Annotated in this window: 51 protein-coding genes, 2 pseudogenes and 1 riboswitch (2 of these 54 cut by a window edge); of the genes and pseudogenes, 30 read left to right on the plus strand and 23 right to left on the minus strand. The window is 68.3% G+C overall.

The features are described from left to right. Nucleotides 1–431 carry the 5' portion of a hypothetical protein gene (locus BPODLACK_RS13765; RefSeq protein WP_024497256.1) on the minus strand. Its footprint begins 31 nt before the window's first position, so the window shows 431 of its 462 coding nt (coding positions 1–431); it begins with the start codon at nt 429–431; its stop codon lies off the left edge, out of view. Nucleotides 432–667: 236 nt separating this feature from the next. Between BPODLACK_RS13765 and BPODLACK_RS23780 the strand changes: the two genes are divergently transcribed. Together BPODLACK_RS23780 and BPODLACK_RS13770 are read left to right on the plus strand one after the other, a co-directional pair. Further along, on the plus strand, nt 668–790 hold the full coding sequence (locus BPODLACK_RS23780; RefSeq protein WP_262411029.1) for a hypothetical protein: 123 nt from the start codon (nt 668–670) through the stop codon (nt 788–790). 39 nt (nt 791–829) lie between these two features. Next, a pseudogene (locus BPODLACK_RS13770) lies at nt 830–1,451 on the plus strand (dienelactone hydrolase family protein); the annotation flags it as partial. A gap of 158 nt (nt 1,452–1,609) precedes the next feature. Here the strand turns inward: BPODLACK_RS13770 and BPODLACK_RS13775 are convergent. Then, nucleotides 1,610–2,932 carry an NAD(P)/FAD-dependent oxidoreductase gene (locus tag BPODLACK_RS13775; RefSeq protein WP_159405468.1) on the minus strand — a complete coding sequence of 441 codons (1,323 nt, stop codon included), beginning with the start codon at nt 2,930–2,932 and terminating at the stop codon, nt 1,610–1,612. Between the two features lie 128 nt (nt 2,933–3,060). Here BPODLACK_RS13775 and BPODLACK_RS13780 point away from each other — a divergent pair, with 128 nt between their 5' ends. Genes BPODLACK_RS13780 through BPODLACK_RS13790 form a run of 3 tightly spaced genes read left to right on the plus strand, consistent with a single transcriptional unit; the run spans nt 3,061 to nt 6,673 of the window. After that, nucleotides 3,061–3,576 carry a 2Fe-2S iron-sulfur cluster-binding protein gene (locus tag BPODLACK_RS13780; protein ID WP_159405469.1) on the plus strand — a complete coding sequence of 172 codons (516 nt, stop codon included), beginning with the start codon at nt 3,061–3,063 and terminating at the stop codon, nt 3,574–3,576. Next, entirely contained in the window at nt 3,573–4,571 is a 999-nt protein-coding gene (locus tag BPODLACK_RS13785; RefSeq protein ID WP_159405470.1) for an FAD binding domain-containing protein, read from the plus strand. Before BPODLACK_RS13780 ends, BPODLACK_RS13785 begins: the two co-directional genes overlap by 4 nt. Continuing rightward, nucleotides 4,568–6,673, plus strand: coding sequence for a xanthine dehydrogenase family protein molybdopterin-binding subunit (locus tag BPODLACK_RS13790; protein WP_159405471.1), 2,106 nt, complete (start codon nt 4,568–4,570; stop codon nt 6,671–6,673). Before BPODLACK_RS13785 ends, BPODLACK_RS13790 begins: the two co-directional genes overlap by 4 nt. Before the next feature lie 7 nt (nt 6,674–6,680). Here BPODLACK_RS13790 and BPODLACK_RS13795 read toward each other — a convergent pair whose 3' ends face one another. Together BPODLACK_RS13795 and BPODLACK_RS13800 are read right to left on the minus strand one after the other, a co-directional pair. Further along, the gene (locus BPODLACK_RS13795) at nt 6,681–7,418 is read right to left on the minus strand and encodes a hypothetical protein (protein WP_159405503.1); all 738 of its coding nucleotides are present in this window, start codon (nt 7,416–7,418) and stop codon (nt 6,681–6,683) included. A 218-nt stretch (nt 7,419–7,636) separates the two neighbouring features. Then, on the minus strand, nt 7,637–8,224 hold the full coding sequence (locus BPODLACK_RS13800; RefSeq protein ID WP_024497250.1) for a nucleotidyltransferase family protein: 588 nt from the start codon (nt 8,222–8,224) through the stop codon (nt 7,637–7,639). 54 nt (nt 8,225–8,278) lie between these two features. On the opposite strand from BPODLACK_RS13800, the gene uraD reads away from it, so the two are divergent. From uraD to BPODLACK_RS13815, 3 genes are read left to right on the plus strand one after another with little or no spacing between them, the layout of a single operon-like run. Next, the gene (uraD, locus tag BPODLACK_RS13805) at nt 8,279–8,824 is read left to right on the plus strand and encodes a 2-oxo-4-hydroxy-4-carboxy-5-ureidoimidazoline decarboxylase (protein ID WP_024497249.1); all 546 of its coding nucleotides are present in this window, start codon (nt 8,279–8,281) and stop codon (nt 8,822–8,824) included. Then, on the plus strand, nt 8,821–9,147 hold the full coding sequence (gene uraH / locus BPODLACK_RS13810) for a hydroxyisourate hydrolase (protein ID WP_024497248.1): 327 nt from the start codon (nt 8,821–8,823) through the stop codon (nt 9,145–9,147). The genes uraD and uraH overlap by 4 nt, the downstream gene beginning before the upstream one ends. Further along, entirely contained in the window at nt 9,147–9,758 is a 612-nt protein-coding gene (locus BPODLACK_RS13815; RefSeq protein WP_024497247.1) for a nucleoside/nucleotide kinase family protein, read from the plus strand. Before uraH ends, BPODLACK_RS13815 begins: the two co-directional genes overlap by 1 nt. 97 nt (nt 9,759–9,855) lie before the next feature. On the opposite strand, the gene BPODLACK_RS13820 is transcribed toward BPODLACK_RS13815, so the two are convergent. Beyond that, on the minus strand, nt 9,856–13,245 hold the full coding sequence (locus BPODLACK_RS13820) for a pyruvate carboxylase (protein WP_024497246.1): 3,390 nt from the start codon (nt 13,243–13,245) through the stop codon (nt 9,856–9,858). 466 nt (nt 13,246–13,711) lie between these two features. Here BPODLACK_RS13820 and BPODLACK_RS13825 point away from each other — a divergent pair, with 466 nt between their 5' ends. From BPODLACK_RS13825 to BPODLACK_RS13860, 8 genes are all read left to right on the plus strand, one after another. After that, nucleotides 13,712–14,488, plus strand: coding sequence for an SGNH/GDSL hydrolase family protein (locus BPODLACK_RS13825; RefSeq protein ID WP_159405472.1), 777 nt, complete (start codon nt 13,712–13,714; stop codon nt 14,486–14,488). A gap of 118 nt (nt 14,489–14,606) precedes the next feature. Further along, nucleotides 14,607–16,136, plus strand: coding sequence for an MFS transporter (locus BPODLACK_RS13830; protein WP_024497244.1), 1,530 nt, complete (start codon nt 14,607–14,609; stop codon nt 16,134–16,136). Between the two features lie 83 nt (nt 16,137–16,219). Next, nucleotides 16,220–16,456 (plus strand): hypothetical protein, encoded by a 237-nt coding sequence (locus tag BPODLACK_RS13835; RefSeq protein WP_024497243.1) that lies wholly within the window; start codon nt 16,220–16,222, stop codon nt 16,454–16,456. Continuing rightward, complete coding sequence (locus tag BPODLACK_RS13840) at nt 16,456–17,268, plus strand: FAD binding domain-containing protein (RefSeq protein ID WP_024497242.1); 813 nt, start codon at nt 16,456–16,458, stop codon at nt 17,266–17,268. The genes BPODLACK_RS13835 and BPODLACK_RS13840 overlap by 1 nt, the downstream gene beginning before the upstream one ends. A gap of 4 nt (nt 17,269–17,272) precedes the next feature. Then, a complete protein-coding gene (locus BPODLACK_RS13845) occupies nt 17,273–20,041 on the plus strand; it encodes a molybdopterin-dependent oxidoreductase (protein WP_159405473.1) in 2,769 nt (922 codons plus the stop codon). A gap of 186 nt (nt 20,042–20,227) precedes the next feature. After that, complete coding sequence (locus BPODLACK_RS13850) at nt 20,228–20,656, plus strand: DUF7144 family membrane protein (RefSeq protein WP_024497240.1); 429 nt, start codon at nt 20,228–20,230, stop codon at nt 20,654–20,656. 18 nt (nt 20,657–20,674) lie between these two features. Further along, a complete protein-coding gene (locus tag BPODLACK_RS13855; protein WP_159405474.1) occupies nt 20,675–22,066 on the plus strand; it encodes a hypothetical protein in 1,392 nt (463 codons plus the stop codon). Beyond that, complete coding sequence (locus tag BPODLACK_RS13860) at nt 22,063–23,400, plus strand: diacylglycerol/lipid kinase family protein (protein WP_159405475.1); 1,338 nt, start codon at nt 22,063–22,065, stop codon at nt 23,398–23,400. Before BPODLACK_RS13855 ends, BPODLACK_RS13860 begins: the two co-directional genes overlap by 4 nt. Here BPODLACK_RS13860 and BPODLACK_RS13865 read toward each other — a convergent pair. The 6 genes and pseudogenes from BPODLACK_RS13865 to BPODLACK_RS13890 all read right to left on the minus strand — a co-directional run bounded on the left by BPODLACK_RS13865 (nt 23,362) and on the right by BPODLACK_RS13890 (nt 28,715). Continuing rightward, nucleotides 23,362–25,086: a SulP family inorganic anion transporter gene (locus BPODLACK_RS13865; protein ID WP_159405476.1), complete on the minus strand. Its 1,725-nt coding sequence runs from the start codon at nt 25,084–25,086 to the stop codon at nt 23,362–23,364. The two genes, BPODLACK_RS13860 and BPODLACK_RS13865, sit on opposite strands and share 39 nt — an antisense overlap. Nucleotides 25,087–25,161: 75 nt before the next feature. Further along, a pseudogene (locus BPODLACK_RS13870) lies at nt 25,162–25,446 on the minus strand (polyphosphate kinase 2); the annotation flags it as partial. A 327-nt stretch (nt 25,447–25,773) separates the two neighbouring features. Then, nucleotides 25,774–26,997 carry an acyl-CoA dehydrogenase family protein gene (locus BPODLACK_RS13875; RefSeq protein ID WP_159405477.1) on the minus strand — a complete coding sequence of 408 codons (1,224 nt, stop codon included), beginning with the start codon at nt 26,995–26,997 and terminating at the stop codon, nt 25,774–25,776. Between the two features lie 112 nt (nt 26,998–27,109). Beyond that, the gene (locus tag BPODLACK_RS13880) at nt 27,110–27,595 is read right to left on the minus strand and encodes a histidine phosphatase family protein (protein ID WP_159405478.1); all 486 of its coding nucleotides are present in this window, start codon (nt 27,593–27,595) and stop codon (nt 27,110–27,112) included. An 18-nt stretch (nt 27,596–27,613) separates the two neighbouring features. Beyond that, entirely contained in the window at nt 27,614–28,447 is an 834-nt protein-coding gene (locus BPODLACK_RS13885) for a CbtA family protein (RefSeq protein ID WP_159405479.1), read from the minus strand. Nucleotides 28,448–28,481: 34 nt separating this feature from the next. Further along, a complete protein-coding gene (locus BPODLACK_RS13890) occupies nt 28,482–28,715 on the minus strand; it encodes a CbtB domain-containing protein (protein WP_159405480.1) in 234 nt (77 codons plus the stop codon). 40 nt (nt 28,716–28,755) lie between these two features. Further along, nucleotides 28,756–28,925: riboswitch (cobalamin riboswitch) on the minus strand. A 15-nt stretch (nt 28,926–28,940) separates the two neighbouring features. On the opposite strand from BPODLACK_RS13890, the gene BPODLACK_RS13895 reads away from it, so the two are divergent. Together BPODLACK_RS13895 and BPODLACK_RS13900 are read left to right on the plus strand one after the other, a co-directional pair. Beyond that, nucleotides 28,941–33,614, plus strand: coding sequence for an ATP-dependent helicase (locus tag BPODLACK_RS13895; RefSeq protein WP_159405481.1), 4,674 nt, complete (start codon nt 28,941–28,943; stop codon nt 33,612–33,614). After that, entirely contained in the window at nt 33,607–34,398 is a 792-nt protein-coding gene (locus tag BPODLACK_RS13900) for a DNA-formamidopyrimidine glycosylase family protein (RefSeq protein WP_159405482.1), read from the plus strand. Before BPODLACK_RS13895 ends, BPODLACK_RS13900 begins: the two co-directional genes overlap by 8 nt. An 8-nt stretch (nt 34,399–34,406) precedes the next feature. On the opposite strand, the gene BPODLACK_RS13905 is transcribed toward BPODLACK_RS13900, so the two are convergent. Beyond that, nucleotides 34,407–34,829 carry a pyridoxamine 5'-phosphate oxidase family protein gene (locus BPODLACK_RS13905; RefSeq protein WP_024497229.1) on the minus strand — a complete coding sequence of 141 codons (423 nt, stop codon included), beginning with the start codon at nt 34,827–34,829 and terminating at the stop codon, nt 34,407–34,409. A gap of 93 nt (nt 34,830–34,922) precedes the next feature. Next, on the minus strand, nt 34,923–36,665 hold the full coding sequence (gene glpD, locus BPODLACK_RS13910) for a glycerol-3-phosphate dehydrogenase (RefSeq protein ID WP_024497228.1): 1,743 nt from the start codon (nt 36,663–36,665) through the stop codon (nt 34,923–34,925). 75 nt (nt 36,666–36,740) lie between these two features. Between glpD and glpK the strand changes: the two genes are divergently transcribed. Next, on the plus strand, nt 36,741–38,228 hold the full coding sequence (gene glpK, locus BPODLACK_RS13915; protein ID WP_024497227.1) for a glycerol kinase GlpK: 1,488 nt from the start codon (nt 36,741–36,743) through the stop codon (nt 38,226–38,228). 1 nt (nt 38,229) lies between these two features. Here the strand turns inward: glpK and BPODLACK_RS13920 are convergent, their stop codons facing one another. From BPODLACK_RS13920 to BPODLACK_RS13930, 3 genes are all read right to left on the minus strand, one after another. Next, a complete protein-coding gene (locus BPODLACK_RS13920) occupies nt 38,230–38,670 on the minus strand; it encodes a hypothetical protein (protein WP_006434532.1) in 441 nt (146 codons plus the stop codon). Continuing rightward, nucleotides 38,664–40,001 (minus strand): hypothetical protein, encoded by a 1,338-nt coding sequence (locus tag BPODLACK_RS13925; protein WP_035760056.1) that lies wholly within the window; start codon nt 39,999–40,001, stop codon nt 38,664–38,666. The genes BPODLACK_RS13920 and BPODLACK_RS13925 overlap by 7 nt, the downstream gene beginning before the upstream one ends. An 82-nt stretch (nt 40,002–40,083) precedes the next feature. Then, nucleotides 40,084–41,487 (minus strand): NAD(P)H-quinone dehydrogenase, encoded by a 1,404-nt coding sequence (locus tag BPODLACK_RS13930; RefSeq protein WP_006434530.1) that lies wholly within the window; start codon nt 41,485–41,487, stop codon nt 40,084–40,086. Between the two features lie 331 nt (nt 41,488–41,818). On the opposite strand from BPODLACK_RS13930, the gene BPODLACK_RS13935 reads away from it, so the two are divergent. Beyond that, nucleotides 41,819–42,301 (plus strand): gamma-glutamylcyclotransferase, encoded by a 483-nt coding sequence (locus BPODLACK_RS13935; RefSeq protein WP_006434525.1) that lies wholly within the window; start codon nt 41,819–41,821, stop codon nt 42,299–42,301. Between the two features lie 30 nt (nt 42,302–42,331). Here the strand turns inward: BPODLACK_RS13935 and BPODLACK_RS13940 are convergent, their stop codons facing one another. Beyond that, nucleotides 42,332–43,567, minus strand: a complete 1,236-nt coding sequence (locus tag BPODLACK_RS13940) for an amidohydrolase (protein ID WP_024497225.1) — start codon at nt 43,565–43,567, stop codon at nt 42,332–42,334. Beyond that, nucleotides 43,564–44,265 (minus strand): enoyl-CoA hydratase/isomerase family protein, encoded by a 702-nt coding sequence (locus tag BPODLACK_RS13945; RefSeq protein ID WP_024497224.1) that lies wholly within the window; start codon nt 44,263–44,265, stop codon nt 43,564–43,566. The genes BPODLACK_RS13940 and BPODLACK_RS13945 overlap by 4 nt, the downstream gene beginning before the upstream one ends. 101 nt (nt 44,266–44,366) lie before the next feature. On the opposite strand from BPODLACK_RS13945, the gene BPODLACK_RS13950 reads away from it, so the two are divergent. Together BPODLACK_RS13950 and BPODLACK_RS13955 are read left to right on the plus strand one after the other, a co-directional pair. Next, entirely contained in the window at nt 44,367–45,170 is an 804-nt protein-coding gene (locus BPODLACK_RS13950) for a purine-nucleoside phosphorylase (RefSeq protein WP_024497223.1), read from the plus strand. A 58-nt stretch (nt 45,171–45,228) separates the two neighbouring features. After that, nucleotides 45,229–45,897 carry a hypothetical protein gene (locus tag BPODLACK_RS13955; RefSeq protein ID WP_024497222.1) on the plus strand — a complete coding sequence of 223 codons (669 nt, stop codon included), beginning with the start codon at nt 45,229–45,231 and terminating at the stop codon, nt 45,895–45,897. Nucleotides 45,898–45,936: 39 nt separating this feature from the next. On the opposite strand, the gene upp is transcribed toward BPODLACK_RS13955, so the two are convergent. Beyond that, on the minus strand, nt 45,937–46,560 hold the full coding sequence (gene upp, locus BPODLACK_RS13960) for a uracil phosphoribosyltransferase (RefSeq protein ID WP_035760054.1): 624 nt from the start codon (nt 46,558–46,560) through the stop codon (nt 45,937–45,939). Between the two features lie 104 nt (nt 46,561–46,664). On the opposite strand from upp, the gene BPODLACK_RS13965 reads away from it, so the two are divergent. The 3 genes from BPODLACK_RS13965 to BPODLACK_RS13975 all read left to right on the plus strand — a co-directional run bounded on the left by BPODLACK_RS13965 (nt 46,665) and on the right by BPODLACK_RS13975 (nt 49,330). Beyond that, nucleotides 46,665–47,021: a type VII secretion target gene (locus BPODLACK_RS13965; RefSeq protein ID WP_024497220.1), complete on the plus strand. Its 357-nt coding sequence runs from the start codon at nt 46,665–46,667 to the stop codon at nt 47,019–47,021. Next, nucleotides 47,021–47,977, plus strand: coding sequence for a bifunctional WXG100 family type VII secretion target/C40 family peptidase (locus BPODLACK_RS13970; protein WP_024497219.1), 957 nt, complete (start codon nt 47,021–47,023; stop codon nt 47,975–47,977). Before BPODLACK_RS13965 ends, BPODLACK_RS13970 begins: the two co-directional genes overlap by 1 nt. A 78-nt stretch (nt 47,978–48,055) precedes the next feature. Beyond that, the gene (locus BPODLACK_RS13975; RefSeq protein WP_024497218.1) at nt 48,056–49,330 is read left to right on the plus strand and encodes a hypothetical protein; all 1,275 of its coding nucleotides are present in this window, start codon (nt 48,056–48,058) and stop codon (nt 49,328–49,330) included. Between the two features lie 67 nt (nt 49,331–49,397). Here the strand turns inward: BPODLACK_RS13975 and BPODLACK_RS13980 are convergent, their stop codons facing one another. From BPODLACK_RS13980 to BPODLACK_RS13990, 3 genes are read right to left on the minus strand one after another with little or no spacing between them, the layout of a single operon-like run. Continuing rightward, nucleotides 49,398–50,507: an adenosine deaminase gene (locus BPODLACK_RS13980; RefSeq protein ID WP_159405483.1), complete on the minus strand. Its 1,110-nt coding sequence runs from the start codon at nt 50,505–50,507 to the stop codon at nt 49,398–49,400. Further along, nucleotides 50,504–51,850, minus strand: coding sequence for a thymidine phosphorylase (locus BPODLACK_RS13985; RefSeq protein ID WP_159405484.1), 1,347 nt, complete (start codon nt 51,848–51,850; stop codon nt 50,504–50,506). Before BPODLACK_RS13985 ends, BPODLACK_RS13980 begins: the two co-directional genes overlap by 4 nt. Next, nucleotides 51,847–52,251: a cytidine deaminase gene (locus BPODLACK_RS13990; protein WP_159405485.1), complete on the minus strand. Its 405-nt coding sequence runs from the start codon at nt 52,249–52,251 to the stop codon at nt 51,847–51,849. Before BPODLACK_RS13990 ends, BPODLACK_RS13985 begins: the two co-directional genes overlap by 4 nt. 225 nt (nt 52,252–52,476) lie before the next feature. Between BPODLACK_RS13990 and sdhC the strand changes: the two genes are divergently transcribed. From sdhC to BPODLACK_RS14010, 4 genes are read left to right on the plus strand one after another with little or no spacing between them, the layout of a single operon-like run. Beyond that, on the plus strand, nt 52,477–52,881 hold the full coding sequence (gene sdhC, locus BPODLACK_RS13995) for a succinate dehydrogenase, cytochrome b556 subunit (RefSeq protein WP_051349539.1): 405 nt from the start codon (nt 52,477–52,479) through the stop codon (nt 52,879–52,881). 12 nt (nt 52,882–52,893) lie between these two features. Beyond that, complete coding sequence (locus BPODLACK_RS14000) at nt 52,894–53,349, plus strand: succinate dehydrogenase hydrophobic membrane anchor subunit (protein ID WP_024497213.1); 456 nt, start codon at nt 52,894–52,896, stop codon at nt 53,347–53,349. Nucleotides 53,350–53,363: 14 nt separating this feature from the next. Then, entirely contained in the window at nt 53,364–55,118 is a 1,755-nt protein-coding gene (gene sdhA / locus BPODLACK_RS14005; RefSeq protein ID WP_006434512.1) for a succinate dehydrogenase flavoprotein subunit, read from the plus strand. Further along, nucleotides 55,118–55,906 (plus strand): succinate dehydrogenase iron-sulfur subunit, encoded by a 789-nt coding sequence (locus tag BPODLACK_RS14010; RefSeq protein ID WP_024497211.1) that lies wholly within the window; start codon nt 55,118–55,120, stop codon nt 55,904–55,906. Before sdhA ends, BPODLACK_RS14010 begins: the two co-directional genes overlap by 1 nt. 64 nt (nt 55,907–55,970) lie before the next feature. On the opposite strand, the gene BPODLACK_RS14015 is transcribed toward BPODLACK_RS14010, so the two are convergent. After that, entirely contained in the window at nt 55,971–56,525 is a 555-nt protein-coding gene (locus BPODLACK_RS14015; RefSeq protein WP_024497210.1) for a TetR/AcrR family transcriptional regulator, read from the minus strand. Nucleotides 56,526–56,697: 172 nt separating this feature from the next. Between BPODLACK_RS14015 and BPODLACK_RS14020 the strand changes: the two genes are divergently transcribed. Next, nucleotides 56,698–56,868: the start of a cytochrome P450 gene (locus tag BPODLACK_RS14020; protein WP_159405486.1), read on the plus strand. Its footprint extends 993 nt past the window's final position; only the first 171 of its 1,164 coding nucleotides appear in the window; the start codon lies at nt 56,698–56,700; its stop codon lies off the right edge, out of view.

Here is a 56,868-nt window from a genome sequence, read left to right on the forward strand (position 1 = left end):
ACCGATCCGTCGGTGCCGGGGGCCACGTTGATGGACGCTCCCCTGCCCCTCTTCTTGACCGTGATGCTGGCCGCAAACCGTGACACCGTCTCCGACACGATGTCCCAGTCCCCGTCCCGGACTGCGTTCTTGTAGAACTCGCCGATCTTCTCCACCGAGTCCGGCGAGGTGAGAACCAGCGATCCGGGCGCCTTGCTGACCTGATCGGACGGCTCGTAAACAGGCAGACCACCGAAGGTCTCGCCGCCCGAGTCGTCGCCGTTCCCCGTCGTCGCAGAACCCGTCGTCGCAGAACCCGTCTCGGTACTCACCGCAGTGGTCGCCGAAGTGGTGCCCTCAGATGACGTGGTGTCGCTGCCACAACCCACGACGGCGACCCCGATCGTGATCGCGGCAAAGGACGAAACCAGCGCTTTCTGACGTCGGTTCATGATCAGGGCTCCTCAGGGATGTGCCGCAATCCTCTTACGCCTCTATCCGTAGCATGCGATCAGCCCGCTCGACACGCCGTTCGGACATTTTGGGCCCGGAGTCCGCACGGCCTCCGGGTCAGGCCGCATGCTTCCGCCCTCCGAGCTCTCCGGTGAGCGATTCGGTGACATTGCCCCTCTCGACCGATGGATACTGCAAGGACCGGACACCCCTCACGGCACGGACGGAGGCGAACATGCAGTTGGATCGGGCCGACGCCTGCCGCCACCTGGCCGTCCATCTCGACGATGAGGTCGGCAGTCTGCTCGACCGGGCGCGCACGACAGCCCGCAACCGAACCAGACAACCTGAATGGTGAGAAGACATGAACTCTCAAGCCCACGATCACCGCGCGGGTGACCACGAGGTCGAGGTGGAAGCCACCGGTCAGGGTCGCGGGACACCTCACCGTTCCCGAGAACGCCAAAGGAGTGGTCGTTTTCGCGCATGGCAGCGGAAGCAGCCGGTTCAGCTCCCGCAACATCTACGTGGCCGACGTCCTCAACGCGGCCGGGATCGCCACCTTGCTGTTCGACCTGCTGACGCCGGAGGAAGAACTCACCCGCGCCAACGTCTTCGACATCGACCTGCTGGCGCGAAGATTGGTCGATGTCACCACCTGGCTCGCCGCCCGAACGGACGTGGGGTCGTTGCCGGTCGGCTACTTCGGCGCGAGTACCGGGGCGGGCGCCGCGTTGCGTGCCGCCACCGACCCGGGTGTGGATGTCCAGGCGATAGTGTCGCGCGGCGGTCGGCCGGATCTCGCCGGCGACGCACTGGCCATGACGACAGCGCCCACCCTGCTGATCGTCGGCGGACGAGACGAACTGGTCCTCGACCTGAATCAGCGTGCTCGAGAATCGATCACCGCCGAATGTGAGATCACCGTGGTACCGGGTGCCTCCCACCTCTTCGAGGAGACGGGTGCGCTCGAGCAGGTCGCGGTCCTGGCCCGCGACTGGTTTCTGAGCCATCTCTGAACCGGGCGCGGCGGTCGCGCGTGACACCGGCCAGGTCCTTGTACGCCATCATTTCGCCGACTCCCAGACTTCATCTCGACTACCAGACTTCGATCGAGGTCTGGAAGTCGAGATGAGGTCGACCGGACGACAAACTCTCAACGGACGACGCGGCGGACCTATTTCGGTTCCCGGCGCGCGTACGGTGTCCGGGCGGTCTCGGTGTCGCCGTAGATGATCGCCCGCTCCCGGCGGGAATCGGTCATCAGGGTTGCGCCCCAGGTCATCACGGTTCCCAGGCGGTTTCGGACGCCGGCCAGGAAGGCGATGTGGATGGCGCCCCACGCGACCCATCCGGTGAACCCCGACATCTGGAAACGCCCCGACTGCACGATGGCGTGGCGCCGCGCGATGTAGGCGGCGGTCCCGAGGTCCCGGTACTTGAATGGCGCCCGTTCCCGCTGCCCTGCAACGCTTTCCGCGATCACCCGACCGACGTGGTGACCGCCCTGCATGGCGACCTCGGCGACACCGGCCAGGTCCTTGTACGCCATCATGTCGCCGGCCACGAACACGTCGGGATGGCCGGGCACCGAGAGGTCAGATTCCACCGGGATCCTCCCTGACCGATCCTGCTCGACGCCGAGGGCCGTGGCCAGGGTGGCGGCGAACGGGACGGCCTCGACGCCGGTGGTCCACAGCGTCGTCCGCGCCGGATACACCTCTTTGTGCTTGTCGGCCTTGCGGGTCGTCTCCACGTAGTCGTCGCCCACACCGGTCACGTGCACCCCGAGGTGCGTCTCGACGCCCAGGGCGTCGAGGGTTCGCTGTGCACTCGCCGACAGTCGTGCATCGAATGACGGCAGCACCCGATCCCCGCCGTGCAGCAACAGCACTCGTGCCTGGGCGGGATCGATGGCGTCGTATTCACGCTCGAGGGCGCGGGTGGCGAGCTCACGGATCTGCCCGGCCAACTCGACCCCCGTCGGTCCTCCGCCCGCGACCGCGAAGGTCAGCCAGGATCGCTGTTCCGCGGGGTCGGTGATCGTCTCCGCCATCTCGAAGGCGGCCATGATCTTGCGGCGGATCGTCAGCGCGTCGTCGAGCGACTTCATCCCCGGTGCGTATTTCGCGAACTGATCGTTGCCTCGATACGCGGTACGCATACCGGCTCCGACGACGAGGTAGTCGTAGGGCAGACGGAACGACGACCGGTCGAGACGGTCCACGATGATCTCGCGCGTCTCGACGTCGATGCCGGCGGCCTCACCCAGTACGACATCGAGATTGCGCTGACGCCGGGTCAGGTGCCGGATCGGGCTGGAGATCGCGCCTTCGGACAGCAACCCGGTGGCGCATTGGTAGAGCAGCGGCTGGAAGACGTGGCTGGTTCCGCGGTCGACCAGGGTCACGTCGACCGCGGCCTTCCGCAGTCGACGGACGCAGTGCATGCCCGCGAATCCTGCTCCGATGACGACGACTCTGGGTCTCGAGGGGGCCATTCCGCCGATTGTTCCAGACGGATCGGCCCCCGGGCTGAACATCGCGGCGCGCCACCGCACCGGCCGGATACCGCGGGAGACGCCGTAAACCGTGGTTTAACCCCCATGCCGGCGGGTATCCGCGCGCTGTGGAAGCCAGGGTTTCTCTGTCGGTCAACGGTGTGGCCCGCGATGTCGTGGTGGACACGCGCACCACCCTCCTGGACGGCCTCCGGGATCGTCTGGGCGTCTTCTCGCCCAAGAAGGGTTGTGATCACGGCCAGTGCGGCTCGTGCACCGTCCTCGTCGATGGTCGCCGCATCATCAGTTGCCTGTCGTTCGCCGTCAGCTACGAGGGCACCGAGATCGTGACCGCCGAGGGACTCGCCGACGCCGACGACCTCCACCCACTCCAGCAGGCGTTCATCGATCAGGACGCCTTCCAGTGCGGGTACTGCACGCCGGGCCAGGTGTGTTCGGCGGCCGGCATGCTCGACGAGGCCAAGAACGGGCACCCGAGTCACGCCACCGACGACCTCGACCCCGACACCTCGGACGAACCCCTCAGCGATGACGAGATCCGGGAACGGATGAGCGGCAACCTGTGTCGCTGCGCGGCCTATCCCAACATCGTCGCGGCGATCCGGCAGGCGGCGGGACGATGATCCCCTTCACCTACGAACGCGCCGACGACGTGGCCGGCGCGGTCGACTTCCTCCGCGACCATCCCGGCGCGAAGCTGCTCGCGGGCGGCACGAACCTCGTCGACCACATGAAGCTGGGCATCGCCAACCCGCCTGCACTGGTGGACATCTCACGACTTCCTCTGGATCAGATCGGCGAAAACCCGGATGGTTCACTGCGTCTCGGCGCGACGGCGCGCAACGCCGACACCGCCGCCCATCCCCTGGTCCGCCGTCGCTACCCCATGCTTGCACGCGCCCTGCTCTCGGGCGCATCCCCTCAGCTGCGCAATCTGGCGACCAACGCCGGAAACCTGCTGCAGCGGACACGATGCGTCTACTTCCAGGACGTCACGACCCCGTGCAACAAACGCACACCAGGCAGCGGGTGCTCGGCGATCGGCGGCTACACGCGCTATCACGCCGTGCTCGGGGCGCCCGACACCGATGCCCAGGCAATCTGCGTGGCCACCCACCCGTCGGACCTGGCCGTGGCGCTCACCGCCCTGGACGCACGTGTCGTGGTGCAGGGCCCGGACGGTGAACGCGACTTCGACGTGCGTGCGCTGTACCGGCTACCCGGTGAACATCCCGACCGCGACACGGTTCTCGAGCCCCACGACGTGATCGTCGCGATCGACCTGCCCGCCCCGACCCCCGGATCGGCGTCGACCTATCGCAAGGTCCGCGACCGTGCATCGTATGCGTTCGCGCTGGTCTCGGTCGGCGCCGAGATCAGTCTGAACGATGGGACGATCGCGGATGCGCGGGTCGCATTCGGCGGCGTCGCCCACAAGCCGTGGCGCGCCGAACGGGCCGAGGCCGTGCTCCGCGGGCAGCAACCCTCGCGCGAACTGTTCGCCGAGGCCGCCGACGCCGAACTCGCCGCCGCCCGGCCGCTCGACGGAAACGAGTTCAAGATCCCCCTCGTCCGACGCACCCTGACCGCTGTTCTCGAGGAGCTGACCACCCGATGAGCGTCGTCGGATCGTCTCCAGCCCCGATCGGCCACGCTCGGATCGACGGCGTCGAAAAAGTCCGCGGCACAGCTCCGTACGCCTACGAACACGTCACCGACGCGGTGTACCTGTGGCCGGTCACCGCGACCGTCGCCCGAGGCCGAGTCACTTCGATGGACACCGACGCAGCCGAGTCGACCGTCGGCGTCGTCACGGTCCTCACCGTCGACGACGCGCCGCGCCTCGCCGACACCTCCGACGGCGATCTCACGATCCTGCAGTCCCCGGAGGTCTCCTACCGCGGCCAGCTCATCGGCGCGGTGGTCGCGGAGTCACCCGAAATCGCCCGGGAAGCAGCCGCATCCGTGACGGTGTCCTACGACGAGGCTCCCCACGACACCGCGTTCCGCGTCGACCACCCCAATCGCTACCGGCCCGCGAAGGTCAACGGCGGATTCGAAACCACCTCCGAGACAGGAGAACCCGACCGAATTCTGGCGGATCCGCCGGAGGGCACCGTCGTGGTCGACGAGTGGTATTCGACGCCCGAAGAGCACAACAATCCGCTGGAGCCACACACCGTGGTCGCATTGTGGGCACCCGACGAGGAGCTCCTCACCCTGTACGACTCAACGCAGTCGACGCAGGGCGTGGTCTCCGCGTTGGCTCCCGTCCTTGGACTCGAACCCGCACAGATGCGGGTGATCGCTCCGCATGTCGGGGGCGGGTTCGGGTCCAAGGGTTCACCCCACTCACACGACGTCCTGGCCGCCATGGCCGCGATGCGGGTGCCCGGCCGGGCCGTGAAGTTCGCGGTCACCCGCCAGCACATGTTCGCCTACGTCGGCCACCGCGCGCCCACGCGATCCCGACTCCGCATCGCCGCGGACGCCGACGGCAACATCACCGCGCTGATCCACGAGGCGCACACCCACAGCGCACATGCCAAGGAGTTCGCCGAGCAGGCCGCCGTCTCGTCGCGGATGATGTACACCGCGCCGCACCGGCGCACCGATCACCACGTCGTACCACTCGACGTCCCGCCGCCGTTCTGGATGCGTGCGCCGGGCGAGGCGCCGGGGATGTATGCCGGCGAGGTGGCGATGGACGAACTCGCCCATGCCGTGGGGCTCGACCCGATCGAGCTGCGTATCCGCAACGAACCCGCCGACGATCCCGAGACCGGGAAGCCGTGGTCGTCGCGACAGCTCGTCGAATGCCTCCGCGCGGGCGCCGAACGATTCGGCTGGGACCGTCGTCGTCCAGAACCCGGGACACACCGGGACGGCCGGCATCTCGTCGGATTCGGTGTCGCCTCCTCGACATACCCGCACATGGTGAACCCGGGCAACGAAGCCTCGATCTCGTACCGGGGCACCCGGTATTCGGTGAGCATCGCGGCCACCGACATCGGGACCGGCGCCTGGACCGCGCTGACACTCATCGCCGCCGACGCGCTGGGAGTCGAGCCGGACCGCATCGACCTCCAGATCGGTGACAGCGCCCTGCCGAGCGCCACCGTCGCGGGCGGCTCGTCGGGCACCTCGTCGTGGGGTTCGGCGATAGTCACCGCGGCACAACGCTTCCGGACACGGTTCGGCGACGATCCCGCGGACGGCGCCGAGGTCAGCGCGAGGACCGACGAGAACCCCGATCTGGAGAAATTCACCATCGCCTCGTTCGGCGCCCACTTCGTCGAGGTCCACGTCGACGTCGACACCGGTGAGATCCGCATCCCCCGCATGCTCGGCGTGTTCTCGATAGGACGCGCCATCAACCCGCGGACGGTGCGATCACAGCTCATCGGCGGCATGACCTTCGGCATCTCGATGGCCTTGTACGAGGAGAGCGTCCGGGACCCGCGTTTCGGTCACGTCGTCACCCAGGACCTGGCCGAGTACCACGTCCCCGTGCACGCGGACATCGCCGACGTCGACGCCATCTGGCTCGACGACCCCGACGAACACGCGACGCCGATGGGTTCCCGAGGTGCCGGTGAGATCGGCATCGTCGGCAGCGCCGCAGCAGTCGTCAACGCCGTCTACAACGCCACGGGTGTGCGCGTCCGAGACCTGCCCGTCCACCTCGACGACCTGCTCGAGGGACTGCCGGACAACTGAGCGGGCCTCAGCCGACGCCCGGGTAGGCTGACCAGCCCGGGACCGCCGGTGACACCGGCCACGGGTCGTCGCCCTGCGTCGGCAGCCAGTGCGGCATCCCCGCCTGTCGCGTTGCCGCACAGACCTTCTGGTCAGTCGTCGGCGTCGGATACAGCGCAGCGAAGTCGTATCGCGAGGTGTACCAGCCGCCGAAGACATTCACCTCCGGCGTCCGTTGACCACCACGCGGGGCTGCCGGTGGCCGGTCGCCGGTGCGCCGGATGTCGATCTCGACGGGCCGGGACGTGTCGTATCCGATCGCCCAGCTCCGGTCGGGTCCGGCCCCGTCACGCTCGACCGAGTGATATCCCTGTCGGCACAGCACGATTCGCGTCCAGTCGGCGTCGTCGGTGCGCCGCATGCCCGTATAGAACGCACTGCCCACCTGACGTCGGGCGTCCGAGACGCCGGACGGGTAGGCCGTCACCATCTGGTCGATGTTCGACGGTGAGGCCTCGGCGAATCCCGGATAACCCCACTCGGCCGAGGCGCCGGCGTTGGCGAGCTCGAAAGACTCGACGTAGGCGCGCACGAAGGTCCCCTCGGCCGACTGCGGGTCGAGCACCGGCGTGGCCGACCAGCGGAAGGTGGTGTCGAAGCCCGGTGGCAGATGGGCGTCCTGCGTGGCGGCGGGCGACGCGGCCTGCGGTTCCGGCGACACCGAGCACGCGGCCACTCCGAGACCCGCGGCCAGCGCGGCGATCATCGCGACGATTCGACGGTGGTGTCCTCGCGCCACGTGATCACCTTCTTCGCCGGTGATGGTCCTTACGGCCCGTTGTGCACCGGTTCTGGCTGTACCGATGCGGGCTCTGTCTGCACCCTATGCACCCTCGCTCGCCAGGAGCGGGATCCCCATGCACCGGAACGGCGACGAGAAGGTCTCGAAATGGGCACGCTCCGAATGGGCATGTCACCGCCGGCTCATCCCCTGGTGTCGACGTCTTCACCCGACGCGAGATCCCCGCACTCGACCGCCGTCACCTCCCGGCTCCTCAGGTAGGCCTGCGCACCGACGTCGCCGCAGATGACCTCGAGTGCAGGGCCGAGATGATCCGCACCGATGTACACCGGATGGCCCGGCCGGCCGTCGAAGACCGCACGCACCAGACGCTCGCGCCGACCTTCGGATGTCTCGAGGATGCGTCGCACCACGTCGGCTCCGACGTCGGGGGTGTCGACCACGGTGAGCAACAGCCCGCCCATCCCGGGCCGACGCGACGCCCATCTCAGCGCCGCCGACACCGACGCACCTATTCCCTCGGCCCAATCGTCGACGACGAGCGCGGTGGCGCCGACCGGCGGCTCGACGACCGCCGCGCCCATGGTCACCGCGATGTCCACGCAACCGCCAGCCCGCAGCGCGTTCGTCGCCGCATCCAGCCAGTCACCGCCGTGGGCGAGAATCTTCGGCATTCCGTACCGGGTACCGGCGCCGGCGGCGAGCACCACACCGAGAACCGAACCGGTCGTGCTGTCCTCCGGCAACGCTTTCACCGTTCCATCTTCCATGTGTCCGCCGCCCGTGAACCGGCGATACTCGGGTCGACCTCCTAAGCTGGACGCGTGCGCCCAGACGATCGCCGCGATGCCGCCGACGAAGGAGACGTCCGCCGCTTCAACGAGCTGAGCGTCGACGCATGCGTCGAACGGTTGCTCGCCTGTTGCAGCTCGCCGACCTGGGCGCGGCGAGTGGCGACGGCCCGCCCCTTCGTCGACGCGCAGGCCCTGCTGGACCGGGCGGATCAGATCCTGACCGAACTGACCGAGACGGACATCGACGAAGCTCTCGCCGGGCATCCCCGGATCGGCGATCGGCCCGACAACGCCTCGTCAGCGCGAGAACAGTCCGGCGTCGCCGGTGCCGACCCCTCGGTACTCGCCGAACTCGAGGAGTTCAACGCGGCGTACGAGCAGCGGTTCGGGCATGTCTATCTGGTCTTCGCCAACGGCCGCCCGGCGCACGAACTGCTCGGGATCCTCAAGAAGCGCATCGACAACGACGCCGAGACCGAACGCCGCGTGATGCGTGCCGAACTGGCGAAGATCAACCGCAGCCGCCTCATCCGTATGCTGGCGACACACGACACCGACGAGGGAGCTTCCGCATGACCGGCCTGTCCACCCATGTACTCGACGCGACGTCGGGCGCCCCGGCCGTCGGCGTCGAGGTGTCTCTGCAGGACGCCTCCGGCACCGAATTGTCCTCGGGACAGACCGATTCGGATGGTCGTATCGGCGAGATCAACCCCGAACCGCTTGTCCCGGGCATCTACCACCTGGTCTTCGACACCGGGAACTGGTTCTCCGACAACGACATCAAGGCGTTCTACCCCGAGATCGACATCTGCTTCGAGATCGACGCCGCCGATCACCACTACCATGTCCCGGTGCTGCTGAGCCCCTTCGCGTATTCGACGTACCGCGGCAGCTGATGCCCGTTCGAGAGGACATCTCGGCTCTCCTCGACACGGCCGACCGAGTGCTCGTCGGCGTCACCGGGCCTCCGGGCGCCGGGAAGACGACGCTCGCACGGACGCTCGTCGACGACTTCTCGTCGACACCGGGCGCCGACGCCGTCGGGTACGTGCCAATGGACGGCTTCCATCTGTCGAACGCCGTCCTCGATCGACTCGGCCACCGCGACCGCAAAGGCGCACCCGACACCTTCGACGCCGCGGGATTCGTTGCCGTGCTTCAGCGCATCGCCGACGGCAACGAGACCGTGTACGTACCCGACTTCGACCACACCGTCGGCGAGCCGATCGCGGCGTCGCTCATCGTGCCCACCACCGCACGACTCGTGATCGTCGAGGGCAACTACCTCGGGCTCGACGAACCCGGGTGGGACGGCGTGCGGCCCCTCCTCCATCGCCTCGTCTACGTCGACGCGGACGCGGAGGTCCGACGCGAGCGGCTGCTGAAACGGCACATCGCCGCCGGGAAGACCGAAGCCCAGGCGCGCGCCTGGATCGAGACCGTCGACGAACCCAACGCGGAACTCATCGCGGGTACGCGTCCCCGAGCAGACCTCGTGGTCGCCTGATCTCCCGCGCTTGCGTTTCCTTCCCGCCGATTGAGCTCGATCAGCGGGAAGGAAACGGATGCGTGGGACGGAAACGCCTACGCGGGGGCGAGTCTCGTCAGCTGAGCTCGATGAGCAGATCACCCGGCGAGACCTGGGCGACCGGGCCGACCGCGACCCGAGAGACCTTGCCGCCGACCGGTGCGGTGATGGCCGCTTCCATCTTCATCGCCTCGATGGTGCCGATCGTGGCGCCTGCGGCGACCTCGTCACCCTCGTCGACCGACAGGGACACGACCCCGGCGAACGGCGCCGCGATGTGCTTCGGGTTGGAGCGATCGGCCTTCTCGGCGGCGGCGACAGCGGAGTCGATGCTGTGGTCGCGCACCGCAATCGGACGGAGCTGACCGTTGAGCACACACATCACTGTGCGCATGCCCTTCTCGTCCGGCTCGCTGATCGCTTCGAGACCGATCATCAACTCCACACCCGGCTCGAGCGAGACGCGATGCTCCTCGCCGTACCGCAGGCCGTAGAAGAATTGATTCGCCGACAACCGTGAGGTGTCGCCGTAGGTCTCGTAGTGCTCCTCGAACTCCTTTGTGGGACCGGGGAACAGCAGGTGGTTGAGCCGGACCTGACGATCGCGGCCGGGCTTGTCCAGGATCGCCTCGTCGTCGGTCGTCAGCGTCGCCATCTCCGGCGCGGGTGCACGGCCCTGCAGCGCCAGGGTGCGCAACGGCTCCGGCCATCCACCGGGCGGGTCACCGAGTTCGCCACGCAGGAACCCGATCACCGAATCGGGGATGTCGTAGGAACTCGGGTCGGCGGCGAAATCCGACGCGGTGATCCCGCGACCGACCAGCGCCAGGGCCAGGTCACCGACGACCTTCGACGACGGCGTCACCTTGACCAGACGGCCCAGCATCGAGTCGGCGGCGGCATAGGCCTGCTCGACGGCCTCGAAGCGGTTGCCCAGCCCCAGCGAGATGGCCTGCTGCCGCAGGTTCGACAACTGACCGCCGGGGATCTCGTGCGAGTACACGCGACCGGTCGGAGCCGGCAGACCGGATTCGAACGGCGCGTACACCTTTCGCAGCGCCTCCCAGTACGGCTCGAGATCACAGACCCGGGCCAGGTCCAGACCGCTGTCACGGTCGGTGTGCGCAGTGGCGGCCACGATCGCCGACAGCGGCGGCTGACTGGTGGTACCGGCCAGCGCCGCACTCGCACCGTCCACCGCGTCCGCGCCGGCCTGCCAGGCCGCCATGTAGGTCGCGAGCTGACCACCCGGGGTGTCGTGGGTGTGCACATGGATCGGGAGGTCGAAGTTCTTGCGCAAGGCCGAGACCAGCGTGGTCGCCGCCGGCGCGCGCAACAGACCGGCCATGTCCTTGATGGCCAGCACATGCGCACCGGCCTCGACGATCTGCTCGGCCAGACGCAGGTAGTAGTCGAGGGTGTAGAGATCCTCCGACGGCGACGACAGGTCGCCGGTGTAGCTCATCGCCACCTCGGCCACCGCGGTCCCCGTCTCGCGGACCGCGTCGATCGCCGGGCGCATCGCGTCGATGTTGTTGAGCGCGTCGAAGATCCGGAAGATGTCGATACCCACATCGGTCGCCTCGGAGACGAACGCGGTGGTGACCTTCGTCGGGTACGGCGTGTACCCGACGGTGTTGGCACCCCGCAGGAGCATCTGCAGACAGATGTTCGGGATCGCTTCGCGCAACTGCGCCAGCCGATCCCACGGATCTTCTTTCAGGAAGCGAAGGGCCACGTCGTAAGTCGCGCCGCCCCAGCACTCCACCGACAACAATTCAGGAGTCAGCGCCGCGACATACGGTGCGACGTTGACCAGACCGGTGGTGCGCACGCGCGTCGCCAGCAGCGACTGATGCGCGTCGCGGAAGGTCGTGTCGGTGATGCCGAGACGCGGGTTCTCGCGCAGGTCGCGGGCGAAGCCCTCGGGTCCGAGCTGCAGAAGACGCTGACGCGAACCATCGGGCGGCGACGCGAGCACCGAACGCTCGACGGTGGGCAGCTTGTCTCGCGGGTACACCGTCGTCGGACGCTCGCCGTGCGGCTTGTTGACCGTCACGTCGGCCAGGTACGAGATGATCTTGGTGCCGCGGTCCGCCGACGACCGCGAGGTCAGCAATTCCGGGCGCTCGTCGATGAACGATGTCGTGACCCGACCGGCGCGGAAGTCCGGATCGTCGAGCACGGCCTGCAGGAACGGGATGTTGGTCGCCACACCGCGGATGCGGAACTCGGCCACCGCACGCCGCGCGCGCCGCACCGCGGTCGGGAAATCTCTTCCACGACAAGTCAACTTGACCAGCATCGAGTCGAAGTGCCCGCTCACCTCGGCACCCAGGTTGGCGCCACCGTCGAGGCGCACACCCGCGCCGCCCGGGCTGCGGTAGGCGGTGATGCGACCCACATCGGGACGGAATCCGTTGGACGGATCCTCAGTGGTGATGCGGCACTGCAGCGCGGCACCGCGAATGCGGACGGACTCCTGCGACAACCCGAGATCGTCCAGGGACTCCCCCGCCGCGATGCGCAGCTGCGAGCTCACCAGGTCGACGTCGGTGATCTCCTCGGTCACGGTGTGCTCGACCTGGATGCGCGGGTTCATCTCGATGAAGACGTGGCGTCCCTGCTCGTCGAGGAGGAACTCGACGGTGCCCGCACAGGTGTAACCGATGTGGCGGGCGAAGGCCACGGCGTCGGCGCAGATCTTCTCCCGCAGCTCGTCGGAGAGGTTGGGCGCCGGCGCGAGCTCGATGACCTTCTGATGGCGGCGCTGCAGACTGCAGTCGCGCTCGTAGAGGTGGATCACGTTGCCGTAAGTGTCGGCGAGGATCTGCACCTCGATGTGGCGCGGGTTGACCACGGCCTGCTCCAGGAACACCGTGGCGTCGCCGAACGCGGACTCCGCCTCGCGCGATGCCGCGGCGATCGACTCGGCCAGGTCGGCACGATCGTCGACGCGCCGCATACCGCGACCGCCACCACCGGCGACCGCCTTCACGAACACCGGGAACTGCATGTCCTCGGCAGCGGCGAGCAGCTCGTCGAGATCCGACGACGGCGCCGAGGACGCCAGCACCGGAATGCCCGCAGCCTTCGCCGCGGCCACCGCGGTGGCCTTGTTGCCGGTCATCTCCAGGATGTCGGCGCTGGGTCCGACGAAGGTGATGCCGGCCTCGGCACACGCAGCCGCGAGACCCTGGTTCTCCGACAGGAAGCCGTAGCCGGGATAGATCGCATCGGCGCCACAGCGCACCGCCGCGGACACCACTTCGTCGACCGACAGGTACGCCCGCACCGGATGGCCCGGCAGACCGATCTGATACGACTCGTCGGCCTTCAGGCGATGCACCGAGTTGCGGTCCTCATACGGGAACACCGCGACCGTGCGCGCACCCAGCTCGTAGGCGGCGCGGAACGCGCGGATCGCGATCTCACCCCGGTTGGCAACCAGAACCTTCTCGAACATCGGGTGTTCCCTTTTCTCCCGCTGCGACATTTGTATCGAGTTATCTCGGGTCCGTTCACTCGACGGACCTGTGCAGTACATCACGTGATCCTACTCACGACACAACCCACCCCGAGCATCCCGCGACACCTCCCCGGCGAGCACCGAAACAGACTGCCGGACAACATAACCGGGAGAGATTGCACAGGGGTTGTGAAATGCTCTCACCGCAGGTTGGCACGGTGAGAGATCACCAGCGCTGAATATGCCCGAAAACCGACCGATCGCTCTGTCGAGAATTGTTGCCGCGCAGTATCCGGATTACGAATAAATCGATCCGAATCGCGCAACCCGAGCCCTCGCCTGGGCGAGTGACGCACGCCGCAGACTTTGGTTCGGCAGGCCCGGCACAACTAGCGTCGACCCCGGATTCGCCGTCGCCGTTCGTCACCGGCATTCGTCACCGCCGACCAGGAGGGTCAACATCGTGGGCTTCACACGCTTCGTCGCGCTCGGGGATTCCTTCACCGAGGGTGTCGGCGACACGGACCCGGCCCGACCGAACGGTCTGCGCGGCTGGGCCGACCGCGTCGCCGAACAACTCGCCGCCCGAGACGAGAACTTCAGCTACGCGAACCTGGCGATCCGCGGCCGGCTGCTCGACGCCGTGATCGCCGAGCAGCTCGACGCGGCGGTCGCCATGAACCCCGATCTCATCACCCTCTACGCCGGCGGTAACGACATCATGCGGCCGTCGATCGACCTCGACGCGCTGATGGCCCGATACGACGCCGCGCTCGGCAAGCTGGTCGCCACCGGCACCACGGTCGTCGTCTTCACCGCCTACGACACGGGCTGGGCCCCGGTCTTCCGCAAGCTGCGCGGCCGCATCGCCATCTACAACGAACTGCTCCGCGAGGTCGCCGAGCGGCACGACGTCGTCGTCTTCGACTACTGGCGACTCAAGGGCTACGACGACTACCGGATGTGGGACACCGACCGCCTGCACATGTCACCTCTGGGCCACACCCGGATGGCCGCCGAGGTCCTGGACCTCCTCGGTGTCGACCACGACATCACCCCCGTCGAGCTCGAGGCCGCGGCCGAGCTGACCCGCCGCGAGCAGCGTCGACAGAACGCCGAATGGGCGCGCACCTTCCTCGGCCCCTGGGTGATGCGGCGGGTGCGCGGCATCTCCTCCGGCGACGGCGTGACGCCCCGCTGGCCCGAACCCGTGTCGGGTGCGGCCCTGATCGCACGCTGAGACCGTTTCCTCCGGACGTCCCAGGCCGGGACGCAAACGTTCTCCGGCGACCGGGCCGGGATAGTCTGACCTTTCGGAGGTGTGAACGACACATGAAGACAACGGGTCGGACGAGCGAGTGACCAGCAGGACCGAGACCAACGGATCGCAGGGCGAAGAAGACCCGCACACCTCGCCGGACATCCACCCCTCGCTCGACGCCACCGACGAACACGTCCACCCCCGTGCCGCGGTCACGGTGCTCTGCCTGGCAGGCATCGTCGTCGCGCTGATGCAGACGATCATCGTCCCGCTGATCCCCCAACTCCCCACCCTTCTCAACGCCGACGCGTCGAACACCACCTGGGCCATCACCATCACCCTGTTGGTGGGAGCCGTCGCGACCCCGATCGGCGGCCGCATCGGCGACATGTACGGCAAACGGCTCGCGATCCTCGCCAGCCTCGGGTTCGTCGCGGTCGGTTCGATCACCTGCGCCCTGTCCACCTCACTGCCGCTCTTCATCCTGGGGCGAGGTCTCCAGGGCCTCGGATTCGGCATCATCGCACTGGGCATCAGCGTCATGCGCGACATCGTCCCGGCCCGCTACCTCGGCTCGGCGGTCGGCACGATGAGCGCCTCGCTCGGGATCGGCGGCGCGCTCGGACTCCCGTTCGCCGCGGCCATCGCCCAGCACGTCAGCTGGCACGCCCTGTTCTGGTCGTGTGGCGCCGTCGCCGCCCTGGCGGCCGTCGGCGTCGTGTTGACGGTCCCCAAGAGCTCCTCCGCATCCGGTGGACGATTCGATCTCCTCGGTGCGCTCGGCCTGGCCGGGGTCCTGGTCTGCCTCCTCCTGCCGTTGTCGAAGGGCGCGGTGTGGGGTTGGACCGCCCCGCTCACCCTCGGCTGCTTCGGCGGCTTCGTCGTGCTCCTCGGTGTCTGGTCCGTTGTCGAACTACGACGCCCGAACCCGCTGATCGATCTCCGCATCCTCGGCGAGCGTCCCCTGCTCCTGACCAACCTGGCGTCGATCGCGACCGGTTTCGCCTTCTACGCCATGCAGCTCATCCCGATCCAGCTGCTCATGGCACCCACCAACAGTCCCAACGGCTTCGGCTACGACATGGTCCACGCGAGTCTGATCCTCGCCCCGAGCGGCCTGGTCATGTTCGCGCTGTCCAACCTCAGCGGTCGCATCAACGCCGCACTCGGCGCGCGGGTGTCACTCGCCCTCGGCGGCGCCGTGATCGGCATCGGATACGTCGTCTTCATCGTCGGACTCGCGGGCCCGTGGGCCCTGACCTGGATCCACATGCTGGTGATCGCCTGCTGCATCGGCGCCGGACTGGGGATCGCCTACTCGGCGATGCCCGCACTCATCATGCAGTCGGTGAGCATCGAGCAGACCGGTGAGTCGAACGGCGTCAACGCCCTCATGCGCATCATCGGCACCTCGACCGCCGCGGCCGTCGTCGGCATGCTCCTCACCTGGTCGATGATCACGGTCACCGGACCCGATGGCACCGATCCCGACGGGGGCGTGATCTCGGTCCCGGCCAGCGAAGGCTATCTGTGGGCGTCCGGTATCGCGCTGGCCGCCTGTGTCGTGGCGTCGGTGGTCGCGATGGCCATCCCGGGGCGGCGCGGCCTCACCGAAACCCCCGTGTGACACCGGACCTCGCCGAACCCGACGTCGCCGACGTCACCGGTCACCGAGATGCGCGGCCGGGCCGATCCACGTAGCGTGACGCCGTGCCCCCTGCGACGCTCATCGAGAACGCCTACGCCGCCGAACCTTTCGGCTGCACCCCACCGGACGACATGGAATCGGCCGGCCGGGTCGGGCCCGGCGCCGAGCGGTGCGTGTGGTCGGCACCGCGTCGTCGAATCGCGTCGATCGAACCCGGCGAGTTCACCGACCTCGTACTGTGGGACCTGACCACCGCGGTCGCGACGCAGCTCCGCCGCCTTCTCGACAAGGCACACTGATGGATCTCACCGCCGTCACCCAGTACCGATTCGCGCGTTCTCGTGGCGACGTGTTCGCGGGCCCCGGCGAACAACTCGTCGCCGGCGGAACCTGGGTCTTCTCCGAACCCCAGCCGGCCACCACCGGTCTCATCGACCTCAGCGAAATGGGTTGGGAATCGGTCGAAGACCTACCCGACGGCGGTCTCCGCATCGGCGCCACCTGCACCATCGCGGAGCTGGTCGCACTGCCGCCACGCCCCGGCTTCCGCGCCCATCCCCTCTTCGCCCAGTGCGCGAACGCCCTTCTCGCGTCGTTCAAGATCTGGAACATGGCCACGGTCGGCGGCAACATCTGCCGGTCCTTCGCGGCGGCGTCGATGGTGTCACTGGCCGTCGCACTCGACGCCACGGCGCTCATCTGGAATCCCGACGGTGCCGACCGGTGTGTGCCGGTCGCCGAACTGGTGATCGGCAACGGCATCAACCTCCTGGGCCCCGGGGAAGTCCTCCGCGCCGTCGACTTCCCGGCGCACGCACTGGCCGCGGTGACCGGGTTCCGGAAGATCGCCCTCGTCGACCTGGGACGTTCCGGGGCCGTCGTGACCGGCCGCATCGACCCCGACGCCACCACGGTCTTCGGGATCACGGCCGCAACGGAGTGGCCCACGGTTCTGCGGTATCCCCGTCCGCCGACCGCGGACCGGCTGCATCACGACATCACCACCGCCCCCGGCTACTACACCGATCCGCTCGGGTCCGCCGACTGGCGGCGCGGGGTGTCGGCGGTCCTCGCCGAGGAGATCCGCCTCGAGCTCACCGGGACGGGGTAGAACGATGGAGTTCGAGGTCAACGGCGAGACGATCGACGCCGAACCCGCTGCTGGACAGTGCCTCCGGATGCTGCTCCGCCAGCACGGCCACTTCGAGGTGAAGAAGGGTTGCGACGCAGGCGATTGCGGTGCGTGTTCGGTACTCGTCGACGGACAACCCGTGCACTCGTGCATCTTTCCCGCACAGCGCGCCGCCGGGAAGTCGGTGACCACGGTCGCCGGCCTCGGCACACCCGACGATCTGCATCCCGTGCAGCAGTCCTTCGTCGACAGCTTCGGCTTCCAATGCGGGTTCTGCACCGCGGGCATGGTCGTCACCGCCTCGACGCTCACCCCGGACGACCTCGGTGACCTGCCGCGGCGGATGAAGGGAAACCTCTGCCGCTGCACCGGTTACCGTTCGATCCGGGACGCCATCGGCAACACCCTGGCGCCTGCCCGTCCCCGTCCGGCGGTCGGCGCCGGCGTGGGCACCTCGGTCAATCCGCCCGCGGCGCGACGCGTGGTGACCGGTACCGAGGCGTACACCTTCGACATCCCGGTCGACGGCGCACTGCACATCCACGTACTCGGTTCGCCGCACCCACACGCCCGCATCCTCGCGATCGACACCTCCGACGCCTCGGCCCTCCCCGGCGTCGAAGTGATCCTCACCCACGAGAACGTCTCGACGCCAAGGTTTTCCACCGGACGTCATCAGAACCGGCTAGAGGACCCCGACGACACCCTCATCTTCGATCCCGTAGTTCGCTTCGTCGGACAGCGCGTCGCCGCCGTCGTCGCCTCGACACCGGGGATCGCCGAGCAGGCCGCGGCACTGATCCGCGTCACCTACGAGGAACTGCCCGCGGTCTTCGACCCGGAGGATGCACGCACGCCCGGGTCCCCCGTCATCCATCCCGACCGCACCGTCGACGACCGGGTGATGGAGGCCGAACGCAACATCGTCGCCACCTTCCACGAGGGTTTCGGCGGTGACGTCGACGACGCACTCGCGGCATCGTCGACGACGGTGCACGGGACATGGCGCAACGGTCGGGTCTCCCACGCGCAGCTCGAGACCCACGGTTCGGTCGCCTGGACCGATGCCACCGGACGTCTGGTGGTCCGCACCAGCACACAGGTCCCGTTCCTCGTACGCGACGAACTCGCCCGAATCCTTGATCTCCCACCCGAGAAGGTCCGGGTGTTCAGCGGCCGCGTGGGCGGCGGATTCGGCGGCAAACAGGAGATGCTGACCGAGGATCTCGCCGCCGTCGCCACACTGCGCACCGGGCGTCCCTGCGTCTACGAGATGACGCGCACCGACGAGATGACGCGAACGACCTATCGCCACCCGATGCGGGTGACGGTGGATCTCGGGGCCGACGACGGCGGCCGGCTCACCGCGCTGCGAGTCGACGTGTTGTCGGACACCGGTGCGTACGGCAACCACGCGATCGGCGTGATGTTCCATGCCTGCGCCGAGTCGGTCTCGGTGTACAACTGCCCGGTCAAGAGGATCGACGCCGAGGTCGTCTACACCAACAACCCGCCGTCGGGCGCGTTCCGCGGCTACGGTCTCGGGCAGGTGATCTTCGCCGTCGAGTGCGCGATGGACGAGCTCGCGGTCCGCCTCGGCCTCGACCCCTTCGAACTCCGGCGTCGCAATGCCGTTGCCGACGGCGATCCGCTACTCATCGCACGTCCCGACCCCGAGGTGGACCTGGTCTACGGCAGTTACGGTCTCGACCAGTGCCTCGACCTGGCCGAGTCCGCCCTGCGGCGGGGCAACGGTGCCGTCGTCCCGCCCGGACCGCGGTGGCGCATCGGCGAAGGGATGGCGATCTCCGCGATCGCCACCATGGCCCCACGCGGTCATTTCGCGGATGTCACCGTGGCGGTCGACTCCGCCGGCACCTATCACGTCGGTGTCGGGACCTGTGAGTTCGGCAACGGCACCACGACGGTCCACACGCAGATCGTCGCGACCGCGCTGTCGACCGAACCGGGCCGGGTCTCGTTGTGGCACGGGGACACCGACGCCGTCACACACGACACCGGAGCGTTCGCCTCTGCGGGTACCACCGTCGCCGGCAAGGCCGTGTACGGCGCCTGCCTCGCACTCCGCGACATTCTCGTCGGGGCCGCGAGCCGACTCACCGGTGTCGATCCCGCCCACATCCAAATGCGTTCGGACGGAGCCCTTGCCGATGATCGGCTGATCGGGTTCCGACACCTGATCGACACGGTCGACGACCGTCACCGGGTGCTGCATCCGGACGGCCCGCGCGCCATCGCCGCCGGCGAGGAACGGGGCGAGATGCGTTCCATCGCATTCGATGTGCAGGCCTTCCGGGTGGCGGTGGACACCGAGACCGGGACCGTCGCGATCCTGCAATCCGTCCACGCGGCCGACGCCGGCACCGTGATGAATCCCGAACAGTGCCGGGGTCAGGTGGAAGGCGGTGTGGCGCAGGGCATCGGCTCTGCCCTCTACGAGGAGATCATGATCGACGACCACGGCGCACCGCTGACCAAGGTGTTCCGCACCTACCGTGTTCCCCAGATGGCCGACATCCCGTTCACCGAGGTCTACTTCGCCGACACCGCCGACGAACTCGGTCCGTTCGGGGCCAAATCGATGTCGGAGTCCCCCTTCAACCCGGTCGCTCCCGCGCTGGCGAACGCCATCCGACGCGCCCTCGACGTCCGCCCGTACGAGACGCCGATGTCACGGGACCGGATCTGGCGGCTCACGCACCCCGAATTCGGCGACAAACGCCGAAGTTAAAGAGCTGAAAAACAGGCGTTCAACATCGGATAAACTATTCTTTGATTCCCTAACAAGTCTGGTGCACAAGACATTTCATTTGGAAGGCAATTGGGAACAAAGAACAAACATTTCGGCAGAATTCCTGCGAGATCGCCACGCCGAGACGCACACTCCTCATTATCCGACAGTCCAGAGGAGGGCACCATGACACATACTGCACCCGTAGACGACGGCGGAACCCTTTCTGCCAAGCAGGGTATCGCCGCCGGAACGTCCATCGGCGCGGCGATCATCCTGATCGTCGTCGGTGTCGTCCAACTCGCACAGGGCATCGCGGCCGTGGCCAAGGACGAGGTCTTCGTCCGCGGAGTCGACTACGTGTACAAGTTCGACTTCACGACCTGGGGCTGGATCCACATCGTGCTGGGCGCCATCGCGATCATCGTCGGCGCCGGACTCGTCAGCGGTGCCGGCTGGGCCAGATTCACCGCCATCGTGATCGCCGCCCTCTCCATCATCGCCAACTTCCTGTGGCTGCCGTACTACCCGTGGTGGTCGGTGCTGATCATCGCGCTCGATGTGGTCGTCATCTGGGCGGTCTCGACCTGGAATCCCCGGGCCGACTACCGCTGACGCAGACCGGCGCCATCGGTGAACACGGAAACCCCTGGGGGCGATCAGGAACCGCCCGGGGGTTTCCCCATCAGCACCTCCGAACGTGCCGAACTCGAGCAGCTGCGCGCCGAGGTTGCCCGGCTGCGCGAACGGGCCGAGACGGGCGAACCAGCGTCGGCCGGCGCCGCGAAACGGCGGTCCGGCCGGCGCTGGTTCGCGGTCGGGGTCCTGTGCGTCCTCGTCGCACTGCTGGCGATCACCTCGGTCACCTCCCGCTTCGTGCGCGGGGAGATCCTCGACACCGACCACTATCTGACGACGGTCGCACCGCTGGCCTCGGAACCCGCGTTGCAGGCCGAGATCACCGACACGGTCACCGACGAGATCTTCCAGCGGATCGACGTCGAGGCGCTGACGGCGAACGCCCTCAACGCGCTGAGCGATGCGGCTCCCGCCACCGCGAACGCGCCCCGCGTTGATCGTGCGATCGACGGACTCGCACCGGTCCTCGCCGGCCAGGCCCGCACCTTCGTACAGCAGACGGTGTCGTCCCTGGTCACCAGCGACCAGTTCGAAACGCTCTGGGTGGAGGCCAATCGCAGGGCGCATGCCGCTCTCGTCGCCGTGGTGACCGGAGACGTCGGACCGTCCTCGGTGACCGTCGACGAATCGGGAACCGTGAGCATCTCGCTCGGGACGGTGATCGAGAACGTCAAGAAGCGCCTCCTGGACAGCGGGTTCACCTTCGCCGAGAAGATCCCCGCCGTCGACAAGCAATTCGTGCTGTTCCGGTCACCGGAACTGGTCCGCGCGCAACGCGCGGTCTCCACGCTCGACACCGTCGCCGACGTCCTGCCGTGGCTCGCGATCGCATGTGCCCTGGGCGCCGTCGCGATCGCACCACGAGGTCGACGACTCCGCGCGCTCTCCCTCGCCGGACTGTCGTTGGTGGTGAGCATGCTCATCCTGGCGATCTCGCTGATCGTCGTCCGCGCACTGTATCTCGATGACATACCGGCGGAGGTGTTGTCGCCCGACGCGGCGGCCGTCATCGCCGACACCGTGACCGAACCACTCCGACTCGCACTGCGAGCCGTTGCCGTGCTGGGACTCGTGATCGCGATCGGCGCCTATCTGATCGGCGGTTCGTCGTCTGCCGCCGCGGTGCGGCAGGGGTTCTCACACGGTCTCGACTCCCTGCAACATCTACGGAAGGCACGCCCACCGAATGCCTTCGAGACAACCGCCTACCGTGCGCGCATCGCGCTGCGGGCGACCGTCATCGGCATCGCCGCGGTGCTGCTCATGTTCTGGAACTACCCGACCGGCCTCGTCGTCCTGCTCATCGCGTTCTTCGCACTCGTCACGTTGCTGGTGATCGAGATCGTGATCCGGCCGGCACGGGCGTGGCAGGACGCGACGGTATGAGGCAGGAGCCGGGTACGGCCGTCGACGAGGAACCGGTCTCTCGTCGATGGTGGGCGCGTGCGGCAGTCGCGGCGGTGATCGTCGCGCTGCTGCTCCCGGTCACCATGTCGGGACTGCGGGCACTGGTGTTGCTGCTGCTGGTCTGCATCGCGTGTGCCGTGGTCATCGTCGTGGCGATCTACTGGTTCCTCATCAGCCGCGGCGCGATCCGCGCACTGGCCGCTGTCGTCGCCGTCATCCAGCTTCCACTTCTGGCAGTCTTCTTGATCCGCGAACGCCAGCTCTGGGTCGTGATCGCTTCAGGGGCACTGGTCGTCGTCGCGATCGCCTGCGCCCGACGAGCATTGCGACCGACTCGGGCACAGTCACTCATGCCGGAACATCCGGCGACGCCGGTGAGCCGTCCCTTCCTGGTGATGAATCCACGGTCGGGCGGCGGCAAGGTCGGCCGCTTCGACCTGCAGCGCCGGGCCGAGGAACTCGGCGCCGAGGTCGCCTTGCTGAGCGGGCCGGAACAGGTCGACGTCACCGAACTGGCCAGGGATGCGGTGAGACGAGGAGCCGACCTCCTCGGGGTGGCAGGCGATGACGGCACGCAGGCCCTGGTGGCCGCCGTGGCCGCCGAACAACAGGTGCCGTTCCTCGTGATCAGCGCGGGCACCCGAAATCACTTCGCGCTCGACCTCGGGCTGGACCGGCGCGATCCCACCCGATGTCTGGACGCACTTCACGACGGAATCGAGTTGCACGTCGACCTCGGCTGGATCAATGGGCGCCCGTTCGTCAACAACGCGTCATTCGGCGTCTATGCGGAGGTCGTGCAGAGTCCGCAGTACCGCGACGACAAGACCGGAACGGTCCTGCGGATGCTGCCGGACCTGCTCGGCGCCGACTCCGGGCCGGGCTTGCGAGCCCGGATCGGCGACGACACCGTGACCGGGCCACAGGCGATCCTGGTGAGCAACGGTCCCTACGCCACCAATGACCTGGCGGGGCTTGGACGCCGAACGCGCATCGACTCCGGATTACTCGGCGTGGTCACCGTCTCGGTCGCCGACACCCGCCAGGCCGTGGGCCTGCTCCGGCGCGGCCACCAACAAGGCCTCGTACAGCGCACGGCGACGCAGGTCATCGTCGACGCCGACGCCGCCGAGATCCCGGTCGGTATCGACGGCGAGTCGGTGCGACTCCGGACTCCGGTGCGCTGCACCATCGCCCCGGGTGCGTTGCGTGTCCGTGTCCCTCGAGAGCGTCCCGAGATCCGTGTCGCACCGCCGCAACTCGACTGGGTCCGGTTACGGGATCTGCTCCGGCCGCGGCTCAGCGGTGGCTGAACCACGGTTCCGGTACGCCTCGACCGCCGACTCGACCGTGGGATAGAACCGCGATTCGTCGAATCGGTCATCGGTTTCGAACCGAATGAGCTTGTCCTTGACCGGCCCCTTGAGCTCCGCGAACACCAGTCGGACCGAAGACGACTCGAGCGAGCGGTCGAGATCGACGAGTTCATCTGCGGCGGTCGTGTCGAGACCGGTGATCGGTTCGGCGGCGACGATGACCCAGTCGACCGGTGACCCGCGGCGCGCCAACGTTTCCCGAACGTGTGAGGCGAAGATCTTGCCGTTGGCGAAGAACAGCGGCGCGTCGAAACGGACCAGCACGAGCCCGGGAATCCGGTGGCCCTCCGGATGCCGGACGACGTCGTGAAAGCCGGTGTCCCCCAACTCCACCAGTTCTGTTCGGTACGGCTGCCAGGCGCGCGCCACCACGGCGACGAAGGACAGTCCGATCGCGACCAGGATGCCCTGGAGAACACCCACGAGCGCAACGCCGAGGAATGCCGCCGCGGCCAAGCCGAATTCGATCTTGCTCAACTTCCACACCCGGACCATTCCGGGTATGTCGATGAGCGCGGTCGCCGCGACGATGACGACTGCCGCCAGCGTCGCGTCGGGCAGATAGGCGGTCACGCCAGGAGCCGCCAGGACGAACACCAGTACCGCGGCCGCTCCCACGACGCCCGCGAGCTGGGTGTGCGCACCGGCCTGTTCGGCGACCGGCGTTCGGGAACCGCTCGCCGAGATGGGGAATCCACCGAAGAGTCCACTGGCGAGGTTGGCCGTGCCGATCGCCTTCATCTCCGTGCTGCCGTCGACGTCCTCACCGCGCCGGGCGGCGAAGGTCCGCGACAGCACCCCGGAGTCGGCGAAGGCGATCAGCGCGATCCCCGCGGCGGGTCCGACGAGGGACAGCACGTCGTCCCAGTCGATGCCGCCGTACTGCGGAAGGGGCAGTCCCGCCGGCAGCGCGCCGACCATCCCGATGTCGTCGTCGAGTCCGAACAGGGCGATCACCACGATCGAACCCACCACCGCGACAAGAACCCCCGGTATCCGCGGGAGCCAGCGTCGAAAGGCCACGATGACCACGAGACAGGCGATCCCCATCGCGGCGGCGACCGTGTCGACGTCACCGGCGACCACGGAGGTGACGATCTCACCGATCTTCTGGAACAACCCCGAGGCGTCGACCGAGAAGCCGAGCAGTTTCGGCAACTGTCCCACGACGACGATGAGCGCTATCGCGTTCAGATAGCCGAGTCGCAGCGGCTTGGACAGGAGTTCGGTGACGAATCCGAGCCGAAGAAAGCCGCCCAGGAGGAGAATTGCGCCGACGAGCACGGCGAGGATCCCGGCGAGTGCGAGGGCGTCCTCCGGGTCACCGACCGCGGCCAGTGGCAGGACCGCCGCGGCGATCAGCGGCGCGAGCGACGAATCCGGGCCGAGCACAAGGATCTTCGACGGGCCGACCACGGCATAGGCGAGCAGCGGCACGATCGTCGCCCACAGGCCCGCATAGGCGGGCAGCCCGGCGGCTTCGGCGTAGCCCATCCCGGCGGGGATGAGCAGCGCGGTGAGCACCAGACCGGCGGTGACGTCGGTACGAAGCCACTCGCGCTTGTATCCCCGGGCCGTCGCGAGACCTGGAAGGCGCCAGAGCGCCGACCTGCCGACGCTCATGCGCGCGCTCGCCGCGGTGCGACCGCGTCCAGGCAACGCCACACCGCTGATTGGTCGGCGGTCACCTCACCGCTCCTGGTAGGGAAGATGGCTGATCACGTTGAGCCGGCCGCGCTTCTTGTCGTCGTTGGACACGACGTACCAAGGCGCCCAGCCGGTGTCGGTGTAACGGAACATCTCGTCGCGCGCCCGCGAGAAGTCGTACCAGCGGCTGTAGGACTCGAGGTCGACCTTCGACAGCTTCCAGATCTTGCGCGGATCGTCGATGCGACTCTGGAGGCGCAGCGTCTGCTGTTCCTGACTGACCTCGAGCCAGTACTTCAGGAGGAGGATTCCGGAATCGATCGTCGCCCGGTCGACCGCCGCCGGTTGATCGGTCGCGGCCACGCCCGAAAGACCACTGACGGAATTCTTCCCGCGATGCTTCTTGCCACCCATCGTTCACCTCACAGTCGCCCGCCGTCCTGGGCAGCGGATGCGGCGTCCTCGACCACTCGAAGACCTCACATTGCCATACCTCTCCTGAGGGGGCATCGACGAATCACGTCGTATTGTCGACGGCCACGACTCATATCACGCGCGGTGACGCCGAAAAGGGCTCAGATCGATGCCTTCTCGCCACAAACAACGACGAGCGACGGCCCCGGCAGGCTTCTGCCGGGGCCGTCGCTCGGTGCGGTTCGCCGGTCAGCCGCGCAGCAGCCCCTTGGCGACGTGGGTCACCTGGATCTCGTTGCTGCCGGCGTAGATCATGAGCGACTTCGCATCTCGCGCGAGCTGCTCGACCCGGTACTCGGCCATGTATCCGTTGCCGCCGAACAGCTGGACGGCCTCCATCGCCACTTCGGTGGCGGCCTTCGACGAGTAGAGCTTCATCGCCGACGCCTCCGACAGGCTCAGCGGCTTACCCGCCTTGCCCCGCTCGATCGCGCTGAAGAGCATGTTCTGCACGTTGATCCGGGCGATCTCCATCTCGGCGAGCTTGAGCTGGATGAGCTGGAACTGGGCGATCTCCTGACCCCACAGCTTGCGCGTCTTGGCGTAGTCGATCGACAGTCGCTGCGCCTCGTTGATGATGCCCAGCGACAGTGCGGCGATGCCGACACGTTCGGCGGTGAAGCCGGCCTTCGCGCCTTCGGAACCACGGGAATCTCCCCCGGTGTCCTCGGTCTCGCCGAGCAGACGGTCCTTGCCGACCCGGACGTTGTCGAAGAACAGCTCACCGGTCGGCGAGCTCATCATGCCCATCTTCTTGAACGGCTTGCCCTGGGTGAGCCCCGGCATCCCCTTGTCGAGGACGAAGGACAGCACCTTGCGGTCACGCATGGGCGTTCCGCTGCCGTCGTCGAGTTTCGCGAACACGACGATGGTGTCGGCGTACGGGCCGTTGGTGATGAACGTCTTCTGCCCGTTCAGGATGTAGTCGTCACCATCGCGGCGGACGGTCGTCTTCATGCCGCCGAGCGCGTCGGAGCCCGAATCGGGTTCGGTGATCGCCCAGGCGCCGACCTTCTCCATCGTGACCAGCTCGGGCAGCCAGCGCTTCTTCTGCGCGAGCGTGCCCTTGCCGCGGATCGTCGAGGCGGTCAAGCCCATGCTCACACCCAGCGACGCGACGAGACCCAGGCACACACCCGCGAGCTCGATGTTGACCATCATGAACATCGAGCCGCCCATACCGCCGCCGTCACCGGAAGATTTCTTCTCCCCGTTGGCTTCTGCGGCGAGTTCCTTCTCCAGCGCATCCTTGGCCATCGCATCGACCCCGAAGGTCGACAGCAGCTTGCGGGTGATGTCGTACGGGGGCAGTACGCCGGACTCGAGCTCGTCGAGATGTGGCCGGATCTCCTTGTCGATGAACGCGCGCAGCGCGTCCCGCACCATCAGATCTTCTTCGGACCACTCGAACATCGTCACTCTCCCAGACCGGTGCCCGCCGGGGCGAACACGTTTCAGTTTTGCCGACTCAACTGTGTCAGGAGTCACTCAGGATGTCTAGGTACGTCTGCGCGAATTCGTTTCTTCAGGGTCTCGACCAGAGGTAGGCGGCCGCCGGACGGACCTCGATCCCGAAGTATCGGGCGGGGTCGTCGCACAGGAGCGCCTGGGCGACGGGCATCGCGACCACGATCGAGGCCATCGCGGTGTCGTGGTGGTCGCGCCAGGCGTGCACCCTGCGCACGAATACCTCCACGCTCTCGCCGCCGTGGGGCCGGGCCGCCGGGTCGGTGAAGAAGGTCGCGAGGTCGCGCGGGTCGATCTCCTCGGGCGTCGATCCCGCCCAGGAACCGACGTCGAGTGTCCGGAGCGCGTCGTCGACGTCCGGCCGCCCGCCCAGGAGCCGGGCAGTCTCGCGGGTCGCGGCCTCGGGTCCGCAGCGGGTCACCGGTCCGGCGACCGATGCGGCGAGCGCTTCGATGTCGCGCCGCCCGCGCTCGTCCAGCGGCGCATCACCGCCGAAGCGCACCGATCTGTTGGGACCGGCGCGCCCGGCAGTGATGATCTGCATGAGAACGTCCCGGCCCGTTCAGTTCTCGGTGGCGTCGACCGTCCGGCGCGCGGTCGGGTTCTTCGACCGCGCCATCGCGCCGAGGATCAGCGCGAAGGTCACCGTCAGCACCGTCCACAGGATGACCTGGTTGGTGATCGTGTACACGCGGAAGTCGGCGACCACATCCGCCGGGAATCCCGGGAACACGATCTGACCGGTGTCGTCGCGCACCGGATCGGGCACCTCGCTGAACGACGGCAGGAACGCGATCGTGATACCGACCGCTGTCAGATACGCCGCGCCGCCCACGACCGCCGACACCAACCCGCCGATCCGCGGACGCAGCCACAGCGCGAGTACGACGGCTGCGATCGCCAGCACCAGCGACACGACGGTGATGGTCAGGAAGGCGCCGGTGCGATCCCCGATCGTGTCGTCGTCCCCTACGGCCGGCGGATTGGCCGGGTAGGCGAAGTACGGCACGCCGAAGACGGCCACGAAACCGATCGCACCGGTCACTCCGGCGACCGCGCGGGCATCGGTGGCGGGATACCGGTTGCCGAGGTAGCTCCACAGCACGGTGAAGGCGACCGCGAAGAACGCCCCCATGCACAGCGCGAACACCAGGTTGCCGACGCCGGCGCCCAGGTTCTCCTGCATGGCGCGGGTGAAGACCTCACCGCCGTCGCCGTGGTGGTGGCCACCCGCCTCGGCGGCATGGGCCAGTGTCTCCTCGGCCTCTGAGCGGGCGCCCTCGTAGTCGACGGCCTTCGACACCACGGGTTCGATGTAGAACCGTGCGAAGACGAACGACAGGATGCCGGCGATCAGGCCCGACAGCAGGCCTGCGCCGATGAATCTCTTCTCCATGTGAACTTGTCCCTACCGATCGGGTCAGAACGACTCAGTGGCAGGGAAAGCCGAGGAAGTGGCGGGCGTCGTGCACGAACTCGTGCACGTGCGTATCCTCGCCGAAGACGGAGACGACACCCTGGTCGTAGCCGAGGAAGTAGTAGGCGAGCCCGGCCAGCAGCACGGTGAGGCTCAGCCAGAGCGCCGCGCCGGCGACCGACAGATTCGGTACCGCCAGAGCGCGCGGTGCGGGTATGACTGCTTCGGACGTACGGGGAGCTGTCATCGGGATGTCCTTTCGCCGATCTCGCGTCGGTGAGTGTGGTGGATCAGTTACTCGCCGGCACGGCATCCTGACTCACGTCTTCCCCAGGCACCGTCGAAATCCTCGACCGCGTCCGGTTCGTCGTTCACAGTGGCGCGACCGTTCCGGATTCTCACCGGATTCCCCGTACAGGCGTGAGATGACTGTATACCCCGACCTGTCACACATGTGCGACATAGTGGAGAGATGCCCCGCCCTTCGGTACTCGACCGCTTCACCGCCCCCACCCGGCGATGGTTCACCGGGGCGTTCACCAAGCCGACCGCGGCGCAGAAGGGCGCCTGGACCTCGATCGCCGACGGCGCGAACACGCTGGTCATCGCACCGACCGGCTCCGGCAAGACCCTGGCGGCGTTCCTCTGGGCCCTCGACCGGCTCGCCGCCGACACCGCTGCACGCCGTCCGGGCACGAAGGTCGTCTACATCTCGCCGCTGAAGGCGCTCGCCGTCGACGTGGAGCGCAACCTGCGCGCGCCGCTCACCGGCATCACCCGCGCCGCGCAGGAACTGAACCTGCCCGAACCGAACATCACGGTCGGCGTCCGCTCCGGCGACACCTCGGCGGCCGACCGTCGCGCCCTGGTAAAAACCCCGCCCGACATCCTGATCACCACCCCGGAGTCGCTCTACCTCATGCTGACCTCGGCGGCGCGGGAGAGTCTCACGAACGTCGAGGCGATCATCGTCGACGAGGTGCACGCGGTCGCCGCGACCAAACGCGGCACGCACCTGGCGCTGACCCTCGAGCGCCTCGACGAGCTGCTCGAGAAGCCCGCTCAGCGGATCGGCCTGTCGGCGACCGTGCGGCCACCCGAGGTCGTCGCCGGGTTCCTGTCCGGGTCGGCCCCGTGCCAGGTGGTCAAACCGAAGGCCGACAAGACCTTCGACCTCCGCGTCGACGTCCCGGTCGAGGACATGGCCAACATCCCGCCGGCCCCCGGTCCCGACGGCGCCGACCCGGCCGAACTCGACGATGCCTTCTCTCCCACCGCCGGTTCGCTGTGGCCGTACGTCGAGGCGTCGATCGTCGACCAGATCGAGGCCAACCGGGCGACGATCGTGTTCGCGAACTCGCGACGCCTCGCCGAGAAGCTGACCGCGCGGCTCAACGAGATCCACGCCGGGCGACAGGGCGCAACCACCGAACCCAGGGCCAATCCGACGGTCGCGGGCGGGGCCCCCGCGTTCGTGATGGGCAGCGGGGCGAGCTCCGGCGCCGAAGCCGTTCTCGCGCGTGCCCACCACGGTTCGGTGAGCAAGGAGCACCGCGCCCAGATCGAAGACGACCTCAAGGCCGGTCGTCTCGCGTGCGTGGTGGCGACCAGTTCGCTGGAACTCGGCATCGACATGGGTGCGGTGGATCTGGTGATCCAGGTCGAGGCACCGCCGTCGGTCGCGAGCGGTCTGCAACGTATCGGCCGCGCGGGCCACCAGGTGGGCGAGATCAGCCAGGGCATCCTCTACCCCAAACACCGCACCGACCTGCTGCACTGCACGGTCACCGTCGAGCGCATGCTCGACGGTGCGATCGAGGAGATCAAGGTTCCCCAGAATCCCCTGGACATCCTTGCCCAGCAGACCATCGCGGCCGCCGCCGTCGACGATCTCGAGGTCGACCACTGGTACGAGGTGGTCCGCCGGGCCGCTCCCTACAAAGATCTCGGACGCGGGGTCTTCGACGCGACGCTCGATCTCATCGCCGGACGGTTCCCCTCCGACGAGTTCGCCGAACTGCGCCCCCGGGTCAACTGGGATCGCGACGCGGGCGTGATCACGGGTCGCCGTGGCGCCCAACGACTCGCGGTCACCTCCGGTGGGTCGATCCCCGACCGCGGACTCTTCGGCGTCTTCATGGTCTCGGCGCCGGGAGCGCAGCGAGCGGGCCGCATCGATACCGGCGAAAAGTCAACGCGCGTGGGCGAACTCGATGAGGAGATGGTCTACGAGTCGCGGGTCGGCGATGTGTTCGCGCTGGGCGCGACGAGCTGGCGGATCGAGGACATCACCCACGACCGTGTCCTGGTGTCGCCGGCGTTCGGCCAACCCGGCCGGCTGCCGTTCTGGATCGGCGACGCGATCGGGCGTCCCGCCGAACTCGGCGCGGCGATCGGGGCATTCACCGGGTCCATCGCCGACCCCGGGAAGCTCGACACCCACGCCGAGCGCCTCGGGCTGACCGAGAACGCCCGCACCAACCTCGCCACCCTCATCGCCGAACAACGCGAGGCGACCGGACATGTCCCCACCGACCGGACACTCGTCGTCGAACGGTTCCGCGACGAACTCGGCGACTGGCGCGTCATCCTGCACTCCCCGTACGGTCTGCGGGTCCACGCACCGTGGGCGAGCGCCATCTCCCAGCGACTCCTCGCGACGCTCGGCATAGAAGGCGCCACCACCGCGTCCGACGACGGGATCATCCTCCGCCTCCCCGACACCGACGACGCGCCCCCGGGCGCCGATGTCTTCCTCCTCGACCCCGACGAGGTCGAACAACTCGTCACCGACGGTCTCGCCGACTCGTCGATGTTCGCCTCGAGATTCCGCGAATGTGCCGCGCGTGCACTGCTTCTGCCCCGCCGCGATCCGGGACGCCGCGCACCGCTCTGGCAGCAGCGCCAGCGCAGCGCCCAATTGCTCTCGGTGGCATCCAAGTTCCCCGACTTCCCGATAGTCCTCGAGGCGGTGCGGGAGTGTCTGCAGGACGTGTACGACCTCCCCGCCCTGCTCGATCTGCTCAGCCGCATCCGTTCGCGCCGGATCCGCGTCGTGGAGACCGAGACGCCGAGTCCGTCGCCGTTCGCGGCGTCGCTGCTGTTCGGCTACGTCGGCGCCTTCATGTACGCCGACGACGCACCACTCGCCGAACGCCGTGCCGCCGCACTGTCACTCGACACCAGCCTGCTGGCGCAACTGCTGGGCCGCGTCGACCTGCGCGAGTTGCTCGATCCCGGTGTCATCGCCGAGGTCATCGCCCGCCTACAACGGCTGTCCCCGGATCGCCAGGCGCGCGACGCCGAAGACATCGTCGACCTGCTCCGCTGGCTCGGACCGCTGACCACCGAGGAGGTCGAGGCCCGGTACCGCGGCGAGACGCCGGTGGCCGAAGTGCTCGCCGAGCTGCACCGCAGCGGTCAGATCATCTCCGTCAACCACAACCGGCGTGCGCTCTGGGCCTCGATCGACGACACCGCACGGTTGCGCGACGCACTCGGAGTCCCTGCACCACTGGGCATTCCGGCCGCCTTCCTCGAACCGGTACCCGATCCGATCGGCGACCTCATCGGACGTTACGCCCGCACCCACGGGCCGTTCACCATCGCCGACGCGGCGGCGGCCCTGGGGATCGCGACGGCCGTCGTGCGCGACACCCTGGCCCGCCTCGCGGGCGAACGACGCGTCGTCGAAGGTGATTTCCTCTCGGAGACCGGACCGGCCGATCCGGCTCAGGGGACGGCGCCGACGACCCAGTGGTGCCACACCGACGTCCTCGGGCAGATCCGTCGTGGGTCGCTCGCCGCGAGCCGGGCCGAGGTCGCACCGGTCGGTACCGAGGTCCTCACCAGATTTCTCGTCGAGTGGCAGCACGGGTCACCCGGGACGCAGTTGCGCGGCGTGGACGGAGTGGCGACGGTCGTGGACCAGCTCGCCGGATATCCGCTCCCGGCGTCGGCCTGGGAGTCGCTGATCCTGCCCGCACGCGTCACCGACTACGCACCGTCCATGCTCGACGAGCTGCTGAGCAGTGGCGAGGTCGTCTGGTCGGGACACGGCCGCATCGGCAACGCCGACGGCTGGGTGGCCCTGCATCCGGCCGACGTCGCCGCGTTCACCCTCCCCGAGTCCGACACCATCGACACCACCACCGTCCACGACGCCATCACCACCGCCCTCGAACCCGGTGGTGCACTGCGGTTCCCACAGATCGCCGGCGACATCAGCACGGGTACGACGACGCCCGCCGCCGATGTCGAGAGCGCCCTGTGGGACCTGGTCTGGGCCGGTCAGGTCAGCAACGACACCTTCGCTCCGGTGCGCGCGCTGCTCCATCCCCGGCGCAGTCCGTCGACTCCACGGTCGGCACCCGCCCACCGCGCACGAGGCCGCGCCCCACGACTCCGCGCCGGACGCCTCTCCGCGCGCTACCTGACCGAGCACGCGTCCGGGCCACCGGTCGCGCCGACCGCGAGCGGTCGGTGGTTCGCACTGGACCGGCCCGAGATCGACCCGACGATCGCCACGCAGGCGCTGTGCGATCAATTGCTCACCCGGTACGGCGTGATCACCCGGGGCAGCGTCACCGCCGAAGAGGTGACCGGCGGATTCGCCCGGGTGTACAAGGCGCTCACCGTCTTCGAGGACAACGGCCAGGTTCGTCGCGGCTACTACGTCGACGGACTCGGCGGCGCACAGTTCGCCTCCCCGGCCACGGTCGACGAGTTGCGGCGTCACGCCCTCCCCGACCGCAAGCCCCCGCGTGAGGCCACCATCCTCGCCGCCACCGACCCGGCCAATCCGTATGGTGCGGCGCTGGAGTGGCCGAGATCCCGGGATGCCGAAGCCGGCCACCGGCCGGGACGCAAGCCGGGCGCCCTGGTGGTTCTGGTCGACGGCGAGCTCGTGTGCTTCGTCGAACGCGGCGGCAAGACGCTCCTGACCTTCACCGACTCGATCCCTGCCCTGGAATCCGCTGCCGGAGCACTGGTGGCCCTGGTCCGTGCGGGCCGCATCTCCCGGTTGACGATCGACCAGATCGACTCGGAACCGGTGCGCGGCACAGACTTCGGGAAGGTCCTCGTCGAGGCCGGTTTCGCCACGACCCCGCGCGGCATCCGACTCCGGTACGGAACCCATGCCTGAGGGCGACACGGTCTTCGCCGCGGCCGCCTGGCTTCGTCAGGGCCTGGAAGGACGCACACTCATCTCGACGCAGTTCCGCATCCCGTCGCTGGCCACCTCCGACCTGTCGGGACGGACCGTCGTCGGGGTCAGGTCGAAGGGAAAGCATCTGCTCATCGACGTCGACGAGAGCGAACCCGGTGCAGGCGACGCGGTCAGCATTCATTCCCATCTGAAGATGGAGGGTGTCTGGCATGTGCATCGCCGGGGCCAGAAGTGGCGTCGCCCCGCGTACCAGGCGCGGGTGGTGCTGCGCACCGACGATCACGAAGCCGTCGGCTTCGATCTCGGCACCCTCGAACTCCTCGCCGACCCCGACGCCGCCCTCGCATATCTGGGGCCGGATCTGCTGGCCGACGACTTCGACCGCGCGGAGGCGATCCGCCGCCTCGGCGCCGACCCCGAGCAGACCATCGGCGCGGCGCTGCTCGACCAACGCCTGATGGCCGGCGTCGGCAACGTCTTCCGCAGCGAGATCTGTTATCTGCGTGGCGTTCTCCCGACCCGTCCGGTCGGAGACGTGGACCTCGGTCCGATGGTCGACCTCAGCCGGCGGCTGCTGTGGGCCAACCGGATGCGCTCGGCCCGGACCACCACCGGCAACACTTCACCGAACGCGCGCATGTGGGTGTACGGCCGCAACGGACAGCTGTGCCGCCGCTGCGCGACGATCATCAAACGCGGCGAACTCGCCTCGACCGGTGGCGAGCGATCCGTCTACTGGTGCCCACGCTGCCAGAGTTGATCGCGGTGTCAGACGGGGTAGCGTTCGGGTTCGGGTCCGAACTCGAAACGACGCGCGGTGATCTCCTCGACCGCGATCTCCACGTAGTTGTACTTGACCGTCGCGATCCACGGACGCAGCGGCAACCGGTCGGCGGCCTCGATCTCACTCAGTGCGGACAGAATCCGCGCCGAGCCCTTGGCCACCACACTCCACCCACCGGTGTCGGTGTGGGCGTCGGACTCGAACGCCACCCGGTTGTTCACGACCACCTCGGCGAGTTTGGTCCCCTCACCCGTACGCAAGGTGATCTTCCCGTCCGCCGCATAGTAGTTGACCGGGAAGATGTCGGGAGTGTCGTTGACGCTCAACGCTATCCGTCCCAGCTCCCCGGAGCCGAGCAACTCCCAGGCTTCTTCCGGAGCGAGTATCTGAACCGGCATCTCCATCATGATCAGTCCCTTCTTCCCCAGTTCGATGATCCTCTACGAGAGACGGTGGCGACAGAGGACAAAGTCTCCGAGTTCGCCGGGTGGCCGGCGGTCTCACTCGGGGACGGGCACCGGCTCCAGGATCTCCGACCGCGCCTCGGGTGCGGCCGCCCGCAGGGCGTCGGCCGAGTCGTCGTCGGGTTGCTGCTGCGAGGCCACCTCGGCCTCGACCCGGGCGATGTAGGTCGCGACCTCGAAGTCGCGCTGTTCGGTGGTCCAGCCCAGGATCGGGGCGAGCAGGTCGGCGACCTCGTCGGCACAGTCGACGCCGCGATGGGAGTACTCGATCGCGATACGGGTACGCCGCGCCAGCACGTCCTCGAGATGCCGTGCGGCCTCGGCGACCGCCGCGTAGACCACTTCGACGCGGAGATACTGCGGCGCCGCGCCCAGCGGTGCGAGCAGTGACCTGTCCTCGGACGCGTAGTAGAGAACGTCGTCGATCAGCGAGCCGTAACGGTTGAGCAGTCGTCGAATCCGGTACGGGTGGAGGCCGTACCGCTGTCCGAGATGCTCGCACTGGTTGATGAGCGCGAAGTACCCGTCGGCGCCGAGGAGCGGCACCCGCTCGGTGATCGACGGCGCTACGCGGGTGGGGATGAAGTCGTTGCAGGCTTCGACGGCGTCGGCGGCCATCACCCGGTAGGTGGTGTACTTGCCGCCCGCGATCGCCACCAATCCCGGCGCAACGGTGGCGACGGCGTGCTCGCGCGAGAGTTTCGACGTCTCGTCGTCCTCACCGGCCAGCAGCGGCCGCAGACCGGCGTACACGCCTTCTATGTCGTCGTGGGTCAGCTTGGTGACCAGCACCTCGTTGACACGCTCCAGGATGTAGTCGATGTCCGCACGGGTGGCGGCCGGATGTGCGAGGTCGAGGTTCCAGTCGGTGTCGGTGGTGCCGATGATCCAGTGGGTCTCCCACGGGATCACGAACAGCACCGAATTGGCGGTGCGCAGGATGATCGCGGTCTCGCTGACGATCCGGTCGCGCGGCACCACGATGTGCACGCCCTTCGACGCGCGCACCTTGAAGTGACCGCGCTGCTTGGACAACGCCTGGACCTCGTCGGTCCACACCCCGGCGGCGTTGATGACGCAGTGGGCGCGCACCTCGGTGACGTCGCCGCTCTCGGTGTCCCGCACGCGCACTCCGAGTACGCGGTCGGATTCGCGGAGAAAGCCGATCACCTGCGTCGAAGTGCGGATGACCGCGCCATAGTTGGCCGCGGTGCGGGCCACGGTGAGGCTGTGCCGGGCGTCGTCGACGACCGTGTCGTAATACCGGATTCCGCCGATGAGCGAGTTGCGCTTGAGTGCCGGAGCCACGCGCAGCGCGCCCGATCGTGTCACATGGCGCTGGCCCGGCACCGATTTGGCGCCGCCCATGCGGTCGTAGAGGAAGATTCCCGCCGCCACATACGGCCGCTCCCAGACCCGCTGAGTGAGCGGGTAGAGGAACGGGAGGGGTTTCACCAGGTGCGGGGCCAGCAAGCGCAGCGAGAGCTCGCGCTCCCTGAGGGCCTCACGGACGAGACCGAACTCGAGTTGTTCCAGGTAACGGAGGCCGCCGTGGAACATCTTCGACGACCTGCTCGAGGTCCCCGAGGCGATGTCGCGCGCCTCGACCAGCGCCACCCGCAGACCGCGTGTGGCGGCGTCGAGCGCGGCGCCGACCCCGACCACCCCGCCACCGATCACCACGATGTCGAACTGTTCGTCACCGAACCGCCGCCACGCCTCGGCGTGGTAGTGCGACCCCATGTCCGCCGGCCGGTCCGGGTTGAACTCGGTGTTCATGTTCGCCGAGCCTAATTGATTCCGGCCCACACCACAGCGTGCGACACTGACGGCGTGGGCAGTTCAGGCAATTATGTGGCGGCGATCGACCAGGGCACCACCTCGACCCGGGCGATGATCTTCGACCGCAAGGGACGCGTCGTCGGGGTGGAACAACTCGAACACGAACAGATCTTCCCGCGGGCCGGCTGGGTCGAACACGACGCCGCCGAGATCTGGCGCAACACCCGCCGAGTCGGCGCCGCCGCACTGGCCTCGGCCGACCTGACCGCCAAGGACATCGTCGCCTGCGGCATCACCAATCAGCGCGAGACCACGGTGATCTGGGACCGCGAGACCGGACGGCCGGTCCACAACGCCATCGTGTGGCAGGACACCCGCACCGCCGAGGTGTGCACCGAACTCGCCGGCGACGCCGGCGTCGACCGTTACCGCGAACGCACCGGCCTGCCACTGTCGACCTACTTCGCCGGACCGAAGATCCGCTGGCTGCTCGACAACGTCGATGGGCTTCGCGAGCGCGCCGAATCCGGCGAGTTGTGCTTCGGGACAATGGATTCCTGGATCGCGTGGAACATGACCGGCGGAGTCGACGGCGGGCAGCACGTCACCGACGTCACCAATGCCTCGCGCACCATGCTCATGGATCTGCGGACGCTGAGCTGGGATGAGGAGATCTGCGACGAGATGGGCATCCCGATCTCGATGCTGCCCGAGATCCGCAGCTCGTCCGGCGACTTCGGCGCGCTGCGAGGCAACGGACCACTCCCCGGCGTCCCGCTGACCGGCATCCTCGGCGACCAGCAGGCCGCCACCTTCGGCCAGGCCTGCCTGTCACCCGGCGAGGCCAAGAACACCTACGGGACCGGTAACTTTCTGCTGCTCAACACCGGAACCGAGCCGGTCTTCAGCGAGCACGGCCTGCTGACGACGGTCTGTTACCGCATCGGCGACGAGCCGGCGCGCTATGCGCTCGAGGGGTCCATCGCGGTGACCGGCTCGCTCATCCAGTGGCTGCGGGACAATCTCGGCCTGTTCCCGGTGTCGTCGGATGTGGAGAAGCTGGCCGCGGAGGTCGACGACAACGGCGGCGCCTACTTCGTACCCGCGTTCTCCGGCCTCTTCGCGCCACGCTGGCGCTCGGACGCCCGCGGTTTGATCGTCGGTCTGACACGCTTCGTCAACAAGGGCCACCTGGCCCGGGCTGCGTTGGAGGCCAGCGCCTTCCAGACCCGCGAGGTCATCGAGGCGATGCAGGCCGACGCCGGCATCGAGCTGTCCACGCTCAAGGTCGACGGCGGGATGGTGGTCAACGAACTGCTCATGCAGTTCCAGGCCGACATCCTCGACGTCCCGGTCGTCCGGCCCGTGGTCAACGAGACCACGGCACTGGGTGCGGCATACGCGGCCGGTCTGGCGGCGGGGTTCTGGGAGAGCGAGGACGACATCCGCGCGAACTGGGCCGAACACAAACGCTGGGAACCCGCCATGGCCGAAGAAGAGCGGGAACGCCTGTACGGCGAATGGAATCGCGCCGTCGAGCGCAGCTTCGATCTGGCGTGAATCAGGCGACGTAGTCGGCGAGAACCCCGACGACACCCGCGGTGCCCCCGAGCGCGGCGGCGGCTTCGTACGCAGCCTCCCGCAGAGCGGTGCGCGGTGCCTCCGCGGCCGTCGACACCGACATCGCGGCGAGGACGCAGTCAACAGCTCGGGCACGGCGGAAGCTGTCGAGTTGACGATCGGTGTCACCGCGTCGCTGGTGGGCGAACGAATCGAAATCGTGTTGTGCGGCAACCACCCTCAACGACGCCACGCCCGCCGGCTCGGCACTCCCCTGCTGGCGCCACTGGCGGATCACGTCGCGGACCTCGGGTGTCGACGCTCCGGTCACGTCCATGACGGTGGCTACCAGCAGATGCAGACACCGGATGATGTCCTCGTCGGGCACGGCGGAGGCGAGCCGGGCGACACCGCCGGGCAGCCTGTCCACCCGGCTCAGCATGTCCGGCCACGTGTCGTCGACGACGGTTCCTCGCCTCCGCCGGTACCCGCGTCGGCGGTACCGGGGTGCCGAACCGCCGGAGCGATCTCTTCACCCGGCGTCGGCTGCGGGGGTGCGACCTCCGGTGCGGCCGGGACCATGTGCGGAATCCAGTCGCCGATCACCGGCGGCCCGACGAGCGGCAGGTCGCCGACGATCTCCGCGCCGTGCTCTCGGTTGTTCAGGTAGGGCGCCGCCTTGTGCTTGTCGTCGTCCTCGGCGCCGGGCCGGCGGGCCGTGGGCGGCGCACCGGCGGGGCCCACCGGTGGTGCGATCCCCGCACGTGGTCCCGCAGCACTCGCGGCCGGCGGCGTCGACGTCGTCGGCGTGGCGACTCCGGGCGACGACGGCGTCAGCGGTAGCGGCCCGCCCACCGGGGTGATCGGAACTCCGGCCGCGATCCCGGAACCCGCTCTGTCAGAACCGTTTCCGCGCTCGGCCCCAGATCGTCCGGCACCGGCGACACCGTGCGCGCCGACGCCGCCCGGTGTGCCTTGACCGCCGCGGAGCAGTCCGTCGGGGTCGTCGACATCCCGGCGGCCGGACGATCCCGACGGCGAGGAGGACGACGAGACCGGCGTGACCGGTGTGGGCCCACCTCCCGTCGGTCCCGGGCCCGGCCCACCGGTCGCGACCGGGACCGTGGCGCCACCGGAACGGCCGAAGTCTCCGGCGTCGACGGTGTTCGCCGCCTGACCGCGCGGCGTCTCGGATCCGGACCCCGGGCCGGCCGCGGACGACATGCCGCCGATCCCGCGCACCAGGTCGTCGGGCCCGGTGGGCTCCGGAAGCGCGTGCTGGACACGCTGCATCGGTGACGAGTACGTGCCCGACATGGTGCGGTCCGCCTCGAACCGCACCACCGGAGCGTCCTCGGGGTTGTCGCGGAGGTGCTGCTGCAGTTCTCGCAACCGCCCCTCCTGACCCCGTGTCGCACCGACGATCCCGACGGCGGTGCTCAGGGCCTCGCCGACCACGGTGGCCGTCTCCAGACTCCGTTGCATGGCGTCGGACAACGCCTTTCCCGCATCGAGGGCGGCATCGGAGGCGAGGCCGAGCAGCTCGTCGCCGAACATCGCCGCCATGCGATCCGACGCGCGGCGCACCGCCTCGATCGCCTTGAGGATCGTCTCGACGTCACCGGAGGCCCGGCCGGGATCCATGGTGCGGAGGGTGTCGATGATCTCGTCGATGCCCATGCCGGCCCAGTCGGTGCGTCCCCCGCCGAACGACGGCGCGTTCGACACACCCCGGTTGTTCTGCGCAAACGGGTCGGCAACGGGCCCTGTCACGACATCTCCCCCTACGTCGCGGTGCGCCCGGTTCCGGGCGGATTCGTACGACCCTACCGTGATCGCGCCGCCCGACGAGGTGTCAGTCCAGATCGTCGTGCCGGACGAGCTGACGCGCGGCTTCGGTGATCGAACCGGACAGCGACGGGTACACCGAGAACGTCTGCGCGAGATCGCCGACGGTCAGTTTGTTCTGCACCGCGAGGGCCAGCGGGAGGATGAGCTCGGAGGCGTTGGGCGCCACCGCGACACCACCGATCACCACGCCGGTGGCCGGACGGCAGAAGATCTTCACGAATCCGCGACGCAGCCCGCTCATCTTGGCGCGCGGATTGGTCGCCAGCGGCAGCATCACCGTGCGCGCGGGGTACTCGCCGGCGTCGATGGCCTTCTGCGAGACCCCGACGGTGGCGATCTCCGGACGCGTGAAGATCGCCGACGCAACGGTTTTCAGCTTGATCGGGCTGACGCCCTCGCCCAGGGCGTGGTACACGGCGATGCGACCCTGCATGGCGGCCACCGAGGCCAGCGGCAGCAAGCCGGTGCAGTCGCCGGCCGCGTAGATTCCGGGCACCGAGGTCCGCGACACCCGGTCCACCCGGATGTAGCCACCCTTGTCGACCTCGACCCCGGCACGCTCGAGTTCGAGGTTCGCGGTGTTGGGAATGGAGCCGACGGTCATCAGCACGTGACTGCCGGTGACGGTGGACCCGTCGGCGAGATGCGCGGTGACGGTGTCGCCGTCGCGGACGACCTTGTCGGCACGCGCGTGCTTGACGAGTTCGACGCCGCGCTCGGCGAGCGCATCCTCGAGCACCAGGGCGGCGTCCTCGTCCTCGTGCGGGAGCACGCGGTCACGACTCGACACCAGCGTCACCTTCACACCGAGTTCGGTGTAGGCGTGGACGAACTCCGCGCCGGTGACACCGGAACCGATGACGACGAGATGCTCGGGCAGTTCTTCGAGGTCGTAGAGCTGACGCCAGGTGAGGATGCGTTCGCCGTCGGGCTGCGCGTCGGGCAGGATGCGCGGCGACGCGCCGGTCGCGATCAGCACGACGTCACCGTCGTAGCGCTCGGTGCTGCCGTCGGCGAGGGTCGCGACGACGCAGTGGGTCGAGACGCCGACCTGCGTCTCGTCGAGAACGGCGGTACCGGAGACCAGTTTGACGCCCTCACTGAGGAGTCGCGACTTGATGTCGGCGGACTGGGCGAAGGCGAGGTCGCGCACGCGCTGATGGATCTGCGGGAGGGTGACCAGGGTGTCGTCGGTCTTGATGTTGATGCCGAGGTCGACGGCGCGACGCACCTCGGTACGGATACCGGTGGAGGCGATGAAGGTCTTCGACGGGACGCAGTCCCACAACACACAGGCGCCACCGATCCCGTCCGAATCGATCACCGTGATGTCGGCGCCGTACGCGGCCGCGGCGAGCGCCGCCTCATAACCCGCTGGTCCACCGCCGATGATGACGATCCTGGTCACTGTGCACTCCTGTCCTTCACCGGTCTCGTCGCGGCGGCCTTCGTGGGGCACCGTGCGCCCGGCGTGGTGTTGTCGAATGGGCGAACTGGTTGGTGCCGGACCGGCGGGCGTCCGACTGGCTGGTGTCCGACTGCTGATCCGACTGGGTCGAGCCTCGCGGGGTGGTGCGTCGCTCTGATGTGGCGGACCGTCACGTGGTGTCGCGCCACCTAACAACCTAGTCCTGATCGTCCCGCGGCACTCCTCGGGTGGCCCCGCATGCGGCGTACGCCACTACTCGCCTCCTGCCTGTCGCCTTCCGGACTCGCCGCCGACCCACTAGGCTCCACCCGTGCCGATTTACGCAGCCTACGGATCCAACATGCATCCCGAGCAGATGGCGGAACGCGCGCCGCACTCGCCGATGTCGGGTACCGGATGGCTACGCGGGTGGCGCCTGACCTTCGGTGGCGGCGACATCGGTTGGGAGGGTTCCCTGGCGACGGTCACCGAGGACCGCGATGACCCCGACGCCCGTGTCTTCGTCGTCCTGTACGACGTGACGACCGAAGACGAGGAACTCCTCGACCGGTGGGAGGGTTCCGAGCTCGGCATCCACCGCAAGATCCGCGCACGCGTCGACACCGCCGACGGCCCCGTGCTGGCCTGGCTGTATGTGCTCGACGCCTACGAGGGCGGACTCCCCTCGGCCCGCTACCTCGGCGTCATGGCCGAGGCCGCGGAGATCGCCGGCGCTCCCGCCGACTACGTCCAGGACCTGCGGTTGCGCGAGTCGCGCAACGTCGGGCCCGGGCCTGGGCCCGTCGAACCCTGAGGTCCGGGGCCCGTCGAACCCTGAGGTCTTCTAGGGCGCGAACGGCGGCGTCAGTTCCGGCGGTTCGCCGGCAGCGCTGCGTGCGTTGAGTACGACCCCGGCGAGCGTGCGGACGCCGATGGCGAGGGCGCGTTCGTCCAGGTCGAAGTTGGGGGCGTGCAGGTCGACCTGCGGACCGAAACCGTCCCACACGCCGAGTCGGGCCATCGCGCCCGGAACCTGCTCGAGGTACCAGGAGAAGTCCTCGCCGCCGGGTGACTGCGGGGTGGCGGCGACGGTCTCGGGGCCGATCGCGGCGACCGCGCGTTCGAGCATGCCCACCGCGATCTCGTCGTTGACGACGGGCGGAACGCCTCTGAAGTAGGAGAGGTCGTAGCGCACGCCGAGCGGCGCGAGGAGTTCGCCGACGACGCTGCGGACCAACGGTTCCAGTGCCGCCCAGGTGTCGTGGTCACCGGTGCGGACCGTGCCGCGCATCCGGCCTTCCTGCGGGATGGCGTTGGCGGCGCTCCCGGCATTGGCCGCACCCCACACCATCACCGTGCCCGATCGGGGGTCGACGCGCCGCGAGAGCACGCCGGGCAGTCCGGTGATCACGGTGCCCATCGCGTAGATCAGGTCGCCGGTCAGGTGCGGGCGGGAGGTGTGTCCGCCTGCGGAGTGGAGTTGCAGGTCGATGTGGTCGGCCGCCGACGTCAGCGGACCCGATCGCAGGCCGACGGTGCCGACGGGCAGACGCGGATCGCAGTGCAGCGCGAAGATGCGCCCGAGCCCGCTGGTCACCCCGGCTTCGATGGCGTCGAGCGCGCCACCGGGCATGACCTCCTCGGCTGCCTGGAAGATCAGCCGGACACCCACGGGCAGCGGACCGGCCGAGGCCAGGAGTTTGGCCACGCCGATCAGGATCGCCGTGTGGGCGTCGTGTCCGCAGGAGTGAGACGCGCCCTCGACGGTCGAGGTGAACGGGAGGCCGGTGTGTTCGGTGACCGGCAGGGCGTCCATGTCGGCGCGCAGACCGATCCGCGGTTCACCGGAGGGACCGAGGTCGCAGACGACGCCGGTGCCCAGCGGGAGCCGGCGAGGGTCGAGACCGGCGGCCGACAGTTCGGCCATCACCAGCTCGGTGGTGCGCACCTCCTGCCGGGACAGCTCGGGATGTGCGTGGATGTCGCGCCGCCACGCGATGAGCTCGGGGCCGTGGGCGGCCAGCCACGCGTCGATGATGCGCGACGCGTCGGGGAGTCTGTCCGCCGTCACGCCGGTCACGACAGGACCCCTGCCGGAGTCGGAACGGCGAGGTCGTCGAGCAGTGGTCCGCGCAGGCCTCGTTTGATCAGGGCGAGGTTGGGGCCGGCCGTCGCCGCGCGCGAAGCGGCGACCTCGGCGGCGCGGGCGGTCAGCCGCTCCGCCTCGACCGCCTCGTCGACGATCCCCGCCGCGGCGGCCTCGGCGGCGCCGTACCGCCGGCTGGTGTACATCGCCTCGGTCGCGGCCCGATCGGTGAGCCGCGTGCGCAGGAGTGTCGACATGCCGCGGGTGAAGGGCATGTTCAACGCGGCCTCGGGCAGGGACCAGAAACCACGTTCGGTGCGCATCAGCACATGGTCGGTACAGAGGGCGAGCATGGCGCCGGCACCGAACGCGTGGCCGTTGATCGCGGCGACGGTCGGGACGGGGAGCGTGAGGATCGTGGCGTACAGCGAGTGCACGCGGTCGAGGTATGCGGGCAGTTGATCCGGCGCGGCGACGATGTGGTCGGTGTCGAGCCCGTTGGTGAAGAACTTGCCGGTCGCGGTCAGCACCAGTGGGCGGCTCGGGTCGGCGCTCACCTCACCGAGCAGTCGTTCCACCTCGTCGATCCATTCCAGACGGAAGCGGTTCTCGGGGTTCGACTCGTCGAGTTCGGCGCCTGTGGCCCCGAGCTGGAGTTCGACGACCTCCCCGACCTCGTTGAGATATGGCATGGCCTGACCCTATCGCCCCGTGACGAGTCCCCTCCGGGCACGGCCGTCGCACGATGCCGCGGTGCCGCACCGGCGTCGGGGTCACCGTTTAGGGTTGGCGCATGGATCCCACTGCCGACGCCGACGCCGCAGCCATCGTCGCGGCCGCCACCATCGCCGCCGAGACCGACGCCGCCGCACACGATGTGGCCGTGATCCTCGGCTCCGGGTGGGCGCCGGCGGCCGACGCGTTCGGCGCACCGATCCGTTCGTTGCCGATGTCCTCGATCCCCGGCGTCACCCCGCCCGCGGCCGCCGGTCACGGCGGAGTGATCCACTCGGTCCGCGTCGGCGACCGCCGAGTCCTCTTGATCCTCGGCCGGATTCACGCCTACGAGGGCCACGATCTCGCACGCGTCGTGCACCCGGTACGTACCGCGGCCGCGGCCGGCGTCCACACGGTCGTGCTCACCAACGCGGCCGGCGGGCTGCGCGAGGACATGTCGGTGGGTCAGCCGGTCCTGATCTCCGACCACCTCAATCTGACGGCTCGTTCTCCGCTGGTCGGCGCACAGTTCGTCGACCTCGTCGACGCCTACTCTCCGCGGTTGCGGGAGATCGCCCGTCGCGTGGACCCGTCGTTCGCGGAGGGTGTCTACGCCGGTCTGCCCGGACCGCACTACGAGACCCCGGCCGAGATCCGGATGCTCCGCACGCTCGGAGCCGACCTGGTCGGCATGTCGACCGTGCACGAGACGATCGCGGCCCGGGCGGCCGGACTCGAGGTTCTCGGGATCTCGCTGGTAACCAATCTGGCCGCCGGGATCACCGGCGAACCCCTCAGCCACACCGAGGTGCTCGACGTCGGGCGTGCGTCGGCGACACGCATGGGTGAGCTGCTCGCCCAGATCATCGGCGAGCTGTAGAACCGATCCCGACGCCGAATCCTCACCCGAGTAGTCCCGACAGATCTCGAGGAGCACCATGACCTATCCACCCGACGGTTCCGGCGGTTACCCGCCTGGCGGGTACCCGGGCGCCTATGGGGCGGGTGGCTATCCGCAGGGTCCGCCACCGCAACCGCCGCGCTCGCCCTGGACGTCGCCCGCGGTCCTGGTGGCGATCGGCGCCGGTGTCCTGCTGGTGGTGGCGGGGGTGCTCGCCGCATTTCTCCTGATCCCGTCGGACGAGGAGTCCGCCGACACGACCGCCGCGACCACCACCACCCCGGAGCCCGCGACGATCACGAGCACCGTCACCCGGTCCCCGACACCTCCCCGGACGACCGTCACGACGACCCAGTCACCGGTGCCGAACCGTCCGACCCCGACCGTGACGGGTGCCGACTGGCAGGGGTTCGTCACCGGTCCGCGCTGCAACGCGGCCGACGACCCGGCCGTCGCGATCGGTCAGACCTCACGGTCCCGCGTGGTCATTTGCCAGGTCGGGAACCAGACGGGTCGCTGGTACTACAAGGGCCAGGCACCCGAGGGCGGCATCGAGCTGCAGTTCCCGACCCGCGTCGGCAACACCTTCGAGGCGCGCAACGGAGCGGTCCGCTATCTGGTGTCCCCCGCGAGTCTCACCATCGTCGAGGGCGGTTCGGTGCTGACGAACGAACCGATGCTCGCCTACTGGTCGCTGCCCGGCTGAACCGCTCGCGACCGGCCGCCACCCTCGGCACGAACCCCGTCAGCGCGGCCCGAACTGACGATCGCCGGCGTCGCCGAGCCCCGGCACGATGTAGTTGACATCGTTGAGTCCCTCGTCGATCGCCGCCACGACCAGTCGGCACGGATGGCCCGACTCCTCCAGAAGGGCCACGCCCTGCGGCGCCGCGACGACGCAGACCGCGGTGATGTCGGTGGCGTTGCGCGCGACGAGCAGTTCGATCGTGTGCAGCATCGACCCTCCGGTCGCGAGCATCGGATCGAGCACGAAGACCGGAAGTCCGGAGAGGTCCTCGGGCAGCGACTCGAGATACGGCACCGGTTGTGCGGTCTCCTCGTCGCGGGCGATGCCCACGAAGCCGACCCGGGACTCGGGCACCATCGCATGCGCCTGCTCGACCATTCCCAGACCCGCTCGCAGGACCGGCACGAGCAGCGGCGGCGTCGCCAGACGCGATCCGGTGTACGGGACCAGCGGCGTCTTGATCTGTATGTCGACACGCGGCGCACCGGCCAGCGCCTCATAGATGAGCATCTGGGTGAGATCCGACAGCGCCGCACGGAATCCGGCGTTGTCGGTGGTCTCGTCTCGCATCGTCGTCAGACGCGCGGCGGCCAGGGGATGATCGACGATCAGGCGTTCCATGGCGACCAGAGTATTTCCTGGGTCCGTCCGCATGCGCAGTGCGTGCCGTGAGCCGCGTCGGGTGTCCGATGGAACCGAACAGGCGTCCGCCGCGTCAGAATCCCATGAGCCCGCGATCCACGACCTCATCCGCCGCCCTCACGCCTCCCGACCACACCCCGGGTACCACACTGCGGACGGATTCCGCGGCACTGCAAGACTTTTCGTCAGCCCACAGTGCCGGCGGCGCTCTGCTCGGTGATCGTGCCGGTGACGAAGCGGCACTGGTCGACCTCGCGATCACGTTCGGGATCATCGGCGCGGAGTTCCTCGCCGCGGTGGTCGAGTTCCTGCAGATCCACCGGCGCAGCATCGAGACGACCGCGGCACGTCAGGAACAACTGGCGTCGGCCACCCGGCGCGCCGACGAAGGCTACCTCGACTGCGACTGCGCGGCCGCCGACCGGGAGTTCACCCTGTGATGCCCGGTGTAGAGCTCTTCATCGAACCGTTGCGCCTGCTCGTCGGCGCACTCGGCACCGGCGTCCTGGCGCCGGGCAATCCGGCACAGACGATCCGGTCCGCCGCGTCGGCCGTCGACGCCGCGCGCCGTGGGTCGGTGGCGGCCACCGAAGCCGTCCGCCCGCATTGGGAGGGGTCCGGCGCGGACGCCGCCACCGACGCGGCCGTCGGACTGCAGCAGAGCATGGGCGCGCTGACGGGTGACGCCGACGAATTCGCCCGCCTCGTCGAGAGCGCCGGGAGCAAGGTCCGGTCGGCGTCGACCCAACTCGGCGCCCTGGTGGATTCGCTCGAACGTCGTGCCCGCGCGTTCGGGAGCGAATTGTTCACGCCGGCCGGACTGCTGACGATGCTGCCGGTGGCGGCCGAGCACCTCGGACGCGGCCTCGAGATCGTCTCCCGCACACGCGCCGACCTCCGCTCCGACACCGACGCGATGGCTTCCCTGGGCCGACGGATCGCGCCCGCCGCGGTCACGACCGCCGCACCGCCGGGCGAGCGGCATTCGGAATCCCCGGCATCCGGACGCGTGCCGATCACCCTCCCCGACGGTTCGGTGGCGTACGCGCCCGACGAGCGAGCGGCGAAAGCCGTCCGGGCGGCGTTGAGTCAGCGTGGTGTTCCCTATGTCTGGGGCGGGACGACGCCCGCCGGATTCGACTGCAGCGGTTTCACGCGCTGGGCGTATCGGCAGGCCGGCCTCGAACTCCCCCGCCTGGCCCAGGATCAGGACACCGCCGGATTCCGCGTGTCCCGGGCGCAATTACAGCCGGGCGATCTCGCCGTGTGGTCCGGCCACGTGGCGATGTACATCGGCAACGATCAGATGATCGAGGCCGGCGATCCGGTGGGTGTCTCACCGGTTCGGACCGCCAATCTGGACCAGACCTTCGAGGGATTCTTCCGGCCGCGGTGACGATGCGGCGCGAGTACCGTTCGGCGTCTGTGGGGGCACTACTGGATCCACGGCGATCAATCGCTAGGCTGTGTCCCCATGGCCGGAGACATCGTCCCGATTGAGCTCGGACTCACCGACGGAAACAGCTTCACCCTGTGGGCACCCCGCTGGCGGGAGGGTGACGACGAGTGGGAGGCGTTCCTCGGTCTCGACGAGGATCTCTACGTCCTGCCCGGCGTCGCCGAACTCGCGGCCTTCATCCGCACCAACGACGACAACGACCTCGTCGAGCATCCGGCGTGGCCGACCATCGTCGGCGTGCAGGCCGACGAGCTGGTGCCGGACGAGCGCCACACCTACGACCTGGTGGGCGTGCCGGAGCTGGCCGCCGAGGACCCGACCCCTGAGGTCATCGCCGAACTCGAGGACGCACTCGAGATCGTGCGCATCCTGGGTGAGGTCTGCGAGCTGACCGCGATCACGAAGTTCTTCAACGGCAACCCGATCCTGGGTGCGGTCACGACCGGCACGCGCAACTTCGAGGGCCGCGAGGGCCTCGACCTGTGGGTGCGCATCGGACGTCTCATCGCGAAGCACTGGGACGACGTCCTCGACGCGATCGACGAGGTCATCACCACGCCGAAGGTCGACGCCAAGGCCGTGGAGACCGCCGAAGCCGAACTCGAGGCCGCCGCCTCCGCGGAGGACGAGGACGAGCCGGAAGACGACGACGACATCGAGATCGTCGAGTCCGCGGACGACGAGGCCGAGGACGAAGACGACGAAGACGAAGAAGATGAGGACGACGATTACGACGACGACGATTTCTGGGCGTCGGTCGGCATCGACCCGATCAAGATCGTCACGCGCGGCAACGAGTACCTGACGCTGCGCTGCTACCTCGGCGACGACCCGGTCTTCCTCGGCGCCAAGGGCAAGATCTTCGTGTTCACCTCGGCGCGGGCACTCTCCCGCTTCCTCGCCGACGACAACAGCCATGACCTGTCCGACCTGTCGACGTTCGAGGACATCCGCACCGAGGCGACCAACGGCTCGCTCGAGTTCGACGTCATCGACGACAACGTGTACGTGCTGCCCGGTCTCGCCGAGGACATCGCCGACGGCCCGCGCCGCATGGACCGCGACCAGCTCGACCTGGCCGTCGAACTGTTCAGCGACGCAGCCGACTACGCCGGCGACGACACCGTCAACGAGGCACTGGGATCGTCCACCCCCCTGGGCTGGTTCGTCGACTACACCGTCAACCCCGACCCGAAGCGGATGGCCCCGAGCGGACCGTTCGACAACGAGGCCGAGGCGTGGCGCGCGCTCGAGCACGATTTCGAGAACCGGCTCGTCAAGAAGGGCTGATCCGCCGCCGGCCGAGTAGGCCCGAAGGGTTACCCGAGGGCCGTCATCCCCGCCGGCCGTATCGAGGTCACCCCAGCAGCACCGCGTAGCCCGGCTTGATCACGTCGTCGATGAACGCCAGACGTTCGTCGAAGTGGATGAACGCCGACTTCATCGCGTTGACCGTGAATCGCTCGAAATCGGCCCAGCCGTAACCGAACTGATCGGCCAGCAGTCCGAACTCCTTGCTCATCGTGGTGTCACCCATGAGCCGGTTGTCGGTGTTCACCGTGACGCGGAACCGGAGTCGGGCCAGCACGTTGAACGGATGCTCGGCGAGTGACGCGACCGCGCCGGTCTGCACATTCGAACTCGGGCACAGCTCGAGCGGAATCCGCTTGTCGCGCACGACGTTCGCGATCAGGCCGAGCTTTGCGCCGGCGAAGGAATGGGCGGCGAGGTCAACGCCTTCGGGGAGTTCGATGTCGTCGAAGACCCGCACGCCGTGCCCGAGACGGTCGGTGCCGCAGAAGCCGATGGCCTCGTGGATCGACGGCAGGCCGAACGCCTCGCCCGCGTGGATGGTGAACGGCGCACTGTTCGCCCGCATGTACTCGAAAGCATCGAGATGACGGGTCGGCGGGTGGCCGGCCTCGGCGCCCGCGATGTCGAAGCCGACGACGCCGCGCTCGCGGTAGCGCACCGCGAGCTCGGCGATCTCCCGCGACCGTGCCGCGTGACGCATGGCGGTGACCAGACATCGCACGCTGATGCGCTTTCCACGGTCGGCGACGATCCGCTCGCCGTCGGCGAAGCCACGCAGAACCGCTTCGACGACCTCGTCGAGCGTGAGCCCGGCGTCGAGATGCTGTTCGGGTGCGTAGCGGACCTCGGCGTACACGACGTTGTCGTCGGCAAGGTCCTCCACACACTCACGCGCCACCCGTTCGAGAGCATCGGCGGTCTGCATGACGGCGACGGTGTGGGTGAAGGTCTCCAGATAGCGCTCGAGGGACCCGCTGTCGGCGGCCTCGCGGAACCAACGCGCGAGCCCGGCCGCGTCGTCGACCGGCAGCCCGCCGTAACCGACCTCGTGCGCGAGTTCCAGGACGGTCGCCGGCCGCAGCCCGCCGTCGAGATGATCGTGGAGAAGCACCTTGGGCGCGAGGGTGAGGTGCGCCGGATCCAGCGTCGTCATCTTCTGAACCTAACGGAATCGATGATCAGCGGCCGGTCGCCGGCGCCGCGCCTGTCGGTGTCCCCGTCCTCGATCCGCACCGCACCGTCGAGGCTCGAGCGCGCGCCGGCGATCCGTTCCTCATCCTGGGTGTGCAACGTGAACAGCGGTTGACCGGCGCGGATGGGGTCGCCGGGTTTGGCGTGGATGATGACACCCGCCTCGGCCGAGACCGATTCCCCCGGTTTCGACCGTCCGCCGCCCAGCCGCCACGCGGCGTCCCCGACCGCGCGCGCGTCCATACCCGCCACGATGCCGTCGCGATCGGCGGTGACCACGTCCTGGTGCCGGGCGACCGGCAGCGGAGCATCCGGGTCGCCACCCTGCGCGGCGATCATCGACCGCCAGGAGTCCATCGCCCGGCCGTTGGCGAGGTGCGATGCCGGGTCGGCGTCGGGCAGACCCGCGGCGTCGAGCATCTCCCGGGCCAGTGCCAGGGTCAGTTCGACGACGTCGGCCGGCCCACCGCCGCCGAGCACCTCGACCGACTCGGCGACCTCGACCGCATTGCCGACCGCCAGGCCCAGCGGAACGCTCATGTCGGTGATCAGCGCCCGGGTGTCGACGCCCGCGTCGTGTCCGAGTTCGACCATCGTCGACGCCAGTTCACGCGCATCGGATTCGTCGGGCAGGAAGGCGCCCGAGCCGGTTTTCACGTCGAGGACCAAGGCTCCGGTGCCCTCGGCGATCTTCTTGCTCATGATCGAGGTCGCCAGCAGCGGGATGGACTCGACCGTCCCGGTGACATCCCGGAGCGCGTAGAGCTTACGGTCGGCGGGTGCGAGATCCGCGCCCGCGGCACAGATGACCGCACCCACCCGCTCGAGCTGGGCGAACATCTCCTCGGTGCTCACCTCGGCCCGCCAGCCGGGGATGGATTCCAGCTTGTCCAGGGTGCCGCCGGTATGACCCAGGCCGCGGCCGGACAGCTGCGGAACCGCGACTCCGAAGGATGCGACCAGAGGCGTCAGGGGCAGCGTGATCTTGTCCCCGACGCCGCCCGTGGAGTGTTTGTCGACGGTGGTGAGGGGACGTCCGTCGCGGCGAAGGCCGGTCAGATCCATCCGGCGTCCGCTGTCGATCATCGCCCGGGTCCAGGTCGCGATCTCCCGCCGGTTCATGCCGCGCAGGTAGATGGCCATCAACAGCGACGACATCTGTTCCGGCGCGACCTCGCCGCGCGTGTAGCCGTCGACCACCCAACCGATCTGCGCGTCGCTGAGCTCGAAGCCCCCACGCTTGGTGGCGATCACCGAGACGGCGTGGATGACCTCGTCGCTCGCAGCCTCGAGCGAGGAGGTCACGAGACGACCTCCGCGATGTCGTCGGGACCGAACGCGTCCGGCAGGAGGTCGGAGAGGGGACGCGGACCGGCGGGGTGGTCGACGAGGAGTTCGCGGCCTCCGTGCTCGAGGAGGACCTGCCGGCACCGCCCGCACGGCATCAGGATCTTCCCGGAGGCATCGGTGACCGTCACCGCACGCAGGGACCGATCACCCTGTGAGATCAGCTGCGCGACCAGCGCGACCTCGGCACAGATACCCAGGCCGTATGAGACATTTTCCACATTGCAGCCGGCCACGACACGCCCCTCGGAGGTGACGCCCGCCGCCCCCACCGGGTAGTGCGAGTACGGCGCGTAGGCACGGGACAACATTTCAGTTGCACTGTGTCGCAGGACATTCCACGGTATTTCGGTATGCACGCCCACCTCCTGGCAAATGGTGTAACCAACCGGACATGCGCAATTCATCGCCGCCAAAGCTTGGGTAAGGCAAACCTAAGTCGTAATGTCTTGTGCCTCAGATCGGTTCGGGCAATTTATCACCGCAATGGGCATGGGTTTAGAGTCTCTTGTCATGGGTCCATGGTCGAGTCGGAGCATGCCGATTCGACGCGTCCATCGACGATGTTGGAGGCCACTTTTCCGATGAGCACCTCGACCGAAGTCGCACCTGACCCGGTGCGTCGACGTTCCCTGTACCGCGGCGACCCGGGCATGTGGTCCTGGGTCCTGCACCGCATCACAGGCGTCACCATCTTCTTCTTCTTGTTCGTACACGTGTTGGACACCGCGGTCATCCGCGTCGATCCCAACCAGTACGACGAGATCATCGAAACCTACAAGACCCCGATCATCGGTCTCATGGAGATCGCCCTGGTCGCGTGCGTCCTGTTCCACGCCTTCAACGGCGTGCGCCTGATCCTGGTGGACTTCTGGGCCAAGGGCCCCAAGTACCAGCGTCAGATGCTGTGGGTCGCCATGACCCTGTTCGTCGTCGTGTTCGCCGCCGGCGCCGTCCGCCTGCTGCAGATCATGTTCAGCCACCTGTAGGAGACACCAGAGATGACCACCTCGGAAGCCACCGGTGTCGCGAAGACCCTCGGCAAGGAACACGACCGTCCGGCCAGCCTGGACAACCCTCGTTCGCCCCGCAAGCCCAAGGGCGGGAACTTCGAGAAGAACGCATGGATGTTCATGCGCTTCTCCGGCCTGATCCTCGTCTTCCTGACGATCGGCCACATGTTCATCATGCTCGCCTGGGACGGCGGTGTGCACCGCATCGACGCCTCGTTCGTCGCCGCGCGGTGGAGCTCCCCCGGCTGGCAGATCTGGGACCTGACCATGCTGTGGTTGGCCCAGCTGCACGGCGGCAACGGTGTCCGCACCGTCATCGGCGACTACTCGCGCAAGGACTCGACCCGCTTCTGGCTCAACGTGCTGCTGGCCGTGTCGATGATCCTGACCCTCGTGCTGGGCACCTACGCGATCCTCACCTTCGACGTCAACAGCGTCGGCTAAAGGAGACCAACAACATGCAGGAACACCGCTACGACGTCGTCATCGTGGGCGCCGGCGGCGCCGGGATGCGCGCGGCGATCGAATCCGCACCGCGCGCCCGCACCGCGGTTCTGACCAAGCTCTACCCCACCCGCAGCCACACCGGCGCGGCTCAGGGCGGCATGTGCGCCGCGCTGGCCAACGTCGAGGAGGACAACTGGGAGTGGCACACCTTCGACACCGTCAAGGGTGGTGACTACCTCGCCGATCAGGACGCCGTCGAGATCATGGCCAAGGAGGCCATCGACGCGGTGCTCGATCTGGAGAAGATGGGTCTGCCGTTCAACCGGACCCCCGAGGGCAAGATCGACCAGCGTCGATTCGGCGGGCACACCCGCGACCACGGCAAGTCGCCCGTGCGTCGTGCCTGCTACGCCGCCGACCGCACCGGTCACATGATCCTGCAGACGCTGTACCAGAACTGCGTCAAACACGACGTCGAGTTCTTCAACGAGTTCTACGCCCTCGACATCTGCCTCACCGAGAACGAAGACGGCGAGCAGGTCGCCACCGGCGTCGTCGCCTACGAACTCGCCACCGGCGAGATCCACGTCTTCCACGCCAAGTCGATCGTCTTCGCGACCGGCGGCTCGGGCCGCATGTACAAGACGACGTCCAACGCCCACACCCTCACCGGTGACGGCATGGGCATCATCTTCCGCAAGGGCCTGCCCCTCGAGGACATGGAGTTCCACCAGTTCCATCCGACGGGCCTGGCCGGTCTCGGCATCCTCATCTCGGAGGCCGTGCGCGGTGAGGGCGGCATCCTGCGCAACGCCGACGGCGAGCGCTTCATGGAGCGTTACGCCCCCACCATCAAGGACCTCGCGCCCCGCGACATCGTCGCCCGCTCGATGGTTCTCGAGGTGCTGGAGGGCCGCGGTGCCGGACCGAACAAGGACTACGTCTACATCGACGTGACCCACCTCGGCGAGGACGTCCTCAACGAGAAGCTCCCCGACATCACCGAGTTCGCGCGCACCTACCTCGGCGTCGACCCGGTCACCGAGTACGTGCCGGTGTTCCCGACCTGCCACTACGTCATGGGTGGCATCCCGACCAACGTCGACGGTCAGGTGCTGCGCAACAACGACGAGGTCGTGCACGGTCTGTACGCCGCCGGTGAATGTGCGTGCGTGTCGGTCCACGGCGCCAACCGCCTCGGCACCAACTCGCTGCTCGACATCAACGTCTTCGGACGCCGCGCAGGTATCGCTGCCGCCGAGTACGCCAACAACGCCGACTTCGCCGACCTCCCGGAGAAGCCGACCGAGATGGTCGACGGCTGGCTGGAACTGCTCCTGTCCGAGCACGGCCACGAGCGCGTCGCCGACATCCGGACCGAGCTGCAGGCGTCGATGGACGCGAACGCCTCGGTGTTCCGGACCGAGGAGACCCTCAAGCAGGCGCTGACCGACATCCACGCGCTCAAGGAGCGGTACGCCCAGATCAAGGTCCACGACAAGGGCAAGCGTTTCAACAGCGATCTCCTCGAGGCCATCGAGCTGGGCTTCCTGCTCGAGATGGCCGAGGTCACCGTGGTCGGCGCACTCAACCGCAAGGAATCGCGTGGCGGCCATGCACGCGAGGACTACCCCGATCGTGACGACGTGAACTACATGCGTCACACCATGGCCTACAAGAAGGGCACCGACCTTCTCTCGGACATCGAGCTGGACTACAAGCCCGTGGTGCAGACCCGTTACGAGCCGATGGAGCGTAAGTACTGATGACATCTGTTCTGGACAAGCCCGCACCCTCCTCCGACGAGCCGCCGCTGCCCCCGGTGCCCGACGAGGCCACCATGGTCACGCTCAAGATCTTCCGGTTCAACCCGGAGAATCCGGACGCCCAGGGCTTCGAGAGCTTCCGCGTCCCGGCGCTGCCGACCGACCGTCTGCTCAACCTGCTGCTGTACGTGAAGGGCTACCTCGACGGCACCCTGACGTTCCGCCGCAGCTGCGCACACGGCGTGTGTGGTTCCGACGCGATGCGCATCAACGGCGTCAACCGTCTGGCCTGCAAGCTCCTGATGAAGGACATGCTCCCCAAGGACAAGTCCAAGGAGATCACCATCACCGTGGAGCCCATCAAGGGTCTTCCGGTGGAGAAGGATCTCGTGGTCAACATGGAGCCGTTCTTCGACGCGTACCGCGCGATCAAGCCGTTCCTGATCACCTCGGGCAACGAGCCCACCCGTGAGCGCATCCAGAGCCAGAGCGACCGCGCCCGCTTCGACGACACCACCAAGTGCATCCTCTGTGCGTGCTGCACCACGAGCTGCCCGGTGTTCTGGACCGAGGGTTCCTACTTCGGCCCCGCCGCGATCGTCAACGCGCACCGCTTCATCTTCGACAGCCGGGACGAGGGCGCCGTCGAGCGTCTCGACATCCTCAACGACGTCGACGGTGTGTGGCGCTGCCGCACCACCTTCAACTGCACCGACGCATGCCCCCGTGGCATCCAGGTCACGCAGGCGATCTCGGAGGTCAAGCGCGCACTGATGTTCTCGCGCTAGAGGTTCCAACGCTTTTCTCTGCAGCCCGGCAACGGCCCGCACCGATTTCGGTGCGGGCCGTTGCTCATCCGGGCGCCCTGCCGTGGAAGACGCCCGCGACGATCGAGTCCACCAGCTCCGCCTCCTCCTCGGGCGCGGCGGGCCACAGCAGCATCGTGAGCACCGACCGGATGGCGAACCGCGCGGCGACGGTGTCCTCGGGGTCGATGCCGATGAGTTCCGCGGCCACGGCCAGCACGGTCGGCGACGCGAGCACGGTCGGGGTCGACGCGATGAGGTTCGCCGGACGGAGGAACTGGCGGATCACCCGGTCCCCGCGCAGTGCGCGGAGCGCAGCGGTGATCGCGATCCGCGCACGCTCCACGCCTGCGGTGCCCGCCGCCTCGTGGCGGATCGACTCCAGGACCGGGGCGGCGGTCGACGACAACACCGCCTCGACGAGCGCCGTGCGGCCACCGGCATGGCGGTAGATCGTCGCGCGCGAGCAGTGCGCGCGACGAGCCAGTTCGTCGACGCTGAACGCCTCGAGTCCACGCGCGGCGATGAGCGCGGCGGCATGGGAGACGAGCCGCCTGCGTGCCGCCTCACCACGATCGTCGCCCACGAGCCAGTCCGACATCCCACTCCCTCCGTCGCCGATTCTCATCATGAGACAGATCACCCCTCCGTGAGGCCCTTTTCGCTCAGGTCAGGCCCCATCTTTGAGAAACGGCGACCCGCAACGGCAGACCCCGCGTATCGACTTCGTAGGAATCGTTGCCCCCTGCATGCCGGTCGGCGACGCTGAGAGAATGCTCGCACTCGACGATCCCGCCTTCCTGTCGCGCTTCCACAGCGGATTCCCGGTCCAGCGGATCGGCGACTCCCCGTTCTTCGCCGTCGGCTCCTGGGAACTCATCGCCGACGTGGTGCGCCGACCTCAGGAGTTCTCGTCGAACCTGACCGCCACCATGGTCTGCCAC

The organism is Gordonia sp. YY1 (assembly GCF_009872315.1).
In the GTDB taxonomy this organism is placed as follows: domain Bacteria; phylum Actinomycetota; class Actinomycetes; order Mycobacteriales; family Mycobacteriaceae; genus Gordonia; species Gordonia amicalis.

What these genes read in the sequence shown, in the direction of transcription:
- BPODLACK_RS13965 (WP_024497220.1), top strand. Translation starts at nt 46,665, where the DNA reads ATGAGCCCGCGATCCACGACCTCATCCGCCGCCCTCACGCCTCCCGAC.
- BPODLACK_RS13790 (WP_159405471.1), top strand. Translation starts at nt 4,568, where the DNA reads ATGAGCGTCGTCGGATCGTCTCCAGCCCCGATCGGCCACGCTCGGATC.
- BPODLACK_RS14010 (WP_024497211.1), top strand. Translation starts at nt 55,118, where the DNA reads ATGACATCTGTTCTGGACAAGCCCGCACCCTCCTCCGACGAGCCGCCG.
- BPODLACK_RS13885 (WP_159405479.1), bottom strand. Translation starts at nt 28,447, where the DNA reads ATGGAGAAGAGATTCATCGGCGCAGGCCTGCTGTCGGGCCTGATCGCC.
- BPODLACK_RS13800 (WP_024497250.1), bottom strand. Translation starts at nt 8,224, where the DNA reads ATGGAAGATGGAACGGTGAAAGCGTTGCCGGAGGACAGCACGACCGGT.
- BPODLACK_RS13820 (WP_024497246.1), bottom strand. Translation starts at nt 13,245, where the DNA reads ATGTTCGAGAAGGTTCTGGTTGCCAACCGGGGTGAGATCGCGATCCGC.
- BPODLACK_RS13920 (WP_006434532.1), bottom strand. Translation starts at nt 38,670, where the DNA reads ATGCTGAGCCGGGTGGACAGGCTGCCCGGCGGTGTCGCCCGGCTCGCC.
- glpD (WP_024497228.1), bottom strand. Translation starts at nt 36,665, where the DNA reads ATGAACACCGAGTTCAACCCGGACCGGCCGGCGGACATGGGGTCGCAC.
- BPODLACK_RS13945 (WP_024497224.1), bottom strand. Translation starts at nt 44,265, where the DNA reads ATGCCATATCTCAACGAGGTCGGGGAGGTCGTCGAACTCCAGCTCGGG.
- sdhC (WP_051349539.1), top strand. Translation starts at nt 52,477, where the DNA reads ATGAGCACCTCGACCGAAGTCGCACCTGACCCGGTGCGTCGACGTTCC.
- BPODLACK_RS13775 (WP_159405468.1), bottom strand. Translation starts at nt 2,932, where the DNA reads ATGGCCCCCTCGAGACCCAGAGTCGTCGTCATCGGAGCAGGATTCGCG.
- BPODLACK_RS13865 (WP_159405476.1), bottom strand. Translation starts at nt 25,086, where the DNA reads ATGAGCGTCGGCAGGTCGGCGCTCTGGCGCCTTCCAGGTCTCGCGACG.
- BPODLACK_RS13950 (WP_024497223.1), top strand. Translation starts at nt 44,367, where the DNA reads ATGGATCCCACTGCCGACGCCGACGCCGCAGCCATCGTCGCGGCCGCC.
- BPODLACK_RS13875 (WP_159405477.1), bottom strand. Translation starts at nt 26,997, where the DNA reads ATGTTCGAGTGGTCCGAAGAAGATCTGATGGTGCGGGACGCGCTGCGC.
- sdhA (WP_006434512.1), top strand. Translation starts at nt 53,364, where the DNA reads ATGCAGGAACACCGCTACGACGTCGTCATCGTGGGCGCCGGCGGCGCC.
- BPODLACK_RS13850 (WP_024497240.1), top strand. Translation starts at nt 20,228, where the DNA reads ATGACACATACTGCACCCGTAGACGACGGCGGAACCCTTTCTGCCAAG.
- upp (WP_035760054.1), bottom strand. Translation starts at nt 46,560, where the DNA reads ATGGAACGCCTGATCGTCGATCATCCCCTGGCCGCCGCGCGTCTGACG.
- BPODLACK_RS14015 (WP_024497210.1), bottom strand. Translation starts at nt 56,525, where the DNA reads ATGTCGGACTGGCTCGTGGGCGACGATCGTGGTGAGGCGGCACGCAGG.
- BPODLACK_RS13845 (WP_159405473.1), top strand. Translation starts at nt 17,273, where the DNA reads ATGGAGTTCGAGGTCAACGGCGAGACGATCGACGCCGAACCCGCTGCT.
- BPODLACK_RS13955 (WP_024497222.1), top strand. Translation starts at nt 45,229, where the DNA reads ATGACCTATCCACCCGACGGTTCCGGCGGTTACCCGCCTGGCGGGTAC.
- BPODLACK_RS13900 (WP_159405482.1), top strand. Translation starts at nt 33,607, where the DNA reads ATGCCTGAGGGCGACACGGTCTTCGCCGCGGCCGCCTGGCTTCGTCAG.
- BPODLACK_RS13795 (WP_159405503.1), bottom strand. Translation starts at nt 7,418, where the DNA reads ATGATCGCCGCGCTGGCCGCGGGTCTCGGAGTGGCCGCGTGCTCGGTG.
- BPODLACK_RS13975 (WP_024497218.1), top strand. Translation starts at nt 48,056, where the DNA reads ATGGCCGGAGACATCGTCCCGATTGAGCTCGGACTCACCGACGGAAAC.
- BPODLACK_RS13905 (WP_024497229.1), bottom strand. Translation starts at nt 34,829, where the DNA reads ATGATGGAGATGCCGGTTCAGATACTCGCTCCGGAAGAAGCCTGGGAG.
- BPODLACK_RS13785 (WP_159405470.1), top strand. Translation starts at nt 3,573, where the DNA reads ATGATCCCCTTCACCTACGAACGCGCCGACGACGTGGCCGGCGCGGTC.
- BPODLACK_RS13980 (WP_159405483.1), bottom strand. Translation starts at nt 50,507, where the DNA reads ATGACGACGCTGGATCCGGCGCACCTCACCCTCGCGCCCAAGGTGCTT.
- BPODLACK_RS13860 (WP_159405475.1), top strand. Translation starts at nt 22,063, where the DNA reads ATGAGGCAGGAGCCGGGTACGGCCGTCGACGAGGAACCGGTCTCTCGT.
- BPODLACK_RS13895 (WP_159405481.1), top strand. Translation starts at nt 28,941, where the DNA reads ATGCCCCGCCCTTCGGTACTCGACCGCTTCACCGCCCCCACCCGGCGA.
- BPODLACK_RS13880 (WP_159405478.1), bottom strand. Translation starts at nt 27,595, where the DNA reads ATGCAGATCATCACTGCCGGGCGCGCCGGTCCCAACAGATCGGTGCGC.
- BPODLACK_RS13815 (WP_024497247.1), top strand. Translation starts at nt 9,147, where the DNA reads ATGCCCGTTCGAGAGGACATCTCGGCTCTCCTCGACACGGCCGACCGA.
- BPODLACK_RS13970 (WP_024497219.1), top strand. Translation starts at nt 47,021, where the DNA reads ATGCCCGGTGTAGAGCTCTTCATCGAACCGTTGCGCCTGCTCGTCGGC.
- BPODLACK_RS13890 (WP_159405480.1), bottom strand. Translation starts at nt 28,715, where the DNA reads ATGACAGCTCCCCGTACGTCCGAAGCAGTCATACCCGCACCGCGCGCT.
- BPODLACK_RS13840 (WP_024497242.1), top strand. Translation starts at nt 16,456, where the DNA reads ATGGATCTCACCGCCGTCACCCAGTACCGATTCGCGCGTTCTCGTGGC.
- uraH (WP_024497248.1), top strand. Translation starts at nt 8,821, where the DNA reads ATGACCGGCCTGTCCACCCATGTACTCGACGCGACGTCGGGCGCCCCG.
- BPODLACK_RS23780 (WP_262411029.1), top strand. Translation starts at nt 668, where the DNA reads ATGCAGTTGGATCGGGCCGACGCCTGCCGCCACCTGGCCGTCCATCTC.
- BPODLACK_RS14000 (WP_024497213.1), top strand. Translation starts at nt 52,894, where the DNA reads ATGACCACCTCGGAAGCCACCGGTGTCGCGAAGACCCTCGGCAAGGAA.